Source organism: Bradyrhizobium sp. LA6.1 (assembly GCF_040547805.1).
GTDB lineage: Bacteria > Pseudomonadota > Alphaproteobacteria > Rhizobiales > Xanthobacteraceae > Bradyrhizobium > Bradyrhizobium barranii.
The window spans coordinates 57,672-115,342 of the sequence record NZ_JBEPQK010000008.1; the positions used below are offsets into that span (position 1 = coordinate 57,672).

Annotated in this window: 48 protein-coding genes (2 of these 48 cut by a window edge); 31 read left to right on the top strand and 17 right to left on the bottom strand. The window is 65.1% G+C overall.

Going from position 1 to position 57,671, the window contains the following annotated elements; all coding sequences use genetic code 11:
• From ABIB99_RS21215 to ABIB99_RS21260, 10 genes are all read left to right on the top strand, one after another.
• Positions 1-266: the 3' portion of a maleate cis-trans isomerase family protein gene (locus ABIB99_RS21215; protein ID WP_354177450.1), read on the top strand. Its footprint begins 475 nt before the window's first position; 266 of the gene's 741 nt are visible here — the last part of the coding sequence; its start codon lies beyond the left edge, outside the window; it ends in the stop codon at positions 264-266.
• A gap of 11 nt (positions 267-277) precedes the next feature.
• Positions 278-1,687 carry a dihydropyrimidinase gene (hydA, locus tag ABIB99_RS21220; RefSeq protein ID WP_354177451.1) on the top strand — a complete coding sequence of 470 codons (1,410 nt, stop codon included), beginning with the start codon at positions 278-280 and terminating at the stop codon, positions 1,685-1,687.
• 179 nt (positions 1,688-1,866) lie between these two features.
• On the top strand, positions 1,867-3,300 hold the full coding sequence (locus ABIB99_RS21225; protein WP_038934240.1) for an NAD-dependent succinate-semialdehyde dehydrogenase: 1,434 nt from the start codon (positions 1,867-1,869) through the stop codon (positions 3,298-3,300).
• A 153-nt stretch (positions 3,301-3,453) separates the two neighbouring features.
• On the top strand, positions 3,454-5,001 hold the full coding sequence (gene pdxR, locus ABIB99_RS21230) for a MocR-like pyridoxine biosynthesis transcription factor PdxR (RefSeq protein ID WP_354177452.1): 1,548 nt from the start codon (positions 3,454-3,456) through the stop codon (positions 4,999-5,001).
• A 425-nt stretch (positions 5,002-5,426) separates the two neighbouring features.
• Positions 5,427-7,436, top strand: coding sequence for a hydantoinase/oxoprolinase family protein (locus ABIB99_RS21235; protein ID WP_354177453.1), 2,010 nt, complete (start codon positions 5,427-5,429; stop codon positions 7,434-7,436).
• Positions 7,433-9,013 carry a hydantoinase B/oxoprolinase family protein gene (locus ABIB99_RS21240; protein ID WP_354177454.1) on the top strand — a complete coding sequence of 527 codons (1,581 nt, stop codon included), beginning with the start codon at positions 7,433-7,435 and terminating at the stop codon, positions 9,011-9,013. Before ABIB99_RS21235 ends, ABIB99_RS21240 begins: the two co-directional genes overlap by 4 nt.
• Positions 9,014-9,023: 10 nt before the next feature.
• Entirely contained in the window at positions 9,024-10,319 is a 1,296-nt protein-coding gene (locus ABIB99_RS21245; protein ID WP_354177455.1) for a class-III pyridoxal-phosphate-dependent aminotransferase, read from the top strand.
• Positions 10,316-11,998, top strand: a complete 1,683-nt coding sequence (locus ABIB99_RS21250; RefSeq protein WP_354177456.1) for a long-chain-fatty-acid--CoA ligase — start codon at positions 10,316-10,318, stop codon at positions 11,996-11,998. Before ABIB99_RS21245 ends, ABIB99_RS21250 begins: the two co-directional genes overlap by 4 nt.
• Before the next feature lie 106 nt (positions 11,999-12,104).
• Entirely contained in the window at positions 12,105-13,037 is a 933-nt protein-coding gene (locus ABIB99_RS21255; RefSeq protein WP_354177457.1) for an N-carbamoyl-D-amino-acid hydrolase, read from the top strand.
• Positions 13,038-13,042: 5 nt separating this feature from the next.
• Positions 13,043-13,711, top strand: coding sequence for a flavin reductase family protein (locus ABIB99_RS21260; protein ID WP_354177458.1), 669 nt, complete (start codon positions 13,043-13,045; stop codon positions 13,709-13,711).
• Here ABIB99_RS21260 and ABIB99_RS21265 read toward each other — a convergent pair.
• Positions 13,708-14,370, bottom strand: a complete 663-nt coding sequence (locus tag ABIB99_RS21265) for an aspartate/glutamate racemase family protein (protein ID WP_247308776.1) — start codon at positions 14,368-14,370, stop codon at positions 13,708-13,710. The genes ABIB99_RS21260 and ABIB99_RS21265 overlap by 4 nt on opposite strands.
• 56 nt (positions 14,371-14,426) lie before the next feature.
• Between ABIB99_RS21265 and hydA (ABIB99_RS21270) the strand changes: the two genes are divergently transcribed.
• The 13 genes from hydA (ABIB99_RS21270) to ABIB99_RS21330 all read left to right on the top strand — a co-directional run bounded on the left by hydA (ABIB99_RS21270) (position 14,427) and on the right by ABIB99_RS21330 (position 29,975).
• On the top strand, positions 14,427-15,896 hold the full coding sequence (hydA, locus tag ABIB99_RS21270) for a dihydropyrimidinase (protein ID WP_354177459.1): 1,470 nt from the start codon (positions 14,427-14,429) through the stop codon (positions 15,894-15,896).
• A 16-nt stretch (positions 15,897-15,912) separates the two neighbouring features.
• Positions 15,913-16,884 (top strand): NAD-dependent epimerase/dehydratase family protein, encoded by a 972-nt coding sequence (locus ABIB99_RS21275; RefSeq protein ID WP_354177460.1) that lies wholly within the window; start codon positions 15,913-15,915, stop codon positions 16,882-16,884.
• A gap of 1 nt (position 16,885) precedes the next feature.
• Positions 16,886-17,635 (top strand): SDR family oxidoreductase, encoded by a 750-nt coding sequence (locus ABIB99_RS21280; RefSeq protein ID WP_354177461.1) that lies wholly within the window; start codon positions 16,886-16,888, stop codon positions 17,633-17,635.
• Positions 17,632-19,068, top strand: a complete 1,437-nt coding sequence (locus tag ABIB99_RS21285) for an NAD(P)-binding domain-containing protein (RefSeq protein ID WP_354177462.1) — start codon at positions 17,632-17,634, stop codon at positions 19,066-19,068. The genes ABIB99_RS21280 and ABIB99_RS21285 overlap by 4 nt, the downstream gene beginning before the upstream one ends.
• A gap of 107 nt (positions 19,069-19,175) precedes the next feature.
• The gene (locus tag ABIB99_RS21290; protein WP_354177463.1) at positions 19,176-20,795 is read left to right on the top strand and encodes an ABC transporter substrate-binding protein; all 1,620 of its coding nucleotides are present in this window, start codon (positions 19,176-19,178) and stop codon (positions 20,793-20,795) included.
• Positions 20,796-20,823: 28 nt separating this feature from the next.
• Positions 20,824-21,858, top strand: coding sequence for an ABC transporter permease (locus tag ABIB99_RS21295; protein ID WP_063984406.1), 1,035 nt, complete (start codon positions 20,824-20,826; stop codon positions 21,856-21,858).
• Complete coding sequence (locus ABIB99_RS21300) at positions 21,855-22,703, top strand: ABC transporter permease (RefSeq protein ID WP_008131147.1); 849 nt, start codon at positions 21,855-21,857, stop codon at positions 22,701-22,703. Before ABIB99_RS21295 ends, ABIB99_RS21300 begins: the two co-directional genes overlap by 4 nt.
• On the top strand, positions 22,700-24,370 hold the full coding sequence (nikE, locus tag ABIB99_RS21305) for a nickel ABC transporter ATP-binding protein NikE (RefSeq protein ID WP_354177464.1): 1,671 nt from the start codon (positions 22,700-22,702) through the stop codon (positions 24,368-24,370). The genes ABIB99_RS21300 and nikE overlap by 4 nt, the downstream gene beginning before the upstream one ends.
• 141 nt (positions 24,371-24,511) lie before the next feature.
• Positions 24,512-26,113 carry an ABC transporter substrate-binding protein gene (locus tag ABIB99_RS21310; protein ID WP_354117103.1) on the top strand — a complete coding sequence of 534 codons (1,602 nt, stop codon included), beginning with the start codon at positions 24,512-24,514 and terminating at the stop codon, positions 26,111-26,113.
• A 17-nt stretch (positions 26,114-26,130) separates the two neighbouring features.
• Positions 26,131-27,072 carry an ABC transporter permease gene (locus tag ABIB99_RS21315; RefSeq protein ID WP_354177465.1) on the top strand — a complete coding sequence of 314 codons (942 nt, stop codon included), beginning with the start codon at positions 26,131-26,133 and terminating at the stop codon, positions 27,070-27,072.
• Entirely contained in the window at positions 27,069-27,992 is a 924-nt protein-coding gene (locus ABIB99_RS21320; protein ID WP_354177466.1) for an ABC transporter permease, read from the top strand. The genes ABIB99_RS21315 and ABIB99_RS21320 overlap by 4 nt, the downstream gene beginning before the upstream one ends.
• A 19-nt stretch (positions 27,993-28,011) precedes the next feature.
• Positions 28,012-29,001, top strand: coding sequence for an ABC transporter ATP-binding protein (locus ABIB99_RS21325; RefSeq protein ID WP_063984401.1), 990 nt, complete (start codon positions 28,012-28,014; stop codon positions 28,999-29,001).
• Positions 28,998-29,975 (top strand): ABC transporter ATP-binding protein, encoded by a 978-nt coding sequence (locus ABIB99_RS21330; RefSeq protein WP_063984400.1) that lies wholly within the window; start codon positions 28,998-29,000, stop codon positions 29,973-29,975. Before ABIB99_RS21325 ends, ABIB99_RS21330 begins: the two co-directional genes overlap by 4 nt.
• Positions 29,976-29,979: 4 nt before the next feature.
• Here the strand turns inward: ABIB99_RS21330 and ABIB99_RS21335 are convergent, their stop codons facing one another.
• The 11 genes from ABIB99_RS21335 to ABIB99_RS21385 all read right to left on the bottom strand — a co-directional run bounded on the left by ABIB99_RS21335 (position 29,980) and on the right by ABIB99_RS21385 (position 40,837).
• Positions 29,980-30,267 carry a YciI family protein gene (locus tag ABIB99_RS21335; protein WP_063984399.1) on the bottom strand — a complete coding sequence of 96 codons (288 nt, stop codon included), beginning with the start codon at positions 30,265-30,267 and terminating at the stop codon, positions 29,980-29,982.
• Between the two features lie 75 nt (positions 30,268-30,342).
• Complete coding sequence (locus tag ABIB99_RS21340) at positions 30,343-31,317, bottom strand: sugar ABC transporter substrate-binding protein (RefSeq protein ID WP_063984398.1); 975 nt, start codon at positions 31,315-31,317, stop codon at positions 30,343-30,345.
• Positions 31,318-31,359: 42 nt separating this feature from the next.
• Positions 31,360-32,337, bottom strand: a complete 978-nt coding sequence (locus ABIB99_RS21345; RefSeq protein ID WP_014496503.1) for an ABC transporter permease — start codon at positions 32,335-32,337, stop codon at positions 31,360-31,362.
• On the bottom strand, positions 32,334-33,284 hold the full coding sequence (locus ABIB99_RS21350; RefSeq protein ID WP_063984397.1) for an ABC transporter permease: 951 nt from the start codon (positions 33,282-33,284) through the stop codon (positions 32,334-32,336). The genes ABIB99_RS21345 and ABIB99_RS21350 overlap by 4 nt, the downstream gene beginning before the upstream one ends.
• Positions 33,277-34,803, bottom strand: coding sequence for a sugar ABC transporter ATP-binding protein (locus ABIB99_RS21355; RefSeq protein WP_354177467.1), 1,527 nt, complete (start codon positions 34,801-34,803; stop codon positions 33,277-33,279). Before ABIB99_RS21355 ends, ABIB99_RS21350 begins: the two co-directional genes overlap by 8 nt.
• Positions 34,800-36,194: an FAD-linked oxidase C-terminal domain-containing protein gene (locus ABIB99_RS21360; RefSeq protein ID WP_354177469.1), complete on the bottom strand. Its 1,395-nt coding sequence runs from the start codon at positions 36,192-36,194 to the stop codon at positions 34,800-34,802. Before ABIB99_RS21360 ends, ABIB99_RS21355 begins: the two co-directional genes overlap by 4 nt.
• Before the next feature lie 54 nt (positions 36,195-36,248).
• The gene (locus tag ABIB99_RS21365; protein ID WP_354177470.1) at positions 36,249-37,133 is read right to left on the bottom strand and encodes an intradiol ring-cleavage dioxygenase; all 885 of its coding nucleotides are present in this window, start codon (positions 37,131-37,133) and stop codon (positions 36,249-36,251) included.
• A 14-nt stretch (positions 37,134-37,147) separates the two neighbouring features.
• Positions 37,148-38,050, bottom strand: a complete 903-nt coding sequence (locus tag ABIB99_RS21370) for an NAD(P)-dependent oxidoreductase (RefSeq protein WP_354177471.1) — start codon at positions 38,048-38,050, stop codon at positions 37,148-37,150.
• Positions 38,051-38,071: 21 nt separating this feature from the next.
• Entirely contained in the window at positions 38,072-39,433 is a 1,362-nt protein-coding gene (locus ABIB99_RS21375; protein WP_354177472.1) for an amidohydrolase family protein, read from the bottom strand.
• A 4-nt stretch (positions 39,434-39,437) separates the two neighbouring features.
• Positions 39,438-40,517 carry a maleylacetate reductase gene (locus ABIB99_RS21380; RefSeq protein ID WP_354177473.1) on the bottom strand — a complete coding sequence of 360 codons (1,080 nt, stop codon included), beginning with the start codon at positions 40,515-40,517 and terminating at the stop codon, positions 39,438-39,440.
• Positions 40,514-40,837, bottom strand: coding sequence for a Dabb family protein (locus ABIB99_RS21385; RefSeq protein WP_354177474.1), 324 nt, complete (start codon positions 40,835-40,837; stop codon positions 40,514-40,516). Before ABIB99_RS21385 ends, ABIB99_RS21380 begins: the two co-directional genes overlap by 4 nt.
• Positions 40,838-40,945: 108 nt before the next feature.
• Between ABIB99_RS21385 and ABIB99_RS21390 the strand changes: the two genes are divergently transcribed.
• The 5 genes from ABIB99_RS21390 to ABIB99_RS21410 all read left to right on the top strand — a co-directional run bounded on the left by ABIB99_RS21390 (position 40,946) and on the right by ABIB99_RS21410 (position 47,056).
• Positions 40,946-41,869, top strand: coding sequence for a LysR family transcriptional regulator (locus ABIB99_RS21390; protein ID WP_028147172.1), 924 nt, complete (start codon positions 40,946-40,948; stop codon positions 41,867-41,869).
• A 13-nt stretch (positions 41,870-41,882) separates the two neighbouring features.
• The gene (gene xylB, locus ABIB99_RS21395) at positions 41,883-43,322 is read left to right on the top strand and encodes a xylulokinase (protein WP_354177475.1); all 1,440 of its coding nucleotides are present in this window, start codon (positions 41,883-41,885) and stop codon (positions 43,320-43,322) included.
• 130 nt (positions 43,323-43,452) lie between these two features.
• The gene (locus ABIB99_RS21400; RefSeq protein ID WP_354177476.1) at positions 43,453-44,976 is read left to right on the top strand and encodes a sugar ABC transporter ATP-binding protein; all 1,524 of its coding nucleotides are present in this window, start codon (positions 43,453-43,455) and stop codon (positions 44,974-44,976) included.
• Complete coding sequence (locus ABIB99_RS21405) at positions 44,969-46,006, top strand: ABC transporter permease subunit (protein ID WP_354177477.1); 1,038 nt, start codon at positions 44,969-44,971, stop codon at positions 46,004-46,006. The genes ABIB99_RS21400 and ABIB99_RS21405 overlap by 8 nt, the downstream gene beginning before the upstream one ends.
• Positions 46,007-46,108: 102 nt before the next feature.
• Positions 46,109-47,056, top strand: a complete 948-nt coding sequence (locus ABIB99_RS21410; RefSeq protein WP_135215839.1) for an ABC transporter substrate-binding protein — start codon at positions 46,109-46,111, stop codon at positions 47,054-47,056.
• A gap of 79 nt (positions 47,057-47,135) precedes the next feature.
• On the opposite strand, the gene ABIB99_RS21415 is transcribed toward ABIB99_RS21410, so the two are convergent.
• The 3 genes from ABIB99_RS21415 to ABIB99_RS21425 form a co-directional block, all read right to left on the bottom strand.
• The gene (locus tag ABIB99_RS21415) at positions 47,136-48,671 is read right to left on the bottom strand and encodes a glucosamine inositolphosphorylceramide transferase family protein (RefSeq protein WP_354177478.1); all 1,536 of its coding nucleotides are present in this window, start codon (positions 48,669-48,671) and stop codon (positions 47,136-47,138) included.
• A gap of 29 nt (positions 48,672-48,700) precedes the next feature.
• Positions 48,701-49,876: a glycosyltransferase family 4 protein gene (locus tag ABIB99_RS21420; protein ID WP_354177479.1), complete on the bottom strand. Its 1,176-nt coding sequence runs from the start codon at positions 49,874-49,876 to the stop codon at positions 48,701-48,703.
• A gap of 229 nt (positions 49,877-50,105) precedes the next feature.
• Positions 50,106-51,452, bottom strand: a complete 1,347-nt coding sequence (locus ABIB99_RS21425) for a lipopolysaccharide biosynthesis protein (RefSeq protein WP_354177480.1) — start codon at positions 51,450-51,452, stop codon at positions 50,106-50,108.
• Between the two features lie 472 nt (positions 51,453-51,924).
• On the opposite strand from ABIB99_RS21425, the gene ABIB99_RS21430 reads away from it, so the two are divergent.
• Complete coding sequence (locus ABIB99_RS21430) at positions 51,925-53,148, top strand: FAD-dependent oxidoreductase (RefSeq protein ID WP_354177482.1); 1,224 nt, start codon at positions 51,925-51,927, stop codon at positions 53,146-53,148.
• A 28-nt stretch (positions 53,149-53,176) separates the two neighbouring features.
• Here ABIB99_RS21430 and ABIB99_RS21435 read toward each other — a convergent pair whose 3' ends face one another.
• Positions 53,177-54,313 carry a GNAT family N-acetyltransferase gene (locus ABIB99_RS21435; RefSeq protein WP_231144496.1) on the bottom strand — a complete coding sequence of 379 codons (1,137 nt, stop codon included), beginning with the start codon at positions 54,311-54,313 and terminating at the stop codon, positions 53,177-53,179.
• Positions 54,314-54,542: 229 nt separating this feature from the next.
• On the opposite strand from ABIB99_RS21435, the gene ABIB99_RS21440 reads away from it, so the two are divergent.
• Both ABIB99_RS21440 and ABIB99_RS21445 read left to right on the top strand, forming a co-directional pair.
• Positions 54,543-55,829, top strand: a complete 1,287-nt coding sequence (locus ABIB99_RS21440) for an O-antigen ligase family protein (protein WP_354177483.1) — start codon at positions 54,543-54,545, stop codon at positions 55,827-55,829.
• A 21-nt stretch (positions 55,830-55,850) separates the two neighbouring features.
• Positions 55,851-56,876 (top strand): glycoside hydrolase family 5 protein, encoded by a 1,026-nt coding sequence (locus tag ABIB99_RS21445; RefSeq protein ID WP_354177484.1) that lies wholly within the window; start codon positions 55,851-55,853, stop codon positions 56,874-56,876.
• 50 nt (positions 56,877-56,926) lie between these two features.
• Here ABIB99_RS21445 and ABIB99_RS21450 read toward each other — a convergent pair whose 3' ends face one another.
• On the bottom strand, positions 56,927-57,671 hold the 3' portion of the coding sequence (locus ABIB99_RS21450) for a four-carbon acid sugar kinase family protein (RefSeq protein ID WP_354177485.1). 620 nt of this gene lie beyond the right edge of the window; 745 of the gene's 1,365 nt are visible here — the last part of the coding sequence; the start codon falls outside the window, past its right edge; the stop codon is at positions 56,927-56,929.

Sequence of the window (57,671 nt, forward strand, 5' to 3'; positions counted from 1 at the left end):
ATAACTTTTCCTTCGGTGAGGTCACGCCCGCGACGATCGCCGACATGATCCGCGCGGTCGCGGCGGACGGCGCCGATGCCGTCGTCATTCTCTGCACCAATCTCGACGGCGCCGCGCTGGCGGCCTCGCTCGAACGGGAGTTGGGCATCGCCGTGCTGGACTCGGTCGCGGTCACGTTGTGGAGGACGCTCGAACTCGCCGGTGGCGACATCGCGGCCCTTACGGCGTGGGGCCGGATCTTCCAGACATCAGCGATCATCAAGTGACGGAGACACCTGTGACGCAGCTAGATCTCGCCATTCGCGGCGGCACCATCGTGACGGCCAGCGACGAATTTCGCGCCGATATCGGCATTCGCGACGGACGCATCGTCAGCATCGCCGACCGCATTGAAGGCGCGGCGCGCGAGATCGACGCGACGGGGCTGCTGGCGCTGCCGGGCGGGATCGACAGTCACGTCCACATCTCCCAGGCCTCTGGCCCCGACGTGGTGATGGCCGACGATTTTGCTTCGGCAACGCGCGCGGCGGCGGCCGGCGGCAACACCATGGTGCTGCCCTTCGCGCTCCAGGAGAAGGGAACGTCGCTGCGCACCTGCGTCGAGAACTACCGCAAGCTCGCCGAGGGCGAATGCTACATCGATACCGCCTTCCACCTCATCATCTCCGACCCCACCGCGGTCGTGCTCGGGCAGGAGCTGCCGGCTCTCGTCAAGGACGGCTACACCTCGTTCAAGGTGTTCATGACCTATGACGACCTCGTGCTCAGCGACAAGCAGCTGCTGGAAGTGTTCGATGTCGCGCGCCGCGAGGAGGCGCTGGTCATGGTCCATTGCGAGGGTTACGACGCGATCCGCTTCCTCACCGCGAAGCTCGAACGCGAGGGCCATATCGCGCCCTATTATCACGGCGTGTCGCGGCCGCAGGCCGTCGAGCGCGAGGCGACGCATCGCGCCATCAGCCATGCCGAGGTGATCGGCGTCCCCATCATGATCGTCCACGTCTCCGGCCGCGAGGCGATGGAGCAGGTGCGCTGGGCCCAGCAGCGCGGACTGCCGGTGCATGCCGAGACCTGTCCGCAATACATCACGCTGACGGCCGACGACATGAAAGGCCTGAACATGGACATGTCAGGCGCAAAGTATGTCTGCTCGCCGCCGCCGCGCGATGCCGAAAGCCAGCAGGCGATCTGGGAAGGCATCACCACGGGTGTGTTCCAGACCTTCTCGTCCGATCACTGCCCGTTCCGCTATGACGATCTCAAGGGCAAGCTGACGCCGAATTCCCGCACCTCGTTCCGCTGGGTGCCGAACGGCATCCCCGGCGTCGAGACCCGGCTGCCGATCCTGTTCTCCGAAGGCGTCTCGAAGGGGCGGATCAGCTTGCAGAAATTCGTCGAGCTGACCGCGACCAACCATGCGCGGGTCTACGGGCTCTATCCGCGCAAGGGCTCGATCGGCGTAGGCTTCGATGCCGACATCGTCCTATGGGATCCCAAATTGAAGAAGCCGATCCGGCAGGCCGACCTGCACCACGGCGCGGACTATACGCCGTGGGAAGGCTTTGACGTCACCGGCTGGCCCGTCACCACCATCGCGCGGGGCCGCGTGGTGTACGAGCAGGGCAAGATCGTCGGCGACAAGGGCGCGGGCGAGGTGCTCAGCCGTGGCAAGTCGAGCCTGGTGTGACGGAAAAATAATCGCATCGGGGCGACGCCATGTCGTCTGTTGCGCATACCATCCTCGCGCTGCTGCGGCATCATTGATCCCTTTTCGCCGGCCGCCTTTCGGTGTAGCTCTGCGCCCACTTGTTAGGCGGTCGGGCACCCAAGCTGATCGCCGCCGAAATCATGCAGGAGACACCAGGGATGTACCCGAAAGTTCAGATGTTCATCGCCGGCGAGTGGACCGACGGCACCTCCGGCAAGTCGGAGGACATCCTCAACCCCGCCACCGGCCAGCCGATCGGCAAGACCCCGCACGCCTCGCGCCAGGACCTCGACCGCGCGCTGGAGGCCGCCAAGGCCGGCTTCGAGATCTGGCGCAAGACTTCGCCGTTCGACCGCTACAAGCTGATGCGCAAGGCCGCCGACATCATCCGCTCGCGCGCCGCCGAGATCGCGCCCGTGATGACCATGGAGCAGGGCAAGCCGGTCGTGGAAGCGCAGGGCGAGACCATGCTGGCCGGCGACCTCATCGACTGGTTCTCGGAAGAAGCCCGCCGCGCCTATGGCCGCATCGTCCCGCCGCGGATGGGCAACGTCTCCCAGCTCGTGACCAAGGAGCCGGTCGGCCCGGTCGCCGCGTTCACGCCCTGGAATTTCCCGATCAACCAGGCGGTCCGCAAGATCTCGGCCGCGCTCGCCGCCGGCTGCTCGATCATCGTCAAGGGCCCGGAAGAAACCCCGGCAAGCTGCATGGAGCTGGTGCGCGCCTATGCCGACGCAGGCATTCCCGCCGGCGTCGTCCAGCTGGTGTTCGGCGTGCCGTCGGAAGTGTCGGAATATCTCATTCCGCACCCGATCATCCGCAAGATCAGTTTTACGGGCTCGACCGCGGTCGGCAAGCATCTGGCCGCACTCGCCGGCCTGCACATGAAGCGTGTCACCATGGAGCTCGGCGGCCACGCGCCGGCAATCGTGTTCGCGGACGCTGATCTCGACAACGCCGCCAAGATTCTCTCGGCCAACAAGTTCCGCAATGCCGGCCAGGTCTGCGTCTCGCCGACGCGCTTCCTGGTGCATGAGAGCGTGTATCAGCCCTTCGTCGACAAGTTCGTCGCCGCGGCCAAGAGCCTGAAGGTCGGCAACGGCCTCGACAAGGACACCCGCATGGGTCCGCTGGCGAACCCGCGACGCGTCGACGCGATGGAGGGTCTGGTCTCCGACGCTGTGCAGCGCGGGGCCAAGGTGCAGGCTGGCGGTAAGCGCATCGGCAACGAAGGCTTCTTCTTCGAGCCGACTGTCATCACCGACGTGCCGCGCGATGCCCGCATCATGAACGAAGAGCCGTTCGGACCGCTTGCCCCGATCACCTCGTTCCGCAGCTATGACGAGGTGGTGGCCGAGGCGAACCGCCTGCCTTACGGCCTTGCGGCCTATGCCTACACGACCTCGACCAAGACGATGCAGGCGATCGGCTCCGACATCGAGAGCGGTATGGTCTCGATCAACCATCACGGCCTCGCCCTGCCGGAAGTGCCGTTCGGCGGCATCAAGGATTCCGGTTACGGCTCCGAAGGCGGCCTCGAGGCGATCGAGGGTTATCTCAACACGAAGTTCGTGACGCAGGCGAGCGCGTAAAGAAAAGTCGCGTTGTCATTCCGGGGCGCGCGAAGCGCGAACCCGGAATCCATCGCGCAACACGTGATGCAGACAAATGGATTCCGGGCTCGCGCCAAGTGGCGCGCCCCGGAATGACGGTGGATAGGACCTGCGTTGCCTGACGGGCGAGACATGGACAACAGCCGTCACCCGAGCAAGCGCGTGTCCCTTGCCGGGATGCATATCGACCGGAATTCGGCGGTGCCGCTGCATCTGCAGATCGCGGCGCATATCCGCGACGGCATTCTGCGCGGTGTCTTTCCGGCCGGAACGCAGTTTCTCGGATCGCGCGAGATCGCGCGCGAATTGGGCTGCTCGCGCACGGTGGTGTTGACCGCCTGGGATCTGCTCTACGCCGAGGGCTATCTTGAATCGATGCCGCGCGGCAGTGTCATGGTAGCGTCCGTTACGACACCGCATTTGGAGCCTGCATCCGCGACGTCGCCCGCGCCCAAGCCCGCCCAAATGTCGGAGCGCTGGCGCTCGCTGCTTGCCTTCGACTACGAGACCAACTGGCCGTCGGAATTCAGCCCGGGCGCGCCTGACATCTCGACCTTCCCATTCAAGGACTGGTCGCGCCTGTTGCGCCAGTCCTGGCAAAATCCAAGAGAGCAGGAGTGTCTCGATCTTCCCTCGGAGGGCCATCCGCGCTTGCGGAGCGAGATCGCGAACTTCCTCGGCTCGGTGCGCGGGCTCGTCTGCTCGCCGGAAGAGGTCGTCGTCACCTCAGGCACATCGGGCGCGCTTGATTTCTGCAGCCGGATGATCCTCGATCCCGGCGACGAGGTGTGGGTCGAGGAGCCCGGCTTCGTCGAGGCCCGGTGGGCGCTCACGGCCGCCGGCGCGAAGCTCGTTCCAATTCCCGTCGATGACAAGGGCCTCGTCGTCTCCGAAGGTATCCGGCGCGCACCGGGTGCGAAGCTGATCGTGGTCACGCCGTCGCATCAATATCCGCTCGGCGTCAGCATGGGGCTGGAGCGGCGGCTCGAGCTGCTCGACTGGGCCAACAAGAACGACGTCTGGGTGATCGAGGACGATTACAATTCGGAGTTCAGGCACCAGGACAGCATGATCGCCTCGCTGCGCTCGCTCGATCGCGAGGGGCGGGTGATCTATTTCGGCACCTTCTCGAAGATCATGATGCCGAATTTGCGGCTCGGCTACATCGTCGCCAACAGGCATTTCATCGAGGGCTTTTCCAAGGGCCGCGCGCGCATCGATGTGCACACCTCCGGCATCGGTCAGCTCGCGCTGGCCGAGTTCATGCGGGAAGGGCACCTGCTGCGGCATCTGCGCGGGATGCGGCGAATCTACGCCGCGCGCCGGAAGGCGCTGATCGATGCGATCACAGTGCTGATGCCTGACGATCTCACCGTATCCTCCGCCGTCACCGGATTGCATCTGGTGGCGCTGTTTACCGACGCGATGCGGGCGCGGATGAGCGACCGCGAGGCGGCCGCGGTCCTGAAGCAGGCCGGCATCCACGTCCAGCCGCTCTCGCAAAACTTTCTGGAGCAGCCGACGCGGCAGGGCCTGGTGTTCGGCTACGGGCGGCTGCGGGTCGAGGACGCCGCGCCGCTGCTTGCGAGAATCGCGGCTCGCATCGGCAGCGGTCGCCGCAACACACCATCGGACCCGGCAATATCCTCTCTTACTGTTCGTACAATAAAGAGAAGCTGAGCCGACCGTCGTGCATAGCTCGTAGGCATGCGGCTATCCCGCATCGCCGTTCAATCGCCTGCAAATTAGACAGACGTTTTTGAGTGCTCCGATTGCAGTGCAGCGGGCGTTACGATTTGCACGGAGAAATCCGTGGTGCACTGCACGTTTGTCGCGCGGAACGGTTCGCGTTCGTGTGCTCTCTGCGCGTGCAGTGCTGCACCAAAACGTGCAGCCGGTGTTGCACCGCGTGATGTCGGTCCTGCGCTGGTCTAGTGGTTTGCGACAACTCTGGCCCTATCCCGAGCCCATCGCTCTGTCGCACGCTCGCAGGCGGTGGCATGACAGGGGATGATGATGAGCGCTCTCGGATTGGCATTGGACGTTGCGATGGACGGCAAGCACCCGGCGTCCGGTTCGGACGTCGTTCGTAACTGACCCCGCACATGAGCTCCTCCGAAAATCACTGGGAAGTCGGCACCGATATCGGCGGCACTTTCACCGACATCATTGCCATCAGGCGTGACTCCGCGGAGGCGCGGATCGCAAAAGTGCCGTCGCGCCCCGACGCGCCGGTTCAGGCGATGCTGGAGGCGATCGAGGCGGTCGGCTTGCGCAAGAGCGAGGTCAAGCGCTTCGTGCACGGCACCACGCGCGTCACCAACGCCATCGTCGAGAACCGGCTGCCGAAGGTCGCGCTGGTCGCCACCGAAGGGTTCGCCGATGTGCTCGAGATTGCGCGCTATCGCCGCCGCGATCTCTATCGTCTCGACATTCCGCCGAAATCACCGCCTTTGGTGCCGCCCGAACGATGCTTTGGGCTCGCCGAGCGCCTCGATCACGAGGGCCGGGTGCTGAAGGCGCTGGATGAGACCGAGATCGAGCGTCTGGTGGCCTGGCTGAAGCAGACCGGCGTGCAGAGCGTCGCCGTGGCGCTGCTTCACGCCTATGCCAATCCCGTCCACGAAAAGATGCTCGGCGAACGGCTCAAGGGCGTCGTCGCCCATGTCTCGCTGTCGCACGAGGTCAATCCCGAGGCTCGCGAATATGAGCGGACCTCGGCGACCGTGTTCAACGCGGCCGCGATGCCGATCGCGGTGGAATATCTCAGCGAGCTGGAGCAGCGGCTGCCGATCGGCGCCGGCTTGCAGGTGTTTCATTCGGCCGGAGCCATGGTCCCGATCTCGGCCGTGAAGCGGCGGCCGCTGGTGATGGCGATGTCGGGGCCGGCGGCCGGCGTCTCCGCATCGGTAAGCATCGCGCGCCAGCTCGGCACATCGCGCATGCTTACCTTCGACATGGGCGGCACCACGACGGACGTCTGCCTGATCGTCGACGGCCAGGCCGAGATGACCGACGGCCGCATGCTAGGCGACAAGCCGCTGCGTCAGCCGATGCTTGCGGTCCATTCCATCGGGGCCGGCGGCGGATCGATCGTGCGAAACGGTCCCGGCGGCCTGACGGTCGGGCCGGAGAGCGCCGGCTCCGAGCCGGGGCCGGCCTGCTACGGCCGCGGCGGCACCGAGCCGACCATTACCGACGCCAACGCCGTGCTCGGCTATCTCAATCCCGAGACCAAGCTTGGCGACCGCATCGGCATCGACATCAAGGCAGCGGAACGCGTCATCGAGCCGATTGCGCGCGCCTTGGGGCTGAGCCTGACCGAAACCGCGCTCGGCATCATCAAGGTCGCCAACGCGACCATGGCCCGCGCGCTTCGCCGCGTCACGGTCGAACGCGGCATCGACGGACGCGACTGCACGCTGCTCGCCTTCGGCGGCGGCGGCCCGATGCATGCCGCAGGCCTTGCCGATCTCTACGGGATTGCAGAGGTCGTGGTGCCGAGCGCCTCGAGCGCGTTCTCGGCGCTGGGCTGTCTCACCGCCGATTTCAGCTTTCTCCAGCAGCAGACGCTACGCGCCGCCCTCGACGGCATCGATCTCGCCCGGGTGTCGGAGCGGATCGGGACGCTGATGGACGATGCTTCGGCGCCGCTGATCGCCAACGGCGTTGCGCAGGCGGAGATCCAGGTCGAGCTGGTGGCGCTGATGCGCTACGCGGCGCAGAACGATGCCATTCCGGTGCCGTTCACGTTGCCGCTCGACGCGACCAAGCTGAAGAAGGACTTTCTGGCGCGGCATCAGGAGCTGTTCGGCTATGCGACGAGCGAGCCCTGCGTCATCGAATCCGTGCGCGTACAGGCGCGGCGCCCGTCGACGACGGTGGTGAGCCGGCCGGCGACTGCGGTGAGGGCGGTGTCGTCAGGCAAGCGGGCCTGCTCATTCGACGGCCTCCACGATATCCCGACCGCCATCATCGATCGCGCCAAATTGACCGATGTCGTCAGCGGCCCTGCGATCATCGAGGACGCATGGTCAACGGTCGTGGTCCCGCCGGGCTGGCAAGCTAAACCCGATGTATCAGGCAACCTGTTCCTGACGCGGAGGGCGGCATGAAGCTCGATCCGTTCGTCGTCGAGGTTATCAGGCACGGGCTCTCGGCCGCGGCCGAGGAAATGAGCCTGGTGATGACGCGCTCGGCGCGCTCGCCGCTGCTGCGCGAGGCCGGCGACCTGTCGTCCGCGATCACCGACGGCCGCGGCGGTCTGGTCGGGCAGGGCCGCGACATCCCGATCCATCTCGGCGCGATGGCCTACACGATCCCGGAACTCTTGAAGGTCGTGCCGGTCGAGACCCTGAATGACGGCGACGTGCTGATCTACAATGTCGGCGCGCTCGGCGGCAATCACCTCAACGACGTCAAGGTGGTGCGCCCCGTCTTCGTCGACGGCGAGATCGTGGCCTTTGCGGTGAGCCTGGCGCACTGGCCCGACATCGGCGGCACCTGGCCGGGCAGCTATTTTGCCAAGGCGATCGACACTTTCCAGGAGGCGATGCGGATTCCGCCGGTGCTGATCGCCACGTCAGCCGGCGTCAACACGCCGATCGTGCAGCTGCTCAAGGCCAACGTCCGCGATCCCGAGTCCTGCGAGGGCGATCTACTCGCGCAGATCGCGGCAACGAAAGCTGGCGAGAAGCGCATCGTCGAGCTTTGCCGCGAGCACGGCAAGGCCGTGTTCACGGCGACGCAGTCGCGCCTGCACGACCTCTCCGAAATTGAGATGCGGGAGGCGCTCCGCGACCTGCCTGATGGCGTCTACGAGGGTGAAGACTATCTCGACGACGGCGGCGTCAACAACGCGCCTGCGCGCATCCATGTGAAAATCACCATTCGCGGCGACGAGGCGACCTTTGACCTCTCCGGCAGTTGCGACCGCGTCTCGAACTTCTGCAACACGACGCCATTCATGGCGCGCTCGGCGGTCGCCTATGCGGCACGCATCATGAGCGGGCGCGACATGCACCAGAATGCGGGTGCGCTCCGGCCCTTGACCATCATCACGCGCCCGGGCTCGATCCTGGAGCCGGGCTGGATGGCGTCCGTTGCCGCCGGCAACCACGAGACGTCCATGCGCATCGTCGATGCGATTTTTCGCGCGATGCAGGACACCATCCCCGAACGACTGTCGGCCGGTGGCGCAACCACTGCGGGCGTGCTGTTCTTCGCCGAGCCGCGGCAGAACGGCTCCTGGAAGATGCTCTACGAGGTCCACGGCGGCGGCGAGGGTGCGCGGCATGATCGGGCCGGCATGTCGGCGACGCGCGTGCATCTGTCCAACACGTCGAACACGCCGGTCGAGGTGATCGAGGCGAGCTACGCGATCCGCCTGGAGCAGCAGGCCATTCGCCGGCAGTCCGGCGGCGCGGGGGCGTATCGCGGCGGTGACGGCTCGGTTCGCACCTATCGCATCCTCGCACCCTCGATGCACCTGACCACCTGCATCGAGCGCATGGTGATTGCGCCGTTCGGCATGCAGGGCGGTGAAGCCGGCAAGGCCTGCCGCATCTCGCTGATCAGGCAGGGCGCAAACGTCGCCATCGACGGCAAATCAAACCTGGTGTTGCAGCAAGACGATCTCGTCACGATCGAGATGTGCGGCGGCGGCGGCTACGGCGCCGCAGCTGCGGAGTGAGGGGATTGCGATGAGCAGATTGTTGCGAACCGGGTTGAATGCGGGCGAAGCCGCGCCGATGGCCGTCGTCAGCGGCGAGGGCGTCTATTTTCACCTGTCCGACGGCCGCAAGCTGATCGACGGCAGCAACACCGGCGGCGGACTCGGCCATCGCCATCCCGCGATGGTGGAGGCGATCCGCCGCGCGGCCGATACGCCGGTCGTGAACGAAGGCTGGACCTGGGTCGGCCGTGAGCAGGCGGCCGACGACCTGATGGCCACCGCATTCAAGGGCGAAGACGACTGGGTCGGCGCGGTGCGCTTCTGCATCAGCGGCAGCGAGGCCAACGACATGGCGCTGTCGCTCTGCCAGGCGCTGACGCAGCGGTCTGCGCTGGCGACGCGCGAGCGCGCCTATCACGGCATCACCGGCTTGTCGCGCAGCATGACGGTGCAGCCGCAATGGCACGGCGGCCTCGCGGTGCACGCAGGCGGCTCGAAGCTGCCGGCGCCGATGGCACCGGTGCGGATCCTCCCGGCGCCGGATGGCGCCATCTATGGCGCGCCGGCCAACAACGCCCCGCCCAGCGAATATCTGGCGGATGCCACGCGGCTGCTGTCGGACACCGCGGCGACGATCATCGACTACACCCAGGGCGGCATCTATTACGACGGCGCCTATCAGGACGAGGTGGCGCGCCACGCCCGGCAAGCGGGTTCCTACTGGATCGCGGACGAGGTCGTCACCGGCGCTGGCCGCGCAGGCCGCTGGTTCGCCTTCCAGGGCGCGGAGAGCCGGCCCGATATCGTGACGCTCGGAAAATCGCTCGGCGGCGGTGCGGCGGCAGTCGCGGCGGTCGTGGTGTCGAAAGACATCGTCGAGCGGCTCAAGGGCTCGAGCTGGCAGAACTACGGCACGCTGCGCGGCCATCCGATCAGCATGGCTGCCGTCAGCGCTTACCTGAAGGTCGTCAGCGAAGAGAAAATCCTGGAGCGCGTAGCGAGCCTGGAAAAGCTCTTTACCCGCCGCCTGCTCGCGATCGCGCAGAAGCATCCGAGCGTGCAGCGCGTGGCGGGGCAGGGGCTGCACTGGACGGTGGAGCTGCACGGCCCGGATTGGCGCGCCTGGCATGCCGACACCACCGAGGTGCCGATCGCCTCGCGTGTCGCAGAGCGGGCGTTGGAGGCGGGTGCCGTGATCGGCACCAGCGGTGAGCAGACCTCGCTGTTCCTGGCGCCGCCGCTGGTCATCTCCGAGCATGAGGCCGAACTGCTTTTGGATGCGCTCGACCACGGCCTCGACATCGCAGACGAGGAGCACGGGTGAGCGCAGACCCCGCAACGCCTCATCGCTCGCCAGCCTGGCCGGCGGACGAGCCCTGGCATCTCGCGATGCCGGAGGGGACGCTTTACGACGCGCTGGTACGCGCGGCGAAGGATCGGCCGTCGCACCCGGCGACAGTGTTTTATGGTGCGAGCCTGAGCTATGCCGAGCTACGCGAGCGGGTCGATGCCTTAGCCGGCTTCCTGCAAAGCGCTTGCGGCGTCAAGCGCGGCGACCGCGTCATGATCGCGCTGCAAAACTCGCCGCAATATGTCATCGCCTACTACGCGGTGATGCGGGCAGACGCTGTGATCGTGCCCGTCAATCCCATGAACAAGACGGTCGAGATCGCGTATCTCGCCGAGGACAGCGGCGCCAAGGTCGCGATCATCGGAAGCGAACTGAGCGAAATATTCGCGCCGCTGGTGGGCGAAGCCATCTCCCATACGATCGTCGCACAATATCGCGACGAAGTGCCGGCCGCCACGCCCTATGCGCTGCCTTCATGCATCACCGAGGCGCCGCCGGAGATACCGTTGTCGCTTGGCTGGCATTCCTGGTCGCAGGCGATCGCGCAAGGCGTGCAGCCAGGCGCAATGACCGCGGGGCCGGACGATCTCATGATCCTGCCCTATACGTCGGGGACAACAGGCAAGCCCAAGGCCTGCATGCATACGCATCGCAGCGCGCTGTTCACGGCCGTCCTGCAGGCACGCTGGTATGGCCTCGACCGCAGCGACGTGATGACCGGCTTCATGCCGCTGTTCCATGTCGCGGGCATGCAAGGCTCGATGAATGCCGCGGTGGTGACGGGCGCCACGCTGCTGTTGATGGCGCGCTGGGACAAGGATCTGCTGCCGGATCTGTTCGAGACCTACGGCGTCACGTTCTGGAACGCGGCGCCGACCATGATCGTCGACGTGCTCGCAAGCGTCCGGTTCCGCGATCGGTGCTTCGCAAAACTCAAGGTGCTGACCGGCGGCGGCGCGGCGATGCCAACCGCGGTTGCCGAACGGCTCAAGGGCCGCTTCGGCCTCGATTTCGTCGAGGGCTACGGCATGACCGAGACGATGTCGCCGACGCATCTCAATCCGATCGCTGCGCCGAAGCGCCAGTGTCTCGGCATTGCCGTGCACGAGACCGATGCGAGGGTCGTCGATCCCGAGACCTTGATCGAGCTCGACGACAATGTCGTCGGCGAGATCGTCGTGCATGGGCCGCAAGTGCTGCAAGGCTACTGGAACAGGCCGCAGGCCGACGCCGAATCCTTCATCGAGCTCTCGGGAAAGCGGTTCCTGCGCACGGGCGATCTCGGCTATCGCGATGCCCAAGGCTATTTCTTCGCGGTCGACCGCCTGAAGCGGATGATCAATGTCAGCGGCTTCAAGGTGTGGCCGGCCGAGGTCGAGGCCGCGATGTACCAGAACCGCGCCATCCGGGAATGCTGCATCGTCTCGGCCCCCGACGACTACCGCGGTGAGACCGTCAAGGCACTGGTGGTGCTCGATGAAGCGGCGCGCGCGACGATTTCGGCGGACGACATCGTCGGTTGGGCCCGTGGCGCGATGGCAAGCTACAAGGCGCCGCGCGCCGTCGTCTTCGTCGATGAGCTGCCGCGCACCGCGAGCAACAAGATCAACTGGCGACTCTTGCAGGATGCCGAATGGGGGCGGACGGCATGAAAGCTGCTTGGCTGGAAAAACGGCGCAAGACCGCGTTATGCTACGCGCGCGGAGACGCCCCTCAAGCTACGATCCCCAGCCTCACCAGGAAATCAGGAACCCGCTGATGCGTATCGTCACTGTTGCCGCCGCCCAGATGGGCCCGATCCAGAAGGTCGACAGCCGCGAGGCCGTGGTCAAGCGCATGATCGCGCTGATGGATGAGGCGAAAGCAAAAGGCGCCGATCTGATCGTCTATCCGGAACTGGCGCTGACGACGTTCTTCCCGCGCTGGTATTCGGAGGACCGGGCGGACGCCGACATCTGGTTCGAGCGCGAGATGCCGAATGCGGCGACCAAGCCGCTGTTCGAGCGTGCGGCGCAGCATCAGATGGCGATGAATTTCGGCTATGCCGAGCTGACGCCGGACGGGCATCACTTCAACACCGCTGTTCTCACCGACAAGTCCGGCAAGATCGTCGGCAAATATCGCAAGGTCCATTTGCCGGGCCATGTGGACTACGACACCAAGCGTTCGCACCAGCATCTGGAGAAGCGCTATTTCGAGCCAGGCGATCTCGGCTTCAACGTCTGGCGCGAGCTGGGCGGCATCATCGGCATGGCCATCTGCAACGACCGGCGCTGGCCCGAGACCTATCGCGTCATGGGCTTGCAGGGCGTCGAGATGGTGCTGATCGGCTACAACACGCCGTCGGTGAATGCGGAGAAGAGCGAGGAGGGCGTCGAGAAGCGCCTGTTCCACAACCGCCTCTCGGTGCAGGCCGGCGCCTATCAGAACGCGACCTGGGTCGTCGCGGTGGCCAAGGCGGGTGTCGAGGACGGCCATCCGCTGTTCGGCGGCAGCCTGATCGTCGATCCCGATGGAGAGATCGTCGCCGAGGCCAAGACGGAGGGCGACGAGGTCCTGGTTCACGCCTGCGACCTCGACGCCACGACGTTCGGCAAGACCACGATCTTCAATTTTGCCCAGCACCGCCGCATCGAGCATTACGGCCTGATCACCAGCCAGACCGGCGCGGTGCCGCCGCCGGAGAAGTGACGCCGATGGCGGACAAGGGCACATCCGGCATTTCCTTGCGCGAGCTCGATCCGCGCGACCGCTACAAGCTGCTTTGCGGCGTGGTCGTGCCGCGGCCGATCGCGCTGGTGACGACGCTCGACCAGAACGGAGCGGTGAATGCCGCGCCCTTCAGCTTCTTCAACGTCTTCTCCGAAAGCCCCGCGCTGATCGTGCTCGGGCTCCAGCACAAGCCGGATCACAGCCCGAAGGATACGACCCGCAACATCCATCGCGACGGCGAGTTCGTGGTTCACATGGTGGACGAGGCGCTGTCTGCCGCGATGAATGATTGCGCGGTCGATTTTCCCTCTGGCGACAGTGAGGTCGCGGCGACCGGGCTTGCGACGCTTCCCTCGGTCGATGTGAAAGTTCCGCGCTTGGCCGCTGCACCCTTTGCGCTGGAATGCCGGCGTCATGTCGTGCTGAATTTTTCGCCCGATCGCGAGCTATTGGTCGGCGAGGTGCTCAGGGTTCATGCCCGGGAGGGCCTCGTCGACGAGGCCAACATGTATGTCGATCTCGACGCCTACCGGCCGATCGGCCGCATGTTCGGCAATCTCTACACCACGCAGCGGGATAAGTTTTCCCTGACGCGCGAGAGCCATGCGCAATGGCTCGCGCGGCAGGACGCCAAAGAGCTGAAGGACGCCTAGTGAGCCGAGAACTGCACCGTACCCAGCGCCATGGTGACGGCCGCCTGTGTCGGGTCGATCACGGGAATGCCAAGCGCGTCTTCCAGCGGACGGCGATGGCGCGCCATGCCGGCGCAGCCCATCACAATGGCGCGGGCGCCGTCCTCGTCGCGCAGCGCGCGGCCGATGTCGATCATCCTGGCCAGCGTGCCTTCGCCCGACGCGGTTTCGGCAACACTCATGTTCAGCGGCCGTTCGCCGGCGAGGCGATCGGTCAATCCCATCTGCCTGAGGTAGCGCATGTGGCGCGGGATCGAGCGCTGGGCAATCGCGATGACGCCGAAGGTTTCGGCGCGGGCGAGTGCCGTCAGCACGCCGCACTCGGCGATGCCGAACACCGGCCGATCGGTGCCTTCGCGGCAGACCTGAAGCCCGGGATCGCTGTAGCAGGCGATGACAAACGCAGCCGAGCTGTTGTCGCCTTCGACCAGCCGGCGCAGCGGCATCGCAACGCCGTCGACATCGGCCTGGCTTTCAATGCCGAACGGACCCTCGGCCAGCGACTGGCAGACCAGTTCCGGCCCGCCCTCGAAGCCGAGCGGCTTCAGCGCGTCCTCCAGCCCTTGCGTGACCGCAGGGTTGGAATTCGGATTGATGACGAGAATGCGCGGCCGGGGCATGTTGGTCTTCCCTTGAAATGGCGATCACGTAGCTCAGGCATATCATGGAGTGCCTCATGACTGAACCCACATACGACCTGATCATCCGCGGCGGCCGCGTCGCCACCACGACCGATGTGTTCGAGGCCGATGTCGCGATCTCCGGCGAGACCATCGCGGCGATCGGCCGCGGGCTTCCGGCGGCCAAGCGTGAGATCGATGCGCGCGGCAAGCTGGTGCTGCCCGGCGGCGTCGACAGCCATGCGCATATCGAGCAGCTGTCCGCGGCCGGCATCATGAATGCCGACACCTTCGAGAGCGCGACCGTCTCTGCCGCGTTCGGCGGCACCACCACGGTAATCCCGTTCGCCGCCCAGCATGTCGGCATGAAGCTGCCGCAAGTGGTCGAGGATTATCACGCGCTGGCGAAGAAGGGCGCCGTGATCGACTACGCCTTTCACATGATCATCGCGGATGCGACCAAGGAGACGGTCGAGGAGCACATTCCGGCGCTGGTGAAGCAGGGCCATGGCTCGATCAAGATCTTCATGACCTATGACCGGCTCAAGGTCGACGACGAGCCGCTGCTCGACATTCTCTTGGCTGCGCGCCAGTCCGGCGCGATGTTGTGCGCCCATGCCGAAAATCACGGCATCATCGCCTGGATGGTGAAGCGCCTGCTTGCGCGCGGCTACACCATGCCGAAATACCACGCCGTCAGCCATGCCCGCGTCTCGGAAGCGGAAGCCTTTACGCGACTGATCGGCATGGCGGCGCTGATCGACCAGCCCATCATGATCTTCCATGTGTCCACGGCCGAAGGCGCCAAGGTCATCCGCGATTCGCGCGGGCAGGGGTTGAAGGTCTTCGCCGAGACCTGTCCGCAATATCTGTTCCTCACGGCAAACGATCTCGACAAGCCCGGCGCGGAGGGCGCCAAGTGGATGTGCAGCCCGCCGCCGCGCACGCATTCCGACCAGGAAGCGCTGTGGCAGGCGCTGTCGCTCGGCGATCTCCAGACCATCTCATCCGATCATGCGCCGTATCGCTACGACGAGACCGGCAAGCTGCGCGCCGGACCCAATCCGAACTTCAAGCAGGTCGCCAACGGCCTGCCGGGACTGGAGCTGCGGCTGCCGCTGCTGTTCGACGCGATGGTGTCGAAAGGGCGCTTGGGCCTTGAAAAATTCGTCGAGCTGACTTCGACGGCACCGGCCAAGATCTACAATCTGCATCCGCGCAAGGGCTCGATCGCGGTCGGCGCGGACGCCGATATCGCGATCTGGGATCCCAACCGCGAGACCGTAATCGCCGACGAGATGATGCACGATCTTGCCGGCTACACGCCGTTCGCGGGACGCAAGCTGAAGGGCTGGCCGGTTAGCGTTCTCTCGCGCGGCCGGGTGATCATCGACGGCAACAAGTGCCTCGCGGACGCCGGCAGCGGCAAGTTCCTGGCGCGCGGCGGTGGCGAAGCGGCAAAGCCGACGGGGCGGCTCGTCGCCGACATGGATCCCGAGCGGAATTTTGGGGCAAAACTGCTGTGACGGCGGATCGCGCGCGATGAAGATCGTCATCTTCGGCGGCACCGGCTTTGTCGGCCTCAATCTTGCCGAGGTGCTGCTCGCGCGCGGGCATGACGTGACGCTGTATGACCGCGCAGAGTTGCCGCCATCAGCGCGGCGAACTCTCGCGGATTACGGCGCACGGCTCAACGCCGTGCAGGGCGATATCACCGACGCGGACGCCATCGACGCTCTCATTGCCGCGGGCTGCGATGCGATCGTGCTGGGCGCCGCGGTGACGGCCGGCGATGAACTCGAGCGAGCGTCGACCGCGCGCGTTCTCGAGATCAATGTGATGGCGCAAATCCCGATCCTGCTCGCGGCGATCCGTCATGGCGTTCGCCGTGTCGTCAATCTGTCGTCTGCCTCGGCTTATGGCGCATCCGGTGGGCGGGTCGACATTCTGGACGAGGAGACGCCCTGCGATCCCATCTCGTTCTATGCGATCAGCAAGTTCACCTCGGAGCGCTCTGTCGCTCGCCATGCCGAACTCTTTGGCGGCGATTTCCTGAGCGTGCGTCTGAGCGTCGTGTTCGGTCCATGGGAGCGGCCCGGCTCGGTACGCGACACGCCAAGTCTCCAGTACCAGATCCTGGCTGCGTTTGCGCGCGGCGAGCCGGCGGTCATGCCTGAAGGCATGAGAGACTGGATCTACGCGCCGGATGCGGCCGAAGCCGTCGCACTGCTCATCGAAGCGGAGCGGCCGCGCCATCGACTCTACAACATCTCCCGCGGTGGGCTATGGCCAGCGCTGCAATGGGGCGAGGCCTTTGCGGCGCTGCATCCCGGCCTGCAATGCCGGCTTGCGGCGCCCGGCGAGCAGACGGCCATCAAGCTGCATGGATCCTATCGCGCGCCGCTGTCGGTGACGCGGATGGCGGATGAGTTCGGCTGGCGCGCGCAGCTCGGCTGCGCTGAATCCGCCGCCGCGATGAGCGCCTGGTTGACCCAGCACAAGGAGTGGATCTGAGATGCGGCTGCAGGGGCGCACGGCCATCATCACAGGAGCAGCTTCGGGCATCGGTCGTGCAAGCGCGAAGCTGTTTGCGGAGGAGGGCGCGCATCTAGCTTTGGTCGATCGCGATGCCGCGGGCCTTCAGGAAACGCTGAGCCTTGTGGGCAACGCCACGACGCATGTCGGGGACGTCGGCGATGCCGGTTTCGCCGAAACAGTTGTAGGCAAGGTGATCGCGCGGCACGGCCGGCTCGATGTCCTCATGACTGCCGCCGGCTTTTCCTGTGGCGGCACGGTCCTGACGACGACCCTGGACGACTGGGACGCGGTGTTCCGCGCCAATGTCGGCGGCACCTGGTTGTGGGCGCGGGCGGCGGTGCCGCAGATGCAGCAGCAGAAGAGCGGCTCGATCATCACGCTGGCATCGCAGCTTGCGATCGCCGGCGGCAAGGGCAACAGCGCCTATATCGCCGCCAAGGGTGCGATTGTCAGCCTGACGCGGACCATGGCGGTCGATTTCGCGACCGACGGCATCCGTGTCAACGCGATTGCGCCCGGCGCGATCGATACGCCGATGCTGCGCCGCAGCTTTGCCCGCCACGCCAATTCGGACGAGGTGAGCGAAGCGTCCCGCAACCGCCACGCCATGAAGCGGTTCGGCCAGGCGGAGGAAATCGCTCAGACCGCGCTGCATCTCGCGAGCGATGCGTCCTTGTTCACGACCGGCACCGTGATGGTGGTGGACGGAGGCTGGCTCGCGGCATGAGCGTCACGCTGACAGAGCTCGAAGCGACCGTTCGTGCCGATCTCGCCATGATCGCGCATCCCGGCGCCTCATGGCTCGAACCGAAGATCGGACCGGACGGCAAGCCTGCGCTGGATGTGCTGATCATCGGCGCCGGCCAGTCCGGTATCGCCATCGGCTTCGGCCTGATGCGCTCGCGCGTCGGCAACATCCTGCTGCTCGACAAGGCCGAGGAGGGGAAGGAGGGCCCGTGGCTCACCTATGCCCGCATGCCGACGCTGCGCAGCCCGAAGGACTATACGGGACCTGACCTCGATATCCCGAGCCTGACCTATCAGTCCTGGCACGAAGCCCGTTTCGGCAAGGAGAGCTGGCAGGAGCTGAATCTGATCCTGAGAGAGCATTGGGCGGACTATCTGCTCTGGCTGCGACGCACGATCGGTCTGCCCGTGCGTAACGGCTGCGAGCTTCTGGAGATTGCGCCTGCATCAGACAGTCTGCTCGCCGCGCGCGTGAGACGCGCCGATGGCGTCGAGACGCTCTATGCCCGCAAGATCGTGTTGGCGACGGGGCAGGAGGGCATGGGCGACTGGGTCATTCCGGAGCCGCTTCGTCAGTTGCCAGCGAGTTCGGTCGCAACTGTTACCGACGACATCGACTTCGAAAGCCTTTGCGGCAAGCGCGTCGCGGTGATCGGCGCCGGCGCGTCCGCCTTCGACAATGCGGCGACCGCGCTGGAGGCAGGCGCGGCGGAGGTGCATCTGCTCTGCCGCCGCGCTCAGATCCAGGTGATCCAGCCCTATCGCTGGCTCACCTTTCGCGGCTTCCTGCGCCATCTCAGCGATCTCGACGATGCCTGGCGCTGGCGCTTCATGCGCAAGATCCTCGAGATGCGCGAGGGATTTCCGCAGCCGACCTACGACCGCTGCGCGCGTCACACCAACTTCACATTGCACGAGGGCGCGCCGGTCGAGGGCACCAGGCAAACCGATGGCGGTGTCGAATTGCACACGCCACGCGGCGCCATCACCGCGGATTTCGTCATTTGCGGCACCGGCATCGACATGAACTTCGCCGGCCGCGGCGAGCTCGCCAAATTTGCCGGCAATATCGCGACCTGGGCCGATCGCTATCAGCCGCCTTCGAGCGAGCACAACGCGCGGCTCGGCCGCTTTCCCTATCTCGCTGACGATTACGCCTTCACCGAGCGTGTGCCGGGCGAGACGCCGTGGATCTCAGACATCCATCTGTTCGCCATCGCCTCCACCATGAGTTTTGGTCCGTCGGGATCGTCGATCAATGCGATGACGACCGCCATTCCCAAGCTGGTCAATGGCCTGACGCGCGGCTTGTTTCGCGCCGATGTCGAACGCCACTGGGCTTCGCTCAGCGTCTACGACGTGCCGCAGGCCGTGGTTGCGCGGCCCGCGCGAACAATGGAGGAATCGCGATGATCATCCATGCACCGCCGCGACGAAGCGCCTCTGCGGGATTGGCGCGCAACTTGCTTCTTTCTTGACCTGCCTTGCTGGCGTTCTTGCCGAAATTTTGGGGAAAACGAATGCGTTTTGTGTCTTTCAGGCCCGCGGCCTCAGTCCTCGCCACCACTGCGCTGTTGCTCATTGCCACCGCGCCTTCGCAGGCGCAGACCAGAGCGGAGACGTTGCGCTATGTCACCGGCTCGGCCGTCAACACGCTCGATCCCAACATCCCCGGGTCGACGCGCGAATCCTTCGCGCTGAGCATGAGCACCTACGACCGGCTGGTGGCGTTCGGCCGCAAGCAGCTCAACGGCAAATGGGTGTTCGACCTCGACACGATCACCGGCGAGCTCGCCGAATCCTACGACGTCAGCCCCGATGGTCTGAAGATCACCTTCCGCCTGCGTAAGGACGCAAAATTCCAGGACGGCTCGCCCGTCACGGCCGAGGACGTGAAATGGTCGCTCGATCGCTGTGTCACCGCGCCGATCCTCGGCAAGGCCCAGCTCCTGACGGGATCGTTGACGTCGGCCGACCAGTTCAAGGTGATCGATCCCCTCACCATCGAGGTGACGCTGCCGAAGCCCGACAAGCTCGCGCTGCCCAATCTCGCCACCGTCTATCCCCTGATCATCAACTCGAAGGTGGCAAAAGAGCACGCGACGCCGGATGATCCCTGGGCCACCGCATGGCTGAAGGAGCACACCGCCGGCAGCGGTGCTTACGTGGTCGAGACCTTCAAGCCGGGCGAGCAGGTCATCATCAAACGGGATGAGGCCTGGAATCGCGGTTCGGCCAACAAGCCCGCGTTCTTCAAGCGCGTGATTATTCAGTCCGTGCCGGAGCCGGCGACCCGCGCCAACCTGGTCGAGCGCGGCGATGCCGACCTCGTCGTCGATCTCCAGGCCAGCGACGTGCAGTCGCTCGAGGCCAAGGGCAAGCTCAAGGTGGTCTCGACCCCGCAGTACAATGCGATCACCTATGTCTCGATGAACAACCAGATGCCGCCCTTCGACAACGTCAATGTCCGCCGTGCCATCGCTTACGCGCTGCCCTATGACGACATGTTCAAGGCCGCCCTGTTCGGCCGCGGCGCGCCGCTGTTCGGCGCGACCTGGCCGGACGGCAAGCCGCTAAACGGCATCTATCCGTTCCAGCAGCCCGTGAAGGTCGACCTCGACAAGGCAAGGGAATATCTCAAGGCGGCCGGGCTCCCCGAGGGTTTCTCGACTACCTTCAGCTTCAACGTCGGCCAGTCCTCGACCGCGGAGCCGATGGCCGCGCTGGTGAAGGAGTCACTCGGCAAGATCGGGATCAAGGTCGACATCCAGAAGCTGCCGGACGCACAGATGTCCACGCAGATCAACGAGAAGAAGCTTCCCTTCTACACCGAGGGCATCGTAGCGTGGTTGCCGTCGACCGATTACTTCTACCGCAACTTCTACACCGGCAATCAGCGCTGGAATTACAGCTCGATCAACAACCCGGATCTTGCCGCAATCGCGCAGGAGGCGCGTTTCGAGCCGGACAAGGCCAAGTATGAGGAAGCCGGCCGCAAGCTCAATGCGATGCACGTCGATCTGATGCCGCAGATCATGCTGTGGCAGCCGAACCAGGATGCGGTGATGGCGTCGTCGGTCGAAGGCTACACCTACGAGTTCCACCGCCAGGTCGACTATCGCGACGTCAGCCGCAAGTGATGGCGGCAAACAAGAGAGGCTCCGAAAGGTGACGACCGGTCTTGGTGCAACCATGGTGCGGGCGGGTAGGCGGCTTCTGTCGTCGCTGCCGGCGCTGTTCGGTGTGTTGGTCTTCACCTTTCTGCTGATGCGCGTGCTGCCCGGCGACCCCGCGGTGTTCTTCGCCTCGGGGCCCAATGCCGGCAAGGAGGAGATCGAGCAGATCCGCAAGCAGATGGGGCTCGACAGGTCTGTGCCGGAGCAGCTCGTGTTCTATCTCTCCGACATCGGCCACGGCAATCTCGGCCGCTCCATGATGACGGGGCAGCCGGTGCTGAAGGACCTGCGCGAACGGCTGCCGGCCTCGCTGGAGCTCACCTTCACGGCGCTCCTGATCGCGCTGATCGCGGCGGTACCGCTTGGCGTGGTCGCGGCCTTGAAGCCCGGCTCGATCGTCGATCACGGCGTGCGGCTGTTCTGCGCGCTCGGCGTCTGCGTGCCGACCTTCGTCTCGGGCCTGCTGTTGATCTATGTCTTCTACTATCTGCTCGGGCTCGCGCCTGATCCGACCGGGCGGATCGACGTGTTCACTTCGCTGCCGCCGCAACGGACCGGGTTCCTGTCGATCGATTTCCTGCTGGCGGGAGATATCGAGGGCTGGTGGGCGGCCTGCAAGCAGTTGATTCTGCCGGCGGTGAGCATGGCCCTGTTCGTGATCGCGCCGCTGGCGCGGATCACGCGGGCCTCGATGCTGGTTTCGCTCGGCAGCGATTTCGTGCGCACTGCGCGCTCGGTCGGATTGTCCTGGCACAAGGTGGTCGTCACTTATGCGCTGCGGAACGCGATCCTGCCCGTCATCACCATCGCCGGCATCGTGTTCTCGACCATGCTGGGCGCCAATGTCCTGGTGGAGAAAGTGTTCTCCTGGCCGGGCGTCGCTTCCTACGCGCTCGATGCGCTCTTATCCTCCGACTATGCGCCCGTGCAGGGCTTCGTGCTGCTGATGGCCAGCCTGTTCGTGCTGGTCAATCTCGTGGTCGACATCTGCTACGGCATCGCCGATCCCAGGGTGTCGATCGAATGACCAGCGCAACTCTCCGCCATTCGGTCTGGATTCTGCGCGGCAATCCGCTCACCGCCGTTGCCGCGGCCGGCGTTGCGCTGTTCGTCCTGATTGCGATCTTCGGGCCCTGGATCGTGCCCTATGATCCCGTGGTCTCTAATGTCTCGGAGGCTCTTTTGCCGCCGAGCGCGGCGCATCTCGCCGGCACCGACCAGCTCGGCCGCGATGTGTTCAGCCGCCTCATCATCGCGGCGCGCCTCGATCTTGCCATTGCCGTCTCCGCGGTCGGCATCTCCTTCGTGATCGGCGCCGTCGTCGGCGCGTTCTGCGGCTATGCCGGCGGCAAGCTCGATCGCGGCGTCGGCCGTTTTGTCGATGTGATGATGGCCTTTCCGCTGTTCGTGCTGGCGATGGCGATGGTCGCCGCCTTGGGCAACCGGATCGAGAACATCGTGATCGCGACCGCGATCATCAATCTGCCGTTCTACATCCGCTTCGCGCGCGCCGAGGTCAACGTCCGCCGCAATGTCGGCTGGGTTGAAGCCGCGCGCGCCTGCGGCGAGAGCCATTTCTCGGTGGTGCTGCGCTTCCTGCTGCCGAATATCCTGCCGGCGATGGCGGTGCAGATCTCGCTCAATCTCGGCTGGGCCATTCTCAATGCGGCCGGCCTGTCCTTCATCGGCCTCGGCGTCAAGCCGCCGACGCCGGAATGGGGCATCATGGTCGCGGAGGGCGCGCGCTTCATCTCGACCGGGCGATGGTGGCTGGTGGCTTTTCCGGGTCTTGCGCTGATGATGGCCGTGCTGTGCTTCAATCTCCTCGGTGACGGGATGCGGGACATTCTCGATCCGCGGATGCGCACATGAGCGAGGAGCTGCTAGGGATCAACGACCTCCACGTGTCGTTCTCGACGCGGCGCGGCATGGTCGAGGCCGTGCGCGGCGTGACGCTGTCGGTCGAGAAGGGCGAGATGCTCGGCCTCGTCGGCGAGAGCGGCTCGGGCAAGTCGGTCACCGGCTTTGCAACGACGCGGCTGCTCGATGCGGCCGGGCGCGTCACCGGCGGCAAGATCCTGTTTCGCGGGCAGGACGTCACAAAACTCAGGGGCGATGACCTTCGTCAACTCCAGGGCGCCGCGATGTCCATGATCTTCCAGAATCCGCGCGCGGCGCTCAATCCGATCCGCGCGATCGGCTTGCAGATCGCGGATGCGATCCTCACGCATAAGAAGATATCGAAGGACGCCGCGCGCGCCGAGGCGCTCGAGCTGCTGCGCGCGGTCCAGATCCGCGACCCCGAGACGCGGATGAACGCCTATCCGCACGAGCTCTCCGGCGGCATGTGCCAGCGCGTCATGATCGCGATCGCGATTTCCTGCAATCCTGCGCTGCTGATCGCCGACGAGCCGACCACCGGCCTCGACGTCACGACCCAGAAGGTGGTGATGGATCTGCTCGCAGACATTGCCGCCGCGCGCGGCATGGCGACGATCCTGATCACGCACGATCTCGGTCTCGCGGCGCGCTATTGCCGCCGCATCGCCGTGATGGAGCGCGGCCGCATCGTCGAGGAAGCGAGCCCCAAAAAGCTCTTCAGCGCACCGCAGCACGCCTATACCCGCCGCCTGGTGGCGGCATCGCCGACCGCGACGTCGCGGATCGAGGACCTCGTGACGGAGGAGGAGCGGGAACGGCATGCGACGATCGTGAGCAAGCCAAGGCAGGAGCTCCCGCACGGGACGCCGCCGCTCCTCGAGGTGCGCAAGCTCGCCAAGCGATTTGACCAGGGCTCCGCGGCGGTCGCGGATTTCTCGATGACGATGGCCGGCGGCGAGAGCGTTGGGCTCGTCGGCGAGTCCGGCTCCGGCAAGAGCACGACGTCGCGGATGATCTGCCGCCTGATCGACCCGAGCGAAGGCGATATCGTGTTCGACGGCCAGTCGATCGGCCATGTCGCCTCGCGTGACTTCCATCGCTCGCCGCTGCGCAAAGACATCCAGATGGTCTTTCAGGACCCGAACGAGAGCCTCAACCCACGCTTCACGGCGTTCGACTGCATTGCCCATCCCCTGATGCGGCTCGACGGCATGCGTGCGGGTGATGCACTGCGCAAGCGGGTGGAAGAGTGTGCGGAGCGGGTGGGCTTGCCGCTCGATCTGCTGCCGCGCTTTCCGCACCAGCTCTCCGGCGGCCAGAAGGCGCGCGTCGGCATTGCCCGCGCCATCGCCTGCCGGCCGCGGCTGCTGGTGCTGGACGAGCCGACCGCCGCGCTCGACGTCTCGGTGCAGGCGGTGGTGCTGCAACTGCTCGACCGTCTCAGGCGCGAGAACGACATCGCGCTGCTGTTCGTCAGCCACGACCTCAATGTCGTGCGCATGCTCTGCGACCGCACCATCGTGCTGCGCAATGGCGGCATCGTGGAGCAGGGGGAGAGCCGGGCGCTGTTCGACAATCCCAAGACCGACTACACGCGCAAGCTGGTCGAGGCGATTCCGCATATCGAGACCGGACCGGCACTGGCGGCCGCGCTTTGACGCCTGAACCGGTCGTAATCCAGATGAGATCCCGCTGGCGAAGGCCCGGTTAGTGGCATACCATTTGCACGCCAATGGGTTCTGGTTTCACCTGCCTTTGGCCAACGATGGCCGGCATCACGGCACTACTGGGAGGATTTCATGGATCGCAGGACCGTTTTGAAGGGACTGGCCGGCGCGGGCGGTCTGGCATTGACCGGCCTCTCGGCCCCGGCGATCGCACAAGGCGCCTCTGCGCGCACCCTGCGCTTCGTGCCGCAAGCCAACCTCGCCAATTTCGATCCCATCTGGGGCACGCAATATGTCGTGCGCAACGCGGCGGCGCTGGTCTGGGACACGCTCTACGGCGTCGATGCCAAGCTCCAGCCGCAGCGTCAGATGGTCGAGTCCGAGGAGACCACCGACGACGGCAAGACCTGGACCTTCAAGCTGCGCCCGGGTCTCAAGTTCCATGACGGCGAGCCGGTGCTGAGCAAGGATGTCGTCGCGAGCCTGTCGCGCTGGGCCGCGCGCGATCCAATGGGTCTGATGATCCTCGCTATCCAGCAGGAATTGACTCCGGTCGACGACCGCACCTTCAAATGGGTCCTGAAGCAGCCTTTCCCGAAAATGCTGTACGCGCTGGCCAAGAACAACGCGCCGTGCTCCTTCATCATGCCCGAGCGCATCGCGAAGACGGATCCGTTCAAGCAGATCACCGAATATGTCGGCTCGGGTCCGATGAAGTTCGCCAAGAGCGAATGGGTGCCCGGCGCCAAGTCGGTGTTCGAGAAGTTCACCGATTACGTGCCGCGACAGGAGAAGGCGTCGTGGCTTGCCGGCGGCAAGAACATCCTGGTCGATCGCGTCGAGTGGCTGGTGATGCCGGATCCGGCCACCGCTGCGGCCGCCTTGCAGAACGGGGAGGTCGACTGGTGGGAGAACCCGATCTCCGATCTCGTACCCGTGCTGAAGAAGAACAAGAACATCAGCGTCGATATCGGCGATCCCCTCGGCAATATCGGCTCCTTCCGCATGAACCATCTGCACCCACCCTTCAACAATGTGAAGGCGAGGCGCGCGGTGCTGATGGCGTTGAGCCAGGAAGACTATATGCGTGCGCTTGTCGGCGACGACGATACGTTGTGGAAGCCGCTGCCCGGCTTTTTTACGCCGGACACACCGCTCTACACCGAGTTGGGCGGCGAGATCCTGAAGGGAAAGCGCGATTTCGACGCGGCCAAGAAGCTGCTCGCCGAGAGCGGCTATTCCGGCCAGCCGGTCACATGCGTGGTCGCGCAGGACCAGTCGATCACGAAGGCGCAGGGCGACGTCACCGCGGATCTGCTCAAGAAGCTCGGCATGAATGTCGATTTCGTCGCGACCGATTGGGGCACGGTGGGCGCGCGCCGCGCGATGAAGACACCGCCGGGGCAGGGCGGCTGGAATATGTTCCACAGCTGGCACGCCGGCGCCGATTGCATCAATCCGGCCGCCTACACCGCCATCCGCGCCAATGGCGACAAGGCCTGGTTCGGCTGGCCCAACAGCCCGAACACCGAGAAGGAGATCACGGCCTGGTTCGACGCCAAGAATCTCGAGGAGGAGAAGGCCGCGATCGGGCAGGTCAACAAGGCGGCGCTCGAGGATGTCGTCTACGCGCCGACCGGTTTCTTCCTAACCTACACGGCATGGCGCAAGAACGTCTCCGGCATCACCAAGGGGCCGCTGCCGTTCTTCTGGAACGTGTCGAAATCCGCATGATGGTACGCTGAAGCCAGATGCTCTCTTACATCCTCCGTCGCATCGTCTCGACCTTGCCGGTGATGGCAATCGTCGCGCTGTTCGTGTTCAGCCTGCTCTACATCGCGCCGGGTGATCCCGCCGTGGTGATCGCGGGCGACCAGGCGAGCCCGGAGGATGTGGAGCGCATTCGCCAGAGTCTGGGTCTCGACCGTCCTTTCCTGATCCAGTTCGGAAGCTGGGTCTGGCGCATTCTGCACGGCGATCTCGGCACCTCGATCTTCACCAACCTTCCGGTCTCGACGATGATCGGACAGCGTCTCGGGCCGACACTGTCGCTGATGATGGTCACGCTGCTACTCACCATCGTGGTCGCGGTGCCGCTTGGCGTCGTGGCCGCATGGAGGGCGGGGAGCCTGATCGACCGCGTCATCATGGCATTCGCCGTGTTCGGCTTCTCGCTGCCCGTCTTCGTCGTCGGCTATATCCTCGCCTATGTATTCGCACTCGAGCTCGAATGGCTTCCGGTGCAGGGCTATACGCCGCTCACGGAAGGCTTCTGGCCGTGGCTGCAAAACCTGATCCTGCCATCGATCGCGCTCGGCTGCGTCTACATCGCGCTGATCGCGCGCATCACCCGTGCCACCATGCTTGAAGTCTTGCAGCAGGACTATATCCGCACCGCGCGGGCCAAGGGCCTCGGGCAAGGCGGCATCCTCTTCGTTCACGCGCTGAAGAACGCCGCGGTGCCGATCGTCACGGTGATCGGGATCGGCATCGCACTCCTGATCGGCGGCGCCGTCGTCACGGAAAGCGTGTTCGCGATCCCCGGCCTCGGCCGGCTCACGATCGACGCGATCCTGCGGCGCGACTATCCCGTCATCCAGGGCATCGTGCTCCTCTTCAGCTTCGTCTACGTCCTCGTCAATCTGATGATCGACGTCGTCTACACGCTCGTTGACCCGAGGATCCGCTATTGACCGATGCGACCGTCAATCCGCAAGCGCTGCCGGCGGGCTTCGTTCTCGCGCCGCAACTGCCTGAAATCCTGCGGCCGGTTAGGATCCGGCGCGGCTTCATCGGCCTCTTGCGTGGCCATCCCACGGTCGCGATCGGCGGCGCGCTGCTGCTGACGCTCGTTCTGATCGCGATCTTCGCGCCCTATCTCGGGACGGTCGATCCGACGGCACTTGCGCCCGCCAAGCGCACCCGCGCGCCGTCCGCCGCGTTCTGGTTTGGCTCCGACGTGCTGGGCCGCGACATCTATTCGCGCGTGCTCTTTGGCGCGCGGGTCTCGCTCACGGTCGGCCTGTCGGTTGCGATCCTCGCATCCGCGGCGGGCCTCGCCATCGGCATCGTCTCCGGCTTCATCCGCTGGGCAGATGGCATCTTGATGCGGTTCATGGACGGCCTGATGTCGATCCCGCCGATCCTGCTCGCAATCGCGCTGATGGCGCTGACGCGCGGCAGCGTCGGCAACGTCATCCTGGCCATCACCATCGCCGAGATCCCGCGGGTTTCCCGTCTTGTCCGTAGCGTGGTGCTCTCGCTGCGCGAGCAGCCCTATGTGGATGCCGCGGTCGCCTGCGGCACGCGGACGCCGATGATCATCCTGCGCCACATCCTGCCCAACACGCTGGCGCCGATGCTGGTTCAGGCGACTTATATCTGCGCCAGCGCCATGATCACGGAGGCGATCCTGTCCTTCATCGGGGCGGGCACGCCGCCCACCATTCCGTCCTGGGGCAACATCATGGCCGAAGGCCGCGCGCTGTGGCAGGTCAAGCCCTACATCGTGTTCTTCCCGGCGGCGTTCCTCTCCGTCACCGTGCTCGCCGTGAACCTGCTCGGCGACGGCCTTCGCGATGCGCTCGATCCGCGCATGGCCAAGAGCCTCTGATGTCGAGGGGTTGATCGCGATGGCCTTGCTCGAAGTCGAGAATCTCCAGACCCACTTTCGCACCCCCGGCGGCATCAACCGCGCGGTCGACGGCGTGTCCTTTCATGTCAACGAAGGCGAGACGCTCGCCATCGTCGGCGAATCCGGCTGCGGCAAGTCGGTGACCTCGATGTCGCTGATGCGGCTGATTCCGGAGCCGCCGGGCAGGATCGCAGGCGCTGTCCGCTTCGCGGGCAGGGACCTGCTGCAACTGTCCGATCGCGAGATGCGCGCCATCCGCGGCAACGACATCTCGATGATCTTTCAGGAGCCGATGACGAGCCTCAACCCGGTTCTGACGGTCGGCCGCCAGATCCGCGAGACGCTGATGATCCATCAGGGCCTCGACAAGCAGGCGGCCGAGGCGCATGCGATCGAGATGCTGACGCTGGTCGGCATTCCCGAGCCGAAGCGGCGCGTGCGCGAATACCCGCACCAGCTTTCCGGCGGCATGCGCCAGCGCGTGATGATCGCGATTGCGCTGGCCTGCAATCCAAAGCTCCTGATCGCCGACGAGCCGACCACCGCGCTCGACGTGACGATCCAGGCGCAGATCCTGAAATTGATGCTCGATCTCAAGCGCCGGGTCGGCGCGGCGATCATCCTGATCACTCACGACCTCGGTGTCGTCGCCGAGATCGCCGAACGCGTCATGGTCATGTATGCCGGCCGCAAGGTCGAGGAGGCGCCGGTGGCCGAGCTGTTCCGCTCGCCGCGTCATCCCTATACGCAGGGCCTGCTCGGCGCCGTGCCGCGGCTCGGCTCGTCACTAACAGGCACCGCGCGGCGTCTCGCCGAGATCCCGGGGCAGGTGCCTGATCTGCGCAAGCCTATCATCGGCTGCGTCTTCGCCGGCCGCTGCGCGCTCGCGACCGATCTCTGCCGCCAATATGCGCCTGGGCTCGAAGAGAAGGCGCCTCGCCACGTCGCCGCCTGCCACTATTCCGCCAAGGGGGCCATCGCGGCATGAGTCCTCCGCTGCTCCAGGTCAACGACCTCAAGAAGCATTTTCCGGTCAAAAAGGGCCTGTTCGGCCGCAAGTCCGAATATGTCTATGCCGTCGACGGTGTCTCGTTCGAAATCGCGAAGGGCGAGACGCTGTCGCTGGTCGGCGAGTCCGGCTGCGGCAAGTCCACGGTCGGCCGTGCCATCCTGCGGCTGTTCGACATCACGGCGGGCCAGGTGATCCTCGACGGCCAGCGCATCGACGACGCACATCCGAGCACGATGCGCCAGATGCGCCGCCGCGTGCAGGTGGTGTTCCAGGATCCGTTCTCGAGCCTCAATCCGCGCATGCGCGTGCGCGACATCCTGGCCGAGCCGATCCGAAATTTCGGCCTCGCCAAATCCGCCACCGATCTCGAAACCCGCGTGACGGCGCTGATGGATACCGTGCGGCTGCCGCGCGAGGCGCTCAACCGCCGGCCGCACGAATTCTCCGGCGGCCAGCGTCAGCGCATCGGCATTGCGCGGGCGCTCGCAGCCGAGCCCGAGCTGATCGTCTGCGACGAGGCGGTCTCCGCGCTCGACGTCTCGGTCAAGGCGCAGATCGTCAATCTCTTGCAGGATCTCCAGCGCGAGTTCGGCCTGGCGCTGCTGTTCATCAGCCATGACCTCGCCATCGTCGAGCACATGACTCACCGCGTCGCGGTGATGTATCTCGGCAAGATCGTCGAGGTGGCGCCGCGCCGCGAGATCTTTGCCGCGCCAAGGCATCCCTATACCAAGGCGCTGCTCTCCGCGGTGCCGCTGCCCGAGCCCGGCGCCCAGCGCAATCCCATCATCCTCAAGGGGGACGTGCCGAGCCCGATCAACCCGCCGAGCGGGTGCCGCTTCCACACCCGTTGCCCATACGTCTTCGACCGTTGCCGGACGGAGGAGCCGATGCTGCGTTCGACCGGACCCGAGCAATGGGTGGCCTGTCACCTCGAAGAGGCGCCGTAGGCCTTCAGCCCTGGCGGCGCAGGAAGCCCGTGATGGTGACTTTCTCCCAGATGCCGGCTGCCGCAAACGGATCGGCGCGGTTGAAGGCTTCGACCTCGGCGCGGCCGGGCGCCTCGATCAGGAACAGGCTGCCGATCATGCTCGCGCCGTCGTCGGAGACCAGCGGCCCAGACATCACGATCTTGACGCCGAAGCGCGATGTGTCGCTCAGGAAGGCCTTGTGGGCGTCGTAATTGGCGAGCCGGGTCGGCAGCGCGCTGGCGCGGTCGAGGGCGTGAATGGCGAACAGCATGATGTCTCCGTTGACGTGTCGGTGTTCTTGGACGGCCGCGGAGGCGGCCGTCCATGCTTGTGATGATCGGTTGGGCTACTTGGCGCCGAGCTTGCCGGCGTCCTCGAAGGTCGGGCAGGTCCGTTGCTCCAGCGGCACGTCGAACGGCTGGTAATTGTCCTTGGTGATGACGGTCGGCTTCAGCACGATCTCGGAAATGACAGGCTGGTTGCGCAAGCTGCGGATCGCCATCATGGCGCCGAGACACCCTTGCGCAAATCCGTTGTAGTCGCCGCTGGCGAGCAGCTTGCCGGACTTGATCGCGTCGATCGCCTCCTTGGTGCCGTTGATGCCGATCACCTGGGCCTTGCGGTTGGCGCCGTCGAGCGCCTCGATCGCGCCGACCGCCATGGCGTCGTTGGCCGCCAGCACGCCGTCGATCTGCGCGTTCGACTGCATCAGGTTTTCCATGACCTGGAGCGCCTGCAGCCGCTGGTAGTTGCCGGGCTGCGAGGCCAGCAGCTTGGCGCCCGAATTCTCCTTCAGCGCGTCGTTGAAGCCGCGGACGCGATCGACATTGGTCAGCGAGCCCTTGACGCCCTCGATGATGACGATGTTGCCCTTGCCGCCCAAAGTCTTGAGCAGGAAACGCGCGGTTTCCAGTCCGAGGCTGTAATCGTCGGCGCCGACGAAGGAGAGGAACTTGCCGCCGGCGGAGCGGTCGGTGATGTTGACGACGGGGATTTTCGCCTCGTTGATCTTCTCGACGCCCGGCACCATCGCCTTGTAGTCGACCGGCGTGAAGACGATCGCGCTCGGCTTCTTCACCACGACGTCCTCGATCTGGCTGAGCTGCTCGGGGATCGAGTCCGGCTTGGTCGGGATGTACTGCAGCGTCTTCGCATTCAGCGCTTTCGCCATGTTGTCGGCACCGACCCGCACCGTCTGGAAGAACGGATTGGTCTGGTTCTTGGTGAACACGGCGATGGTCTCGCCGTCGGCGCGCGCCTGTGTCGTGAACGCGGCCGCCATCAGCAGCGGCAGCGCCAAATAACCCATTTTCTGTTTCATGTAGCCTCCATCCCTCATTTTGCTTGTTGGATTTCTAAGAGCTCATTGCGCGCGGCGGCGGGTCTTCATGTCGAGCCAGACCGCGAGAATGACGATGATGCCGGTGACGAGCGGCTGCCAGTTGGCGCTGACCGACAACAGGTTCATGCCGTTCAGCACTAGCGTCAGGATCAGCGCGCCGATGAAGGTGCCGAACACGGTGCCGACACCGCCGAACAGCGAGGTGCCGCCGATCAGCACGGCTGCGATCGCGGGCAGCGTCAGGCTTTCGCCGATGTCGGCTTCGGCCGAATTGAGCCGCGACAGGAAGATGATCGAGGCCAGTCCCGCCATGGTGCCTGATACCGCGTAGACCAGCAGCAGGCGCCGCGCGACCGGAATGCCGGAGAGGCGGGCGGCGACCGGATTGGCGCCGATCGCATAGATCTCCTGGCCCCAGATCGTGCGCTGCGCAAACAGCGTTCCGATCCCGAGGAACACCAGCAGCAGATAGACCGGGATCGGCAGGCCGAACAGATAGCCGCTGCCGATCTGGCGGAAGCCTGCCGGGAAGCCGTGAAGGGTTTCGCCCGCCATGTACCAGTAGGTGAGGCCGTTCAGCACCCAGAGCATGCCGTAGGTGGCGATGAAGGAGGGGATGCGGAGCGCGGTGACCATGATGCCGTTGAGCAGGCCAACGATGCCGCCGCAGGCGAGCCCGGTGAGGATGCCGAGCGCCGGCGAGCCGGTCTTGTGGATCACGGTGCCGGCGATGCAGGCCGACAGCGCGACATTGGCGCCGACGGAGAGATCGAGGCCGGCGGTGAGCACCACCAGCGTCAGGCCGGAGGCGATGAAGAAGGTCAGGCTCGCTTGTCTCAGCACGTTGAGGATGTTGCCGAGGCTCAGGAAGGAGTCGCTGAGCACGGCGAGCACCGCGCAGATCAGCAGCGCTGCGAGCAGGCGATAGAACACCTGGATCGCGTCCTGCGACAGGAACGAGCGGGGCGGCGAGAGGGCCTCTTTGGAGATGTCGGTCATGCGCGGCTCCGCAGGCCGTCGAGGAAGAGAGCGACGATGACGAGGACGCCGACGCTTGCGACCTGCACCGAAGAGGGCATCGAGATCAGGTTCAGCCCATTGCGCAGCACGCCGACCGCGATCACGCCGAGCAACGTGCCGAGCAGCCAGCCATTGCCGCGCTCGAACGAGGTCCCGCCGACCGCGACCGCTGCGATGGCGTCGAATTCGAGACCGAGGCCCGCGGTCGGGTGGCCTGAATTCATGCGCGCGGTCATCAGCAGGCCGGCAATGCCGGCCATGGCGCCGCCGATCGCGTAGACTGCGATCAGCAGCTTGTTCGGCGAGAGGCCGGCATAGCGTAGCGCCTCGCGGTTGCCGCCGAGCGCGAAGATGTAGGTGCCAAAGCGGGTGTGGTAGAGCAGTCCGTGGAAGGCCGCATAGGTCACCAGCGCCATCACGATCGGCACAGGCACGCCGAGAAGCGTCGCCGAATAGATGTCGCGCACGCTGTGGGGGATGCCGACCACGCTCTGGCCGTCGCTGACGATCAGCGACAGGCCCTGCGCCATGCCGAGCGTGCCCAGCGTCGCGACGAAGGGCGGAATGCCGACGATGGCGACCAGCCAGCCGTTGGCGAAGCCGAAGGCTGCGCCGACCAGAAGCCCGGCGCCGAGGCCCAGCAGCATCGACTTGGTCGCGAGCGACACGATGGCGACGCAGAGCGAGGTCAGCGTCAGCACCGCGCCCATCGACAGGTCCAACCCCTCGGTCATGATGATCAGCGTCATCGGCAGCGCGAGCATGGTCAAAATGGTCGACTGCACCAGCACGTTGGAGAGGTTGGCGACCGACAGGAAGCCGGGCGCGATCGCGCTGAACAGGGCGATCAGCAGCACCAGCACGATGGCAACGCCGGGAATGCGCTGCAGCGGATTGGGTTGAGAGACGACCGCGGCTTCACGCATGATGCATCCCCAGTCGCACGATGTTCTCCTCGGTCAGTTCGTTGCGGGTCAGGTGTCCGGCGATGCGACCCTCGCGCATCACATAGGCGCGGTCGCAGACATGGCAGATCTCGACCTGTTCGGACGAGATCATCAAGGCCGCCGCGCCTTCGGCGACCAGCCGGTCGATCAGCGCAAAGATCTCGGACTTGGCGCCGATGTCGATGCCACGCGTCGGCTCGTCGAAGATGAAGAGCTTTGAGCCGGCCGCCAGCCACTTGCCGATCACGACCTTCTGCTGGTTGCCGCCCGAGAGCAGGCCGACAATCTGGCGCGCGCTCGGGGTTGCGATGCGCAGCTGCCGGATCAAGCCGTCGGACGTCCGCTGCGCGCTACGCTGGTCGAACAGGCCGCTCGGGAACAGCTTTCGCAGCGCCGACACCACCAGATTGTCGCTCACCGACCGCAGCAGGGCGAGGCCCTCGCTCTTGCGGCTCTCCGGGATCAGCGCGATGCCGCGGCGGGCGGCAAGGTCAGGCTCGCCGGAGATGGCCTTGCCGTCGAAAATGATCTCGCCTGATGTCACGGCATCGGCGCCGAAGATGGCACGGGCGACTTCGCTGCGGCCGGAACCGACCAGGCCGCACAGGCCGACGATCTCGCCCCGGCGCACCTCAATGTTGATATCGGAGATGCCGGTCGACGAGCTCAAGCCTTTGACCTCGAGCAGCAGCTCGCCGGGCTTGTCGGCAAAATTGCGCGGATAGGTCATGTCCACATTGCGGCCGACCATCATGCGGACGAGCTGGTCCGGCGTGACGTCTGCGGGGCGAACGCCGTCGATGCGGCGGCCGTCGCGCAGCACCGTGATGCGGTCGCCGAGCGCGAACACCTCGGCCATGCGGTGCGAGATATAGACGATGGAGACGCCGTCGGCCTTCAGCCGCGCGATCAGAGCAAACAGCAGCTCGGTCTCGCGGTCGGACAGCGCCGCCGTCGGCTCGTCCATGACCAGGATGCGCGCGTTCTGGCTGATCGCCTTTGCGATCTCGACCATCTGCTGCTGCGCCACCCCTAACTTGTCGACGGTGGTGGAGGGATCGATGTCGAACCCGATCGTGCCGAGCACGCGCCTGGCGTCGGCCAGGATCTTGCGGCGGTCGATCGTGCCGGGAATGCGGCCCTTCGGCTCGCGGCCGAGGAAGATGTTCTGGGCGATATCGAGATGGGGGACGAGCGAGAATTCCTGGAAGATCACGGCGATGCCGAGCTTCTGCGCATCCGCGGTCGAGGAGATCGCGACCTTGTCGCCCTTGTAGTAGAACTCGCCAGCATCAGCGCGGTAGGCGCCGCACAGCACCTTCATCAGGCTCGACTTGCCGGCGCCGTTCTCCCCCAACAGCATATGGACTTCGCCGGGGTAGACGGCAAAGGAAACATCATCCAGCGCCTTGACGCCGGGAAACTCCTTGCTGATGCCGCGCAGCTCCAGCAGAGGCGCGGGTGAGGCGGGCTCGATAGCCAATGCGGCGCTGCTCATGCGTGCACTCCGCTCGCGAAGATCTTTCCGGGATTCATCAGTCCATCAGGATCGAGCGCGGTCTTGATCGATCGCATCACATCGACGGCCTCGCCGAGCTCATCGGTGAGATAATCGATCTTGCCGAGCCCGATGCCGTGCTCGCCGGTGCAGGTGCCGTCCATGGCGATGGCCCGGGCGACCATGCGGGCCTGCAGCGCCTTGGCGCCTTCGGCCTCATCCGGCTTGGCCGGGTCGATCAGGATCAGCATGTGGAAATTGCCGTCGCCGACATGGCCGACGATCGGGGCGGTAAAACCGTGCTCGTCGGCGTCGCGTCTGGTCTCGGTCAGGCATTCCGCCAGCCGCGAGATCGGCACGCAGACATCGGTGATCACGGCGCGCGCGCCGGGCCGCAAGCCCAGGCCCGCATAGAGCGTGTTGTCGCGGGCGTGCCAGAGCCTGCTGCGGTCCTCCTGCGCCTTCGCCCAGGCAAAGCCATGGCCGCCATGGTCGGCCGCGATCGCCTGCGCGGCTTCGGCCTGCTCGGCAACGGAGGTCTCGGAGCCGTGGAATTCGAAGAACAAAGTGGGGGCCTCGCGATAGCCGAGCTTCGCGTAGGCATTGATGCCGCGCATCATGACGTCGTCGAGCAGCTCGATGCGGGCCACGGGGATCGCGGACTGGATCACGGAGATCGCGGTGTCGACGGCATCGTGCAGGGTGTCGAAGCTGCAGACCGCAGCCGAGATCGCCTGCGGCACGGGATGCACCTTCAATGTGACTTCGGTGATGACGCCGAGCGTGCCTTCGGCGCCGACGAACATCCGCGTCAGGTCATAGCCGGCGGCCGATTTGCGCGCGCGCCTGGCGGTGCGGATCACGCGCCCGTCGGCCAGCACCACCTCCAGCGCCATGACGTTGTCCTTCATGGTGCCGTAGCGCACCGCCATGGTGCCGGACGCGCGCGTGGAGGTCATGCCGCCGATCGAGGCGTCGGCGCCGGGATCGATCGGAAAGAAAAGTCCGGTGCCGCGCAGCTCGGCATTGAGCTGTTTGCGCGTGATGCCGGGCTGCACGACGACATCCATGTCGCTCTCATGCACCGTCAGCACCTTGTTCATCCGGGCGAAGTCGAAGCAGACGCCGCCCGCGACCGCGGCCGCATTGCCTTCGAGCGAGGTGCCCGCGCCGAACGGAACGATCGGCATGCCTGCGCTGGCGCAGAGCTTCACGATTTCGGCGACCTCCTGCGTGGTTTCGGGGAAGACAACGATGTCGGGCGGCAAATTGCGATAATGCGATTCGCTCTGCCCGTGCTGATCGAGCACGCCGCGCGCAACGCTCGCGCGCGGGCCGATCATGCCGGTGAGGCGATCGGCCAATATGCTCGTGCTGACCCGCGGTCCCATCCTTAGCTCCCGTCTGCTCCCTGTTGCCGGACTCTTGTTGGTCCTTGGTTTAGCCTAGGCGGCTCTCGCGTTGCTCGCGACCTGCTTCAGGCCGAAATCGTAATTGAGGTGGAAATAGTTGCGCTCCACCATGCGACCATCCGGCGCACGGCCGGCTGGGTGGCCAGTGAATTCGCGGATCAGGCTGTCCTTGACGCCGAACACCACGTCAGAGTCGAGATATTTGTCACCGGCGACGAACACATGGGTCACCAGCTGCTCGAAACCGGGCGCCGAGATCATGAAATGCACGTGCGCCGGACGCCAGGGATGGCGGCCCTGCACCTCCAGCATCTCGCCGACAGGGCCGTCATGCGGGATCGGATACGCCGCCGGCTTGATCGACCAGAAATGGAAACGGCCATTGGCGTCGGTATGAAAGCGCGCGCGCATCGCGAGATCGCCGATGTCGTCGAGCTGCTGCACGTCGTAATAGCCGTCGTCGTCGGAATGCCAGACATCGACGATGGCGCCCGCAAGCGGTTGTCCGTCGACGGTCGAGACCGAGCCTGTGACCAGCATCGGATCGCCTTCCATCGGGCCGGAGATATCGGCGCCGCTGTCCTTCTCCGGCGCGGCCTGGACGAAGAACGGGCCGAGCACCGTCGTCTCGGTCGCGCCTTCCGGCACCGGATGATTGATCGCGTCGACCAGCATGGAGACGCCGAGCGTGTCGGACAGCAGGATGAACTCCTGCCGCTTGTCGTCGCACATGTGCCCGGTGCGGGTCAGGAAATCGATGCCGTATTCCCATTCCTTCTGGGTCGGGCGGATCTCGCGGACGAAAGCATGAAGGTGGCGCACCAGCGCTTCGCTGACCTCCTTGATGCGCGGATCGGTCGAGTCCTTGATCCGCTCCAGCACCGCGTCCGTGATCGTGGTCTCGTTGAAGTTACGCATAGCTGTCTCCGCGATCAGAGTTTGGGTTCGCCAAGCCCGGACAGACGTTCCAGGTGCTTGACGGTCGCGATGAAGTCGGTGTCGCCGTCGCCTTGCGCGACCAGTGAGCCATAGGTTTCGCGCACCTGCGCGGCGAGCTGCAGCGGCACACCCACGGCGTGGCCGGCGCCGAGGATGAGATCGAGATCCTTGGCCATCTGCTTGCACGAGAAAGTCGACTCGAAGTCGCGTGTCCGCAGCGGCGCGGTCTTGTACTTCACCATCGGCGAGGCCACCGCGCTATCGTCGAGCACCTTCAAAATGTCCTGCCAGGCGATGCCGCCCTTGCGCGCCAGCGCCAGGCTCTCGGCCATCATCGCCGCCGAGACCGCGATCATCAGATTGACCGAGAGCTTTGCGTAGCGGGCTTCCTCGGCCGGCCCGAGATAGGTCTGGGCGCGGGTGAAGGCGGCGAACAGCGACTTGGCGTTGTCGAAGGCATCCTTCGGCCCGGAGACGAAGCAGGTCAGGGCGCCGGTATGAACGATGCTGGCGTTGCCGGAGACCGGCGAACGCAGATAGGCAATGCCGCGGGCTTGAGCCGCGGCCGCAACTTCGGTGGAGGCCTCGACGCTCACGGTGCTGGTCTCGATCAGAACAGATCCAGCAGCCATCGCGGCGATCAGGCCGGCGGGGCCGAGCAACGCGCCGCGCAAGGCGGTGTCATCGGGCAGGGACGTGATGATCGCGGCCTTGCCGCTCACGGCCTCGGCCGGCGAAGCGGCAATCGAAATGCCTTGCGCACGCGCCTCGTTGATCCGGGCGGCGCTCTGATCGAATGCGGTCACGGCGTAGCCGGCCTTGGCGACGAGCGCCGACATCGGCAGGCCCATCTTGCCGATCCCGATGAAAGCGACATTCCTTGAAGCGTCGGTCATTGATCTCATCCATTGGCGCCTTCAGGCGGCGCGTCCCTGTCGTTCGATGTCCTGCACCAGCCGCCGGCCGGATTGGGCCAGCAGGTCCTTCTTCGTCTCCAGCCCCTCGATCAGCAGCCGGCCGTCCCGCTTCTTCCAGGTCCCGCCGATCATGACGGCCTCGATATTGGCAAGGCTCGTCTGCATCACGACGGTCGCGACGGGATCGTGCACCGGGACAATGTTGAGATCGGATGCGTTGATGATGACGAGGTCAGCGAGCTTGCCCGGTGTCAGCGAGCCGATCTGGCCCTCGCGGCCGAGCATGCGGGCGCCTTCGGTCGTGATCCAGCGCAGGGCCTCGCGGACGGGAACCGTGGTCGTCGCCGGAATGGTGCCGCTCACTTGACGCGACTCCGCATTGTCGAGCGCCCGCTGCATCGACAGCGCGACGCGGGCGACGGAGAAGAGATCGCCGGCCAGCACGGATTCCAGGTCGATCCCGATGGTCGGGCGCACGCCGCGCTTGAGCAGCCGTCCGGTGATCGGGAAGCCGTGGCCCTGGATCATCTCGTTCTCCGGCGTCACCGAGAAGGACACGCCGAGGTCGACCATCTTGTCGAGGAGATCGTCGGGCAGATCGTTGCCATGAACGATGTTGATGCCGGCGCCGACGAGGCCGGCCTCGATCAGCTTCTCCCAGCCGCCGGGCGTCTTGGCCGGACCGCCGCCCTGATGCATGGATGCGATCAGCTTCAGCTCGCGCGCCAGCCGGAAATCGTGCATGGCGACGTCGAGCGTCGAATAATGCGCAAGCCCGAGCGTGACGAGGCCGTCGCGGTCGGCAAGGGGACCGGCCAGCAGCCGCTCGACCTCGCGGCGCGGATGCGGAATCTCGGAGAAATGCGGCTCGCCGGGCTTCGGCTCCGGCTTGGGCGAGCCATGGAAGAAGGCGGCGCGGATGCCGCTCTCGATCAGCCCGCGCACGGCGGCATCGGTATGATCAGGCGTCGGATTGTTGTGGCACCAATCGACCAGCGTGGTGGTGCCGCAATTGATCTGGTTCAGCGCTCCGACGAGGGTCGCAATGTGGATGTCGTCGGGCCGGAACACGGTCGCGAGCCCGGCATGCATGCGACGGAAATATTCCAGCAGCGTCCAGTTCGCGGCATAGCCGCGCAACGCGGTTTGCCAGGTGTGCATGTGCGCGTTGATCAGGCCGGGGATGACGATCCGGCCGTTGCCGTCCACGATCTCGGTTTCGGAAGCGCCGCTGCCGAGGTCGATCGATGGGCGCACGTCAACGATGCGGCTGCCCTCGACCAGCACATCGCCGGTGTTGAGGTCGCCAATCGCGTCATCCATGCTGATGATGACAGCTGATTTGATCAGCGTGCGCCGCATCGCTTCAGGCCGCCGCTTTGATGGTAACAGGCGGCTCGCCGGCCCAGGCGCGGGCGATCAGCTCCCGGATCGCATTGCGCTCGAGCGGGCGCGGATTCCAGTAGGCGTTGGTGACGGCGAGATCGGCCGCCTTGTCGATGCCGCTTTCGGGCATGCCGATGTCGCGCAACGCCAGCTTCGCACCCAGCCGCTTCGCGAGGTCGTAGAGTCCCTGAGACGCATCGGTCGTGCCGATCGCGCGCGAGATCCGCGCCATCGCATCGGGCACCGCCGGCGCGTTGTAGGCCAGCGCATGCGGCAGCACGATGGTGTGGGTCTCGGCGTGCGGCAGATCGAAGGTACCGCCGAGCGTGTGGCAGAGCTTGTGATGCAGCGCCATGCCGACCGTGCCGAGGCAGACGCCGCACAGCCAGGCGCCGTAGAGTGCTTCGGTGCGCGCCTCGCGATCGTCGCTCTTCGCGGCAATGGCGGGGAGGGCGCGGGCCAGCGCGCGGATGCCTTCTTCCGCCATAAGCGATGTCACGGGATTGGTGTCGCGCGCATAGAGCGCTTCCACGGCATGTGCGATCGCGTTGATGCCGGATGTCGCAGCCAGGTTCGCCGGCAGCGTCAGGGTGAGGTCGACGTCGTAGATCACGGTCTCCGGCAGTATCGCTGCATCGCGCACGGTGGTCTTCAGGCCGTTCTCGGTCTGGCCGACGATCGGCGTCATCTCCGAGCCGGCATAGGTGGTGGGAATGCAGAGCTGGTTGACGCCGGTGCGCAAGGCCAGCGCCTTGCCAAGGCCGGTGGTCGAGCCGCCGCCGAGCGAGACGACGCAATCGGCCTCGCATGCCTTCATCGCCGCGAGCGCGCGCTCCGTGACCTCGACCGGCGTGTGCATGGTCGCGCCGGGAAAGATGCCGGCGTAGAGCGGGCCGAGGGCTGCGCCGAGGCTCTTGCCTTGCGCCTCCTGCTGCGGCGTCGTCAGCACCAGCGCGCGCTTGCCGCCGAGCCGCTCGATTTCGGCTTTGGCCGAGGCCAGCGTTCCGCTGCCGAACACGACGCGGCAGGGCAGGTTTTCAAAGGTGAACGAACCGATCATCTGCCGGTCTCTTTGATGGGATAATCGACCTGGAAGCGCCCGATCCGCAAGTCGCCCAGCGCCTCGCGGACGCGCAAATGTTCGGGGTGGGTGGCATAGGCGGCGAGTGCGGCCTGGTCGGCAAATTCGGAGAACAGCACCACGTCGCAGGCGTAATCGACATCGCTGACGTCGACGCCGACCTCAATGTGGGTGAGGCCCTCAATCCGGCCCCGCAGTCCCTCGAACAGGGTCTTGACCTTGGAACGGGCCGCGGAGCGCTCCGCGGGCGTCTCCCCGCGCAGCCGCCACATCACGATGTGCCTGATCGGGCCCGACATTTCCCAGTTTCCTCGCCTGCTATCTTGCTTGTGTTCTGGCCATTTTGACTTGCGGGATGTGGAAATAAAGGTCAATATTTGTAAGTCTCTTTTTCTAAAAGTGGAAAAATGGATCGTCTGCTGCAGTTGGAGGTATTCTCCAAGACGGCCGAGCTCGGCAGCCTGTCAAAAGCCGCCGAGGCCTTGCGCATGTCGAATGCGGCGGCGAGCCGCCATCTCAGCGCGCTCGAGGAGCGCCTTGCGGTCAGGCTGATCGAGCGCAACACACGCAGGCTGTGGTTGACGGAGGCGGGGCAGGAGCTGCTGGAGCGCTCCAGCCGGGTGCTGAGCGAACTGGCGGAGGCCGAGGACATCGTCAGCGATCGCGCGCTGTCGCCGCAGGGCACGCTGCGGGTCACGAGCTCGCTGTCCTTTGCGGTGATCTATCTGGCGCCGATGCTGCCGGCCTTCCGCGCGCGCTATCCGAAGCTCAACATGCAGATCACGACCGCCAACCGCTATCCCGATTTCATCGAGGCCGGCATCGACGTCGCGATCCGGACGCGCGAGCAGGAGCCGGATTCGAACATCATCGTCCGCCGCATCGGCCAGATGCGGCGCGTGCTCGCCGCCGCGCCCTCCTATCTCGCAAGCGCCGGCGAGCCGGAGCAGCCCGCCGATCTCGCGCGTCACAACATGCTGGTCTACAATCTCGCGAACGATCCCTATTCGCTGCGCCTGCGCAAAAGCCATGGCGCGCAGACCGTCCGCATCACGCCGACGCTCGACAGCAATGACGGCCAGGTCATTCGCGGCGCGGCGCTGGCAGGGCTCGGCATCCTCATCCAGCCGCTCTACATCGTTCAAAGCGACATCGCGGCGGGCCGTCTCGTCCCAGTGCTAGTGGATTGGGAGCTGCCACTGCTCACCATGAACATCGCATACCAGAACCGCGCCGGGCTGCCCGCCAAGATCAGGGCCTTTTCCGACTTCCTCGTCACCCATATCCGCGAGCATTCGGAGCCGGGAATCTGGATGGACGCGACCAAGTGAGCGGGTAGCAGCCATGTATCTCGGCATCGATCTCGGCACCTCGGCGGTCAAGACCGTTCTCGTCGACGGTGCCCAGCGCGTGATTGCAAGCGAGAGCCGGCCGTTGACAACGGCGTCGCCGCTATCAGGCTATTTCGAGCAGGACCCCGCGCAGTGGATCGATGCAACCTTCGCCACGCTGGATGCCTTGAAGGCGACGCATGCCGGCGAGTTGGCGGCCGTCGAAGGCATCGGACTGTCCGGCCAGATGCATGGCGCCACGCTGCTCGATGCGAGCTCGAGACCGTTGCGGCCCTGCATCCTTTGGAACGACGGTCGCTCCGCCGCCGAGTGCCAAGTCCTGGAACGACGCTGGCCCGACTTGCGCGTGACGTCGGGCAACAAGGCCATGCCAGGATTCACCGCGCCGAAGCTGCTCTGGATCGCGACGCACGAGCCTGAAATCTTTGCGGCGACGAAACTCGTGCTGCTGCCAAAGGCCTATCTGGGCCTGGTGCTGAGCGGCGAGGCCATCGAGGACGTCTCGGATGCATCGGGATCACTGTGGCTCGACGCCGCGCGCCGGGACTGGTCGGACGCAGCATTGGCCGCGACCGGCCTGTCGCGCGATCACATGCCGCGTCTGGTCGAGGGATGCGCGCCCGCAACCACGCTGCGCGGCGAGCTGGCACGGCGCTGGGGCATGACCGGACAGCTCGCGGGCGGTGCCGGCGACAATCCGGCAGGCGCCGTCGGCATCGGCGCGATCCGGCCGGGAACCGCGTTCGTGTCGCTGGGAACCTCGGGGGCCTTGCTGGCACCGACCAGCAGAATCGCCGCCAACCCGGACCGCGCGGTGCATACGTTCTGCCACGCCATTCCCGACATGTGGATTCAGGCCGGCGCGATCCTCTCGGCCGCCTCCTGCCTGGCCTGGATCGCGCGCCTGTTCGGCGCCACCGAGGCCGAGTTGCTGGCGCCGCTTGGATTGCGCCCGCAGGCGCCGTCGCCTGTGAGCTTCCTGCCTTATCTGGCGGGTGAGAGGACACCGCACGATGATCCCGCCGTGCGCGGCATGCTTGATGGTTTGAGCCATGGCACCGATCGCGGGTCGATCGTGCAGGCGGTGCTCGAGGGCGTCGCCTTCGCGCTTGCCGATTGCCGCGACGCGCTCGCGGATGCCGGCATTGCGATGACGGAAGTCGACGCCATTGGCGGTGGTTCACGGTCCCGGTTCTGGCTCTCGGTGCTGGCAAACGTGCTGAATGTTCCGGTCCATCGCTTTGCCGGAGGCGAGACCGGCGCGGCGTTCGGTGCGGCGAGATTGGGGCGGCTTGCTGTCACCGGTGAGGCGATCGCCGCCGTGTGCACGCGGCCGCAACGCATCGAGACGTTCGAACCCGACGCAAGACTGGTCGATGCCTATGCCGAGCGGCTTCCCGCCTGGCGCGAACTGTATCGGCCGCGCCACTAGCATCGCCTCGACGTTGCATTCCCGTGTGTTCGGTATTGCTCTGTGCCGCGGCCTTTTGTTTAATGCGTGAACCGCGCTGACAAAATCATTGAGACGCGGGTAGGAAACGCATTGTGCGTCGGGAGGCACGATGAACGATCCGATCCTCGAGATGCGTGGGGTCTCAAAATCCTTCTTTGGCATCAAGGCGCTGCGTTCCGTCGATCTTACCGTCTATGCCGGCGAAATTCATGCCCTGATGGGTGAGAACGGCGCCGGAAAGTCGACGCTGATGAAGATCTTGTCCGGCGCCTACAGGCCCGATCCCGGCGGCGAGATCCGGATCGAAGGAAGCCCTGTACGGATCGAAGGTCCGCTCGGCGGCCGCGCGGCGGGCATCTCGATCATCTACCAGGAGCTGTCGTTGGCTCCCAATCTCAGTGTTGCCGAGAATATCTATCTCGGCCGGGAGCTGTCGCGAGCAGGCTTGCTGGCACGCGGCGCCATGCGCGAGGGCGTCGGCCCCATCCTGAAACGGCTCGGCGCAGACTTCCTGCCGTCGACGCTGGTGGCGCACCTCTCCATGGGCCAGCGGCAACTGGTCGAGATCGCGCGTGCGCTGCACGTCAGGTCAAAAATCCTGATCATGGATGAGCCGACCACCGCGCTGTCGGCCGGCGAGAGCGCGCGGCTGTTCGCGCTGATCCGCCAGCTTCGCGCCGAGGGGCTTGCCATCATCTACATCTCGCATCGCATGGACGAGGTCTACGCGCTCGGCGACCGCGTCACCGTGCTGCGCGACGGCCGGCTGGTCGGGGCGCTCGACAAGCAGGACATCCGCGCCGACACCATCGTTCGGCTGATGGTCGGGCGCGACGTCTCCTCGTTCTACAAGAAGGATCATGATCCGGAGGCGGGGCGGGGGCATCCCGTGCTCGCGGCGATCGACATGGCCGATGGCCGGCGCGTCAAGGGGTGCTCGCTGACCGTGCATGCGGGCGAGGTGGTCGGCCTCGCCGGCCTGATCGGCGCGGGTCGCACCGAGCTTGCGCATCTCATCATTGGTGCGGCGCCCAGGACCTCCGGCCGTGTCGAGCTGCAGGGACGCCCGGTCGACATCCGCACGCCGGGTGAGGCGCTCGACATCGGCGTCGCCTATCTGACCGAGGACCGCAAGGCGCTCGGCCTGTTCCTGGACATGTCGTGCCTGGACAACATCAACCTCGCGGTGCTCGGCCGGGATGCCCGGATCGGTTACATCCTCGACCGCGACAAGGGCCGTGATCGCGCCAACAGGGCGTTCGCGGCGCTCGGTATTCGTGCCGCCGATATCAACGTCACCGTCGGCGCATTGTCCGGCGGCAACCAGCAGAAGGTGCTGCTGTCGCGCCTGCTTGCGACCACGCCAAAGGTCCTGATCCTCGATGAGCCGACCCGCGGCGTGGATGTCGGCGCTAAGTCCGAGATCTACTCGATCATCGACAATCTTGCCAAATCGGGCACGGCGATCCTCGTCATCTCGTCCGATCTGCCCGAGATCATCGGCATCTGCGACCGCGTCGTCGTCATGCGGGCGGGGCATATCGCCGGTGAAATCGAGCGCGGCGCGACGTCGCCCCTGAACCAGGAAGACATCATGGCGCTCGCCACGGGGATGGAGCAACTCGATGCATGACGGCTCTCCAAAGACGGACACCGCCGCCACCGCGGGCCTCGCGGCCGCGCAGGAGACGAAGCGTCAGCGCATAAGGCTTCTGATCCGCGCCGCCGGCATGCTGCCGGTGTTGTTGATCTTGTGCGGCGGCTTCCATTTTCTGTCGGAGGGCCGCTTCTTCACCGGACAAAATCTCGGCATCGTGTTGCAGCAGGCCGCAGTGAACACCGTGCTCGCCGCAGGCATGACCTTCGTCATCCTCACCGGCGGCATCGACCTCTCGGTCGGCTCGATCCTGGCGGCGTCCGCGATGGCCGGGTTGACGCTTTCCAAGCTGCCGGAGCTCGGGATGCTGTGGCTGCCGGCCGCGCTGCTTACGGGCCTCGGCTTCGGCGTCATCAACGGCGCGCTGATTGCACTCCTCCGCCTGCCGCCTTTCATCGTCACGCTCGGCTCTCTCACCGCCGTACGCGGCCTGGCGCGACTGCTCGGGGCCGACACCACCGTCTTTAATCCTTCCATTCCCTACGCCTTCATCGGCAACGGCTCGCTGACGCTCGTTCCCGGCGTCGCGTCGATCCCGTGGCTCTCGGTGATCGCCTTGCTCGTCATCCTCGTCTCGTGGCTGGTGCTGCGCCGGACGGTGCTCGGCGTGCACATCTATGCGGTGGGCGGCAATGAAAGCGCGGCGCGGCTTGCCGGCATCAAGGTCTGGGCCGTGCTGATCTTCGTCTACGGCATCTCGGGACTCTTCGCCGGGCTCGGCGGCGCCATGCAGGCGGCGCGGCTCTATGCGGCCAACGGTCTCCAGCTCGGTCAGTCCTATGAGCTCGATGCGATCACCGCCGTGATCCTGGGCGGCACCTCGTTCGTCGGCGGCATCGGCTCGATCTGGGGCACGCTGGTCGGCGCGCTGATCATCGCCGTTCTGTCGAACGGCCTGATCCTCGTCGGCGTCTCGGACATCTGGCAATATGTGATCAAGGGCCTGGTGATCATCGGCGCCGTGGCGCTGGACCGCTACCGGCTGCAGGGCTCCGCCAGAACCTGAAAGGGTTCGGCGCGCACCTGAGTGCACATGGTGTGATGCGAGGTTCCGTTGCGGCAACTGGTCTGCCGTGCCGGATAAGAATACAGACCAGGGAGGAAGCCAATGTTGAAGACGATCACGCTCGCCGGCGCCGCGATGGCGCTTGCCCTAAGCACCGCGCCATCCTTCGCCAAGGAACTCAAGTCGATTGGCGTTTCGCTGGGTTCGATGGGTAATCCGTTCTTCGTCGCGCTGTCGAAGGGCGCCGAGTTCGAGGCCAGGAAGACCAACCCCAATGTGAAGATCACGACGGTCGGCTTCGAATACGACCTCGGCAAGCAGGTCACCCAGATCGACAATTTCATTGCCGCCGGCGTCGACCTGATCCTGTTGAACCCCGGCGATCCCAAGGCGATCGGGCCGGCGATCAAGAAGGCGCAGGCGGCGGGCATCGTGGTCGTCGCGGTCGACACCGCAGCCGAAGGCGCCGACGCCACCATAACCACGAACAACGTGCAGGCCGGCGAGATCTCATGTCAGTACATCGTCGACAAGCTGGGGGGCAAGGGCGACGTCATCATCGAGAACGGGCCGCAGGTCTCGGCCGTGATCGACCGCGTCGTCGGCTGCAAGAACGTTCTCTCGAAGAATCCCGGGATCAAGGTGTTGTCCAGCGACCAGGACGGCAAAGGCTCACGTGAAGGCGGTCTCACCATCGCGCAGGGCTATCTGACGCGCTTTTCCAAGATCGACGCCATCTTCGCCATCAACGATCCGCAGGCGATCGGCACCGATCTCGCGGCGCGCCAGCAAGGCCGCAGCGGCATTGTCATCACCGCGGTCGATGGCGCGCCCGACATCGAGGCCGCGCTGAAGGATCCGGCGGCGCCGCAGGTCCAGGCGTCCGCTTCGCAGGACCCGTTCTTCATGGCGCGGCGCGCGGTGCAGGTGGGCGTCGGCATTCTCAATGGCCAGAAGCCGGCCTCGACCGTCGAGCTCCTGCCTTCGAAGCTCGTGACCAGGGACAACGTCGCCGAGTACAAGGGCTGGACCTCGGATCGTTCTCAGTAGAACGCCGCCTCCCGCGCGAGCGGTCGAAACACGAGATGACGGGCGGCGTTGTGATCCACGCCGTCCGTCGTGCCACGCGCTAACAGGCGGTGTGGGGACTGGTTCGCGGGGACAAGACGACCGATGGAAATTTGCTTGCGAAGGCCCGGGTCTTGGGTTGAACACGCGATCCGTCGATCACCTCGAGCCGGCCGCAGCGGTTCAGCGTGTGCAGCTTTCTGCCGGGCCATGCCGGTCCGGGCCTGAGGGAGTGGCGGACGACCTGCTTGAATGTCGTCGGAGACAGTTCGATCACTTCCGCGAGGCCGAGCGCGGCGCCATATCCGTCGGCGCAATCCTGCACCGGCCGCCACAATTTGCCATCGATGGTGACGAAATTCCCCGCGGGTCGCGCACTTGCGCGATCGATCAGGACCGGGTTGCTGGCATGGGGCAACCAGGGGCCGAGCAGGTGCTCGGCGTAATAGATCGCAAGCGAATCCGAATAGCCGCCGGTTCCGTCTCGCCAGGCTCCGAACAAGTAGTTCAGACCGTTGTGCTGCGTGATGGTCACATCGGCCAGTTCGAGGCCTGAGAGCAGCGTGGCGTGTCGTTCCCATTTGTCCGGAAACCGAATGCATTTGTAGAGCGCGACGTCCCCGTGGAGCGAGCTCTCCGGGATCATCCACAACTCGCCATTGTCCTCGATCAGGAACGGATAGGACAGGTGCCAGGATTCTTCCAGCACGGACACGACCTCGCCGACCGGGCCGGCGTCGCCGAACTCGACTGCCGAAATGATGCCTTTTCCAACCCGATGATCGAGATCTTCGAAGTAGACGAATGTTCGTCCCTGCCATGTGATCGGGAAGGGATCGGCGTAGAAATGATTTCCGGGATCGGCGAGGACGTTCCAGCCAGGCCCGGAGAGATCTCCCGTCTGCCAGACACCCGCGCCATCATTGAAGCGCCATCCGACATGCCAATGCGGCGCATAGCAGCAGAGGCGGTAGATCTCCTTGGCGATCGATACGGCGAGGCCGCGCACGACATAGGCCGCCGGCGGCCGGCCGTTGCCGGCTCGGGCCTGGCGTGCCAGCTGAGGCACGATACGCGGCCGTCCCGACAGGATGGCCGCCACCATGGTCAGGGTTCGCACCATGACCGTTTCGAGCCCACCGCTCAAACCGGCGGCGATTTCTGCGGAGGGATGGCCGCGATCGAGCACCGCGCCGTCGATCTCGTTGACGATCTCGATGACGGGCAGGTCGCCGGCGAGAATCGCCGCGAGTGCCGCGTTTTCACCTGCAGTTCCGTTGAACAACGGGCGGAGATACAGCCGGGCCGAACAGTCCGGATCGCGCGCGACGCTGGTGAAATCGACGATCACGTCGGCCGTGCCGGTGCGAGCCTGCGTCTGTTCCGGATCGATCTTCAGCCCGTCGGCGCCGCTGTGCCTGCCTTTACGCAGCACCATGCGCTCGAGCTCGAACAGGGCGTCGAGCCCCGCGGGCCGTGGCTCCGCCGTTGCAGTCAACGCGATTTGAACCGGAACGTCCCGGCCGTCGATCGACAGCGTCTGGCGGTGCATCCACCGCCGCGCATGGTCACGTTCGCAGCGAAACTCGATGATCATGTCGAGCCAACCTATTCCAACGCATCGGCTCAGACGACCCGATTGAGGATTTGAACGTATTCCTCAACCATCGCATCGACCGAATAGCGCAACCTCAGGCCTTTGGCATTCTTTAGCAGTTCGTCGCTCAGTGCTTGGTCGGTCAGAAGTCTGGAGACGGCAGCCGACAGCTTCGCTTGATCTGAAGCATCGACAAAGAGGGCAGTGGGCTTTCCTTCGAAGGACAGCACCTCGCGCAGCACGGGAAGATCGGTGACGACCGAGGGAACGCCGGCGTTGGCGGCTTCGACGGCGGCAAGGCCAAAGGTCTCGGCCTGGGTCGGAAACACGAATATGTCGAGACAGGCGAGAAAATCCGCGATCTGGCGTGGCGCGATTTCGCCGAGCAGATGCAATCGGTCCGAGACCTTCAAATCGTCCGCAAGCTGCCGCAGTCGCGCTTCGTCGGCGCCCTGGCCGGCGAGTGTAAGGTGCCACGACGGCTCGTCCGGCAGGAGGCGTATCGCCGCATCGAGCCGCTTGTGCGGATGCAGCCTCGCCGCGCAGCCGAGCAGGACGCGGTCCGGCGGCAGGTTGAATTTCTGTCGTGCGGCGCTCTTCGGCAGGATGAGGGCCTTGTCCTCGAAGCCGTGCGGGACATGCACCATGCGCGACCGGTAGGCCTGCGGGTAGCGCGAATACTCGCGCTCCATGTCCTTTGAGTTCAGCGTGATGCGGTCGAAGAAGCCGACGCTGCCCATGACGATGTCGGCCGTGCGGATCGGCCAGCTCATCGACAGCGCGGATGAAACCTGGTTGGCGACGACAGGGGCGCGGCTGACGAGGCGCGTCACGCCCGCGCCGATGACGTTGCCGAAATGCTGGAAGGTCAGGACGGCGTCGGGCCGCCCGGCTCTGATATGACCGCCAAGCGTCCACAGCATCCGCAGCAGCGCAACCGGATTGCCCGGCCGGCGCGATGCGCAATAGAACGTCTCGGGCGGCTCGTCGAACGAATCCGATTTGCGGAAGAAAAACAGGTTGGAGACGCGATGGCCGCGCGCGGAGAGGCCGGCGCCGAGAAGCCTGGAGATCTCCTGCGCGCCCGCGTTCTCGGCCTGGGTCTGTACGAGAAGGACGTGCAGCTTTCGTTCGCTGCCGTTCAGCCGCGCCAGTTCTGTCGCGGTCGTCTCGCCCAATTCCTTGTTCGGCTGGTAGTGGAGCACGGATCCCGACCGCTAAAGAAACGAAATCTTCACCTTCTTAACCCCGTACCTATCACGCAGGCATCGGGCAGACACCGACTAGCAACAAACGGAGTTAATGCGCGAGCCGCCGATTGCCGCGTTCTCGCGGGAATTCTGCTGGTTCCCGGATCGTGCGCAGCGAGCGCGTTAACCAACGGGACGCGCGCGCGCCGTCGCGGATCAACCAGGCCGATCGTACGGTTGATGCCTATTCGGCGGAGTCGGCGCCGCGAACCGCATAGCGGCCGCGCCGCCACGCCGAGAAGCGCAACAGCACGAGAACCGAAGGATCGACCCCGGTTCGCCGGCGGCACAAGATATTGAGCGCGATGGTCGTGAGCGCCAGCGACACGGTGGCCGCTATTGCCGCGCCAAGCACGCCGAGCCAGGGGATGAGGACGAGGAATCCGACCAGTCTCAATGCGACATTTGCGGCGACGACGGGGACGTAGATGCGTTCATGGCCGGTCAACTGCAGGATCGCCGCCGACGGGCCGCCCGCGGCCTGGATGGCCGTTCCGATCGCGAGCACGATCAGCACCGAGTGCTGCTCGGTGAAATGAGGCCCGAACAGGTTGAGGAGATAGGGGCCGCCGATCCAGATCATCGCGAGGCCTGCGACCACGCAAAGCGCGGTCACTTCCGCCATGAGCTGCAGCGTCCGCTCGAATTCCTGGTGATTTTTGCTGAAGTAGAGCGAAGGAAGCCGGCGCGCGCCGAACGAGTAGAGCGCGGCGGAGAGCATGGCGAAGATGTTGGCGAGGCGTGACGCCGCGAAGTAGATGCCGGCGGTCGCCGGATCCAGCATCCAGTAGACCAGAATGACGTCGAAATACTGGTTCGCGACTTCAAGGATGGACGCAAGCCAGAAATGCAGCGCGCTCGATCGCCAGCGCGTTGCTTCGGAATTCGCTGCGGTCGTGCGCAAATCCGGCAGCACCCGAACGATCGCAATGATCTGCGCGACGAGGCCCACCGACATCGCAATCGTCATTGCGGCGATCAGCTCGGCGGGATCGAGCTGCCGATGCCCGAACAGCATGGCGAGCAGAAACAGCACGACGAAAACCCGCCAGAAGAACTCGCGGTTGCCTTCGCCCATGATAATGCTGACCAGCGAGCGCGCGATCTGGCTGCCGAGCATCAATCCGGCACTCACGGCGGTGTAGGCCGAGACGGCGAGGATCAGCAGCCACAAATCCCCTCTGAAATGCGCAACCAGCGCAACCGCGGCGATCGCGATCAGCATCGCGACGGCGGAAATCCTGAAGCTGGAGAGCAGGAGGCCCTTGGTGAGGTCGGGCCTGTCGCCGACCTCATACTCGTTCAGGAATCGCACCAGCAATGCTTCCTGACCGACCAGTCCTACGACTGCGGCGATCTGGGCAACCGAAAGCCAGGTCGCAAAGATACCGAATCCGTCGGGTGTCATCGTTCGCGCGGCCAGCGAGAACAACGCAAACGCGAGCGCGCCGCTGCCAACCTTCAGGAGGATGGTCCCGACGACACCGCGCGTGACGTCACGCCGCAGAAATTGAACAATGGAATCGATCATCGAAGATGCGGAGCGTTCCCCGAAGATGGGCGTTGCAAGTACGGCGAGAGCCTAGCATGCCGGAAAAATGTGAGTGTTAATGCGCGGTCTTGAGGTCCCGTCGTCTGACGTCGACGAAGGTCGTACGCCGCTGCTTCACTGCGGAACAGCCGCGTCCGTGATGTGCCAGATTGACCGGGCACCGGCTCGATCGAAAAGCGGCGCGATGTCGTGCCGGTGCAAGATGCGGGGCGAAGCCGGCCGGCCTGCGGCTGTTCGAGCATTGGAATGGCCTCTCTGGAACGAATTCGGACGCTTGGTCTGACGAGACAGCAGTATTTCGAGGTCTTTCTGAGCAAGGCGCGTGCCGGGACGGATGTGTCCGGCGACCCGTTAACCTCAATCGCCGGAAATGATCGCGTTTGGCTCTGCGATACGACATCAGGCGAGGGAATTGCACATGGAACCACCGTTAACCGTGGAGCCCTAAACCATGACGACGGATAGACCCGTGACCGAGCCGAGCGCTGCAGCTGCGACTGCGGCGATCGTCGCAGACATCGCGATCGTCGGTGGCGGCCTCGCGGGATCGCTCGCCGCGTCCGTGCTTGCGCGGGCGGGGCATCGCGTCGCACTCGTCGACAAGCGCGCGGTGCATCCGGACGAATTCCGGGTCGAGAAGCTCGGTGGCCAGCAGCTCGAGATGTTCCGCAGGCTGGGCTTCCTCCATGCGCTCGAGAACGTCGCCTGCCGGTATGACCGGGTGCTCAATATCCGGGAGGGCAAGGTCGTCGATGTCAGCGTCGGCCAGGCTTACGGGTTTTCCTATGCCGGCCTCGTTGCGATGGCGCGCAGCCAGCTGCCTGATCCGTCCAATCTGATCGTCGACGAAGTCACCGCAATCAGCCCCAGCAATGATGTCCAGCATATCGAGCTTGCGTCCGGACGACGCCTTGAGGCGCGGCTCGTCGTGCTCGCCACAGGCATGGCGGGAGCCCTCGGCTACAAGCTCGGCATCAAGCGGCGCGTGCTGGCCGAGCGCCATTCGGTGTCGTTCGGCTTTTCGATCGCCCGCCGCGATGGCACGCCATTCGATTTCGAGGCGCTGACCTGTTACGGCGAGCGCACCGCTGACGGCATCGACTATCTCAGCCTGTTCCCGGTGCCATCGGGCATGCGGGCCAATCTGTTCATGTTCCGTGACCCGACCGATCCGATCATGCGCGAGCTGCGCCGCGAACCGGAAGCGACCGTCCTGCGGCTGCTGCCGGGACTGCGGCCTTACCTCGGCGACTTCCACGTGACCGACAAGGTGCAGAACTGGGTGATGGATCTGACCGTGGTGGAGGGACACCTTCAGCCCGGAATCGTCCTCATCGGCGATGCGTTCCAGACCAATTGTCCCGCCGCCGGCACGGGCGTCGCCCGCCTCTTGGTGGACGTCGATCGCCTTTGCACGGAGCACGCGCCGCGCTGGCTCGCAAGCGCCGGCATGGGCACGAAGAAGATCTCGCAGTTCTACTCCGATCCCGACAAGCTCGCGGCAGACCAGCGGTCGCTGAAAATGGCGCGCTTCCGTCAGGCCCTGACGTCCCGCAACGATATCGAATGGGATGTGCGGCGGCGGTTGCACTTCCTGCGGCGCAGTCTCACGCATCGTGTCGATCAGATGCATCCGGGCTGGCTCGGACGCGTCCGCGGCGCGCTCCGCGCCTGAGCTCTGCGCCCGCTCGCTTGCGTTTTGGTTAGCGCGTGGGCGTCGGGGTGCGGGCCGGCAGGAGCCTGAAATCCGATAGCCGCTTGGCCGCCAGCTTGAGCCAGGGAGCCTGCCTCAGCGCGAACAGGCTGATGGCGCCCGCGGTGCTGCCGGCCTGCGTGACCATCCACATCGGCGAAGGCTGGCCGCCGAACAATTTCTTGTACGGCTCGTCGCCAATCGTGAAGTCGAGCATCTGATCGCCGCGCTCGATGCAATCCCTCGCCACTTGCTCGAACATCAGAGAGCCCAGGGATTGGCTCTTGTACCCGTCGATATCGAAGGCGCTCATGATGACGAGGAAGCTGCCGCGATGGCGCAGTCCGAGCACGGCGGCGATCACGCCGCCGTCCATCTTCATGGCGTAGAGTCGGACGAACGAGCCGAGACCGCGGGCCGCCACGTCAGAATAGAAGCTGTAATATTCGGGGCGCTGGAGCAGGTCGCCGTCGCCCTGGGCGTGAAAGCGCGGGCCGCGATATTGCTTCATCGCGTCCATCGCCTCGGAGATCGAGGCGCTGTCGTCGCAGCATGAGAAGCTCAATGCTCCCTTCTTCTGGAGCTGGCGATATTTCTTGGCGAGCTCCTTCTGATAGGAGCGATCCAGTGCGCTGGCACGCCATTGCTCGAACGGGGCGACGAGAACGGTCGCGTAGGCGTTCGTCTCCATCGAGACGCGGCGTGGCGCGCCGAGTAAGCTCTCGATCGGAAGCCGTCCGTCGGGCAGCTTGGTCAAGCGGAGCAGATCGAACGGGCGGGCGAGGCGCCTGATCTCTGCGCAGGCCGCTTCATCCTCCAGCAGGCTGGAAAACACCTCGGGACTGCAGACCGGCGCCAGATAGTCGGATACGCGCAGATCGGCGAATTCGATGGTCCGGATCGGGCCGCGGCGGATTCGGAGCAGGGGCAGCACCATCGCCAGCGCCCCCGTCGTACGGCGACGGACCACGACGACCAGCGGCGTCGCGCCTGCATGGGATGCGAGCCTGGCGTAGAGGCTGTCCAGCCAGAGCGGATGCTGAAACGCGGTCGCGGCAGAGCTGTCGAACAGCGCTCCGTATTCCGGAGACAGGAAGTCGAACGCCTGCTCGATGGCGATATCGAATGTATTGCTTGGCTTATTCATGCGTGACCACGGAAACCAGATAACCCGGAGAAGTCGATCGGGCCGGATCCCGCGCTTGTATAGCAGGGTCGTGACGGCCGAGGCACCAGCGGGGTGCGATTTGCATTAACGCATCGAGCAGGGCCGTATCGTTATCAATCCCCGAAGTTTCGAGATTTCGCGGTGTCGGGGCTCGGGAGATCAACCCGCAGTAGTAGATAATTAACCAAGCTTAAGGGAAAGTCACCTCATGGCCATCCTGCAGACCGAGAGAGACTCCGAGGCACTCACGAGCGCGATCTGGAAGACGCGCAGTGCCGGCGTGGAGAAGATCGCCAGGCTCGTCATCTGCGTCTCGATCACCGTCAATGTCGTCGCGTCGATGGGGACATTCAATACGGCGATACTGCCGGCGGGACTGACTTATCTGCAACAGGCGGTCGCTCTGCTGATGTGGAGCGTCCTGATCTACGCAAGCGCGTTCGTACGCCCGCGCCTGCAGCTGGCGTTCAACCCCGATCTGATCGCGCTCCTCGCATTCTACGCGTTGGCGGTCGTCTCGGTGTTGTGGACCACCCTGAACGCCGCAGCCATCATGAAGAGCGCCGCTCTTGCAATGACGACGTTTGGCGCGTTCTGCATGATCACGCGGATCGATATCGACGATGTCGTGAAGGCGACATCCTCCGGGCTCTTCATATTGGTCGCCGCATCGGCGCTTTGCGCACTCGCCGTGCCCGATATCGGGATAGATCATAGCTGGATGCACAATGGTCAATGGCAGGGCGTCTATGAATCGAAGCAGACGCTCGGCTTTGTCGGTGCGTATCTGATGTTCTTCTCCTGCTACCGGAAGATGACGGGGCAGGGGTGGCTGGCGTTCCTCGTCGCGTTCCTGTTGGCGTCGACCTGCGTCCTCGCGTCGGAATCGCGCGGCGCCGGTGCCGTCGCCCTGGCGGCTTGTGCGCTGCTCGTGACGTCGATGTGGTCGGTCGGCTGCATGAGGCTCTATGCGATCCTGCCGTTCGTCATGTGCGTTATGGCCGGCCTCCTGATCGTCTATTTTTACGCGACGGGATACGACGCCATCCACATTGGCGATGCGACCGTCAATTTCACCGAGCGGACCTTCATCTGGCACTACGCGATAAGCCATTTCGACCATGCGCCGCTGCTCGGCTTCGGAATCAACGGTTTCTGGACGATCCCGTCGATCTACGATTATTTCGAGCAGAACCACGGTTGGGTGCTCGACAACTATCATAGCGGCTATATCGCGATTCTGATGGAAACGGGGTTCCTGGGCTACGTGCTTTTCGCAGCGAGTGTTCTTCTGTTCTCGAACAAGGTTCTCTATTTGATTTCTGCACGATCGATCCACCGGGCGCACTGTGCCCTCATCATCGGATTTGTCGCCCTCAGCTTTCAGACCAATTTCACCGAGACGACGTTCCTTCGCTCGACCATGTTCACGTCGGTGCTCCTCGTGGCGTTCCTCCTTGCAACGTGCAGGCCGGTGCCGGAGACCGATTTCTAACCCTTACGGAATGGAAGCAGGATGACCGCCCCCCGCGCTCGCTGGTCGAGACGCTTCAATCTTGCCGCAGCTGCTTTCGTCTTCGCATCGCTCTGCTCCGACGCCCATGGCGCCGGGCAGGTCGTGCCGCGTGATGCCGCAAAATTGGGACGCGGGATCAACATTCTCGGTTACGACGGAATCTGGGAGGGCGGTCAGAACGCGCCGTTCCGTCTGGACAATTTGACGGCGATCAGAAAGGCCGGATTCTCGCACGTCAGGATCAATTTCTTCGGCTTCAAGTTCATGGATCGCGGGAACGTGCTGGATGAGGCCGTGCTGAGAAGGCTTGATGCCGTCATCGAGGAAATCCTCGCCAGGAACCTCGTTCCCATCGTCGACGAACACGACACGCATGTCTGTCAGCGTGATGTATCCGAATGCGGCGAGAAGCTCAGGGCATTCTGGCGGCAGATCGCGGAGCGCTATGCCGGAAGATATCCCAGGCTCGTCTTCGAGGTCTTGAACGAGCCGGGGGGACAGATGACGTCCGCCAGCTGGAATTCACTCCTCAACGACTGTATCGGCATCATCCGCCGCACCAACCCCGAGCGGCGGGTCATTGCTGCGGTTCTCAACACTGACGAGATTCCCATCGACGATCTGGCTCTCCCCGCCGACGACAGGAACCTCATCGTCACCTTTCATTATTACGCGCCGATACCCTTCACGCATCAGGGTGCGCCATGGTCCGAGACGTTCGCGCGCATCGGGCCGCTGGATTGGGGCAGTCCGGACGACGAAGCTAGGGCGGCCGCTGATTTCGAGAAGGTCAGCCGGTGGTCGGAGAGAGAGAAGCGCCCGATTTATCTCGGCGAGTTCGGGGTATACGAACGGGCTCCATCCGAGAGTCGCCAGAGATACCTGTCGTTCGTGGCGCGAAGCGCCGACAGACGTGGCTGGGCCTGGGCCTATTGGCAGTTCGACCATGATTTCGCGGCCTTTGACAGCGCCCGTCAGGCCTGGAAGCCCGACATCCTGCGCGCCCTGATCCCGCCGGTCCGTTGAAGCCGCGATTCACAGCCAATATCGGCCAGATCACGATCGCCTAGCGGCGGCTAACCGCCGTCTCTGGCCCGGCAGAACAAATCGATCCCGCCGACCTGTCCGCCCTTGAGCGCGATCTCGATATTCGCATGCGCGCGATCCGATGATGCGCGGTTGAGTGGCGCGCCTTCCGCGAGAGGGGCGATCGCGGTCAACGCATAGATGCCCATCGCCTGCAGCGCATGTCCGGACGTGTCGCCGCCGGCGACCACGGCGCGAGGAAGCCGCGCGGTTTCCAGAATGGAGCCCAGCGCGTGGCCGAGCCCTGCGCCGATGCGCTCGTTCACTGCGCTCGCCGTTGCGCCGCTCGCCTCGATGGCCGCGTTGAGCGCACCGATGGCGGCATCGTCGGGGCCGCTTGCGGTGATCAGGAGCGCATCGCGCCCCGACGCGAGTGCTGCGAGCGCACGCTCGGCAGCGCGGCCGATCTCTCTGGTCCATTCAGCCGCGTCGACGGCGCGGGTCGCATCGAGCCGCTCGATATCGAAGCCGTTGTCCGCGGCATGGGCGATCTGCGCGGCGGTGACGGGCGAGCAGGAGCCGGAGACGCAGGCGATGCGCTCGACGCCGGCAAGGCGCAGATCGGGCTTGCTGTCGGCAATCAGGCCCGCCGACCGCCAATAGGCGACCAGGGCCTGCTCGACGCCTTGCGAGCCGGCGACAAAGAGGCGTTCGCCGCGATATTCCCAGATCAGGCGGCCGGCTTCGATCAGCGAGGCCTGGTCGAACACGTCGAGCGAGATGATCTCGGTGCCG

Excerpts from the sequence above, each read along its gene's own strand:
- ABIB99_RS21225 (WP_038934240.1), top strand. The coding sequence starts at position 1,867 with ATGTACCCGAAAGTTCAGATGTTCATCGCCGGCGAGTGGACCGACGGC.
- pdxR (WP_354177452.1), top strand. The coding sequence starts at position 3,454 with ATGGACAACAGCCGTCACCCGAGCAAGCGCGTGTCCCTTGCCGGGATG.
- ABIB99_RS21235 (WP_354177453.1), top strand. The coding sequence starts at position 5,427 with ATGAGCTCCTCCGAAAATCACTGGGAAGTCGGCACCGATATCGGCGGC.
- ABIB99_RS21240 (WP_354177454.1), top strand. The coding sequence starts at position 7,433 with ATGAAGCTCGATCCGTTCGTCGTCGAGGTTATCAGGCACGGGCTCTCG.
- ABIB99_RS21245 (WP_354177455.1), top strand. The coding sequence starts at position 9,024 with ATGAGCAGATTGTTGCGAACCGGGTTGAATGCGGGCGAAGCCGCGCCG.
- ABIB99_RS21255 (WP_354177457.1), top strand. The coding sequence starts at position 12,105 with ATGCGTATCGTCACTGTTGCCGCCGCCCAGATGGGCCCGATCCAGAAG.
- ABIB99_RS21260 (WP_354177458.1), top strand. The coding sequence starts at position 13,043 with ATGGCGGACAAGGGCACATCCGGCATTTCCTTGCGCGAGCTCGATCCG.
- ABIB99_RS21265 (WP_247308776.1), bottom strand. The coding sequence starts at position 14,370 with ATGCCCCGGCCGCGCATTCTCGTCATCAATCCGAATTCCAACCCTGCG.
- hydA (WP_354177459.1), top strand. The coding sequence starts at position 14,427 with ATGACTGAACCCACATACGACCTGATCATCCGCGGCGGCCGCGTCGCC.
- ABIB99_RS21275 (WP_354177460.1), top strand. The coding sequence starts at position 15,913 with ATGAAGATCGTCATCTTCGGCGGCACCGGCTTTGTCGGCCTCAATCTT.
- ABIB99_RS21280 (WP_354177461.1), top strand. The coding sequence starts at position 16,886 with ATGCGGCTGCAGGGGCGCACGGCCATCATCACAGGAGCAGCTTCGGGC.
- ABIB99_RS21285 (WP_354177462.1), top strand. The coding sequence starts at position 17,632 with ATGAGCGTCACGCTGACAGAGCTCGAAGCGACCGTTCGTGCCGATCTC.
- ABIB99_RS21290 (WP_354177463.1), top strand. The coding sequence starts at position 19,176 with ATGCGTTTTGTGTCTTTCAGGCCCGCGGCCTCAGTCCTCGCCACCACT.
- ABIB99_RS21300 (WP_008131147.1), top strand. The coding sequence starts at position 21,855 with ATGACCAGCGCAACTCTCCGCCATTCGGTCTGGATTCTGCGCGGCAAT.
- nikE (WP_354177464.1), top strand. The coding sequence starts at position 22,700 with ATGAGCGAGGAGCTGCTAGGGATCAACGACCTCCACGTGTCGTTCTCG.
- ABIB99_RS21310 (WP_354117103.1), top strand. The coding sequence starts at position 24,512 with ATGGATCGCAGGACCGTTTTGAAGGGACTGGCCGGCGCGGGCGGTCTG.
- ABIB99_RS21315 (WP_354177465.1), top strand. The coding sequence starts at position 26,131 with ATGCTCTCTTACATCCTCCGTCGCATCGTCTCGACCTTGCCGGTGATG.
- ABIB99_RS21325 (WP_063984401.1), top strand. The coding sequence starts at position 28,012 with ATGGCCTTGCTCGAAGTCGAGAATCTCCAGACCCACTTTCGCACCCCC.
- ABIB99_RS21330 (WP_063984400.1), top strand. The coding sequence starts at position 28,998 with ATGAGTCCTCCGCTGCTCCAGGTCAACGACCTCAAGAAGCATTTTCCG.
- ABIB99_RS21335 (WP_063984399.1), bottom strand. The coding sequence starts at position 30,267 with ATGCTGTTCGCCATTCACGCCCTCGACCGCGCCAGCGCGCTGCCGACC.
- ABIB99_RS21340 (WP_063984398.1), bottom strand. The coding sequence starts at position 31,317 with ATGAAACAGAAAATGGGTTATTTGGCGCTGCCGCTGCTGATGGCGGCC.
- ABIB99_RS21345 (WP_014496503.1), bottom strand. The coding sequence starts at position 32,337 with ATGACCGACATCTCCAAAGAGGCCCTCTCGCCGCCCCGCTCGTTCCTG.
- ABIB99_RS21350 (WP_063984397.1), bottom strand. The coding sequence starts at position 33,284 with ATGCGTGAAGCCGCGGTCGTCTCTCAACCCAATCCGCTGCAGCGCATT.
- ABIB99_RS21355 (WP_354177467.1), bottom strand. The coding sequence starts at position 34,803 with ATGAGCAGCGCCGCATTGGCTATCGAGCCCGCCTCACCCGCGCCTCTG.
- ABIB99_RS21360 (WP_354177469.1), bottom strand. The coding sequence starts at position 36,194 with ATGGGACCGCGGGTCAGCACGAGCATATTGGCCGATCGCCTCACCGGC.
- ABIB99_RS21365 (WP_354177470.1), bottom strand. The coding sequence starts at position 37,133 with ATGCGTAACTTCAACGAGACCACGATCACGGACGCGGTGCTGGAGCGG.
- ABIB99_RS21370 (WP_354177471.1), bottom strand. The coding sequence starts at position 38,050 with ATGACCGACGCTTCAAGGAATGTCGCTTTCATCGGGATCGGCAAGATG.
- ABIB99_RS21375 (WP_354177472.1), bottom strand. The coding sequence starts at position 39,433 with ATGCGGCGCACGCTGATCAAATCAGCTGTCATCATCAGCATGGATGAC.
- ABIB99_RS21380 (WP_354177473.1), bottom strand. The coding sequence starts at position 40,517 with ATGATCGGTTCGTTCACCTTTGAAAACCTGCCCTGCCGCGTCGTGTTC.
- ABIB99_RS21385 (WP_354177474.1), bottom strand. The coding sequence starts at position 40,837 with ATGTCGGGCCCGATCAGGCACATCGTGATGTGGCGGCTGCGCGGGGAG.
- ABIB99_RS21390 (WP_028147172.1), top strand. The coding sequence starts at position 40,946 with ATGGATCGTCTGCTGCAGTTGGAGGTATTCTCCAAGACGGCCGAGCTC.
- xylB (WP_354177475.1), top strand. The coding sequence starts at position 41,883 with ATGTATCTCGGCATCGATCTCGGCACCTCGGCGGTCAAGACCGTTCTC.
- ABIB99_RS21400 (WP_354177476.1), top strand. The coding sequence starts at position 43,453 with ATGAACGATCCGATCCTCGAGATGCGTGGGGTCTCAAAATCCTTCTTT.
- ABIB99_RS21405 (WP_354177477.1), top strand. The coding sequence starts at position 44,969 with ATGCATGACGGCTCTCCAAAGACGGACACCGCCGCCACCGCGGGCCTC.
- ABIB99_RS21410 (WP_135215839.1), top strand. The coding sequence starts at position 46,109 with ATGTTGAAGACGATCACGCTCGCCGGCGCCGCGATGGCGCTTGCCCTA.
- ABIB99_RS21415 (WP_354177478.1), bottom strand. The coding sequence starts at position 48,671 with ATGATCATCGAGTTTCGCTGCGAACGTGACCATGCGCGGCGGTGGATG.
- ABIB99_RS21425 (WP_354177480.1), bottom strand. The coding sequence starts at position 51,452 with ATGATCGATTCCATTGTTCAATTTCTGCGGCGTGACGTCACGCGCGGT.
- ABIB99_RS21430 (WP_354177482.1), top strand. The coding sequence starts at position 51,925 with ATGACGACGGATAGACCCGTGACCGAGCCGAGCGCTGCAGCTGCGACT.
- ABIB99_RS21435 (WP_231144496.1), bottom strand. The coding sequence starts at position 54,313 with ATGAATAAGCCAAGCAATACATTCGATATCGCCATCGAGCAGGCGTTC.
- ABIB99_RS21440 (WP_354177483.1), top strand. The coding sequence starts at position 54,543 with ATGGCCATCCTGCAGACCGAGAGAGACTCCGAGGCACTCACGAGCGCG.
- ABIB99_RS21445 (WP_354177484.1), top strand. The coding sequence starts at position 55,851 with ATGACCGCCCCCCGCGCTCGCTGGTCGAGACGCTTCAATCTTGCCGCA.